This window comes from Roseateles sp. GW821-FHT09H10, assembly GCF_059415865.1.
Map to the genome: position 1 here is coordinate 1 of NZ_JBWKOB010000004.1, position 54741 is coordinate 54741.

Sequence of the window (54741 nt, forward strand, 5' to 3'; positions counted from 1 at the left end):
CACTCCACCGCTAGCTGCCGTTCCCGACAAGCGCTGCGTTGTGATCAGCGAAGCCCACGACTGTAGCACAGGTTTTTCCGTAAGTGGAAGCCCTTGGGGCAAATTCTTTGATGTGCCAGCTGAGAGAACCTGCGGATAACTCCCCGCTTCCCTTGTGCGCCCCTATAAAGAACAGAGGCCTGGATGACACCTCATCCAGGCCTCTCTAGATATAGCGGTAGCGGCGCCCGGAGGCTCAGGCCTCCTCGTGGAAGGCTTCTTCCCGCTTGTTCTTGATGGAGGGCAGCATGACGACAACGATCATCAGCGCAGCGGCAATCAGCAGGCCGGCCGACAGCGGACGAGTCAGGAAGGTGCTCCAGTCGCCGCGGGCCAGCAGCAGCGCGCGGCGCAGGTTCTCTTCCATCATGGGACCAAGGATGAAGCCCAGCAGCAGCGGTGCTGGCTCGCAGCTCAGCTTGTAGAAGACATAGCCCAGCAGCGCGAAGCCTGCGGTCATGTAGACGTCGAAGCTGTTGTTGTTCAGCGAGTAGGTGCCGATGCAGCAGAAGACGACGATGGCCGGGAAGAGGAAGCGGTAGGGCACCGTCAGCAGCTTGATCCAGATGCCGATCAGCGGCAGGTTCAGCACGATGAGCATCAGATTGCCCAGCCACATCGATGCGATCAGGCCCCAGAACAGCTCCGGATTGCTCGTCATGACCTGGGGGCCGGGCTGGATGCCCTTGATGGTCATGGCGCCCACCATCAGTGCCATCACGGCATTCGGCGGGATGCCCAGGGTCAGCATCGGGATGAAGGAGGTCTGCGCGCCTGCGTTGTTGGCACTCTCCGGACCCGCCACGCCCTGGATGGCGCCCTTGCCGAAAGGCACGCGAGGGTTGCGGTTGATCTTCTTTTCCAGCGTGTAGGCCGCGAACGAGGCCAACAGCGCGCCGCCGCCCGGCAGCACGCCGAGCACGGAGCCCAGTGCCGTTCCGCGCAAGACCGAGGGCCAGGCATCCTGGAAGTCTTCCTTGGTCGGCCACAGGCCCTTGACCTCCTTGGTGAAGACCTCCCGGTGCTCTGCCGGCTGCCCCAGGTTGGCGATGATCTCGCCGAAGCCGAACACACCCATGGCAATGACGACGAAGCCGATGCCGTCGGTCAGTTCAGGGATGTCGAAGGAGAAGCGCGCCGTGCCGGTGATGACATCGGTGTTGATCTGGCCGAGCAGCAGGCCCAGCACGATCATCGCGATGGCCTTGATCAGCGAGCCCGATGCCAGCACAACGGCGCCGACCAGGCCCAGGACCATCAGTGAGAAATATTCGGCCGAGCCGAACTTGAAGGCCAGTTCGGTCAGCGGCGGCGCGAAGGCGGCAATGATGATGGTGCCCACGCAGCCGGCGAAGAAGCTGCCCAGGCCGGCAGCGGCGAGTGCAGCACCCGCACGACCGCGACGTGCCATCTGGTAGCCGTCGATGGCGGTCACGACCGAGCTCGACTCGCCCGGCACATTGATCAGGATGGCCGTCGTCGAGCCGCCGTACTGGGCGCCGTAGTAGATGCCGGCCAGCATGATGAGGGCCGGCGTCGCTTCCAGCGTGTAGATGGAGGGCAGCAGCATCGCGATGGTCGCGACCGGGCCGAGGCCGGGAAGCACGCCGATCAGCGTGCCCAGCACCGTACCGAAGAAGGCGTACATCAGGTTCTGCAGCGTCAGCGCCGTCTGGAACCCGAGACCGAGGTTATTTAGCAAGTCCATGTCGTGCGCCCTCAGCCTTGGAAGTAGATGGGCCAGACCGGAATCGTCAGGCTGAGACCCTTGATGAACAGGGCCCAGCTGCCCGCGGTCAAGATGACACTGCTGATCAGCACGTCACGCCAACGGAATTCCTCGCTCGCCGCCGCCGCCATCGCGATGAGCAGCGGCAGGCTGCAGATCATGCCCAGACGCGGCAGCGCGATGCCGAAGAGGCCGACCGCGGCCACGATGATGACCAACGGCCGCCAGGCGATGGAGCCGACGGGGTCGCCCCCTTCCGATTCCAGCGTCAGCGCCTTGAACAGCACGAGCCCGCCGAGCAGGGCCAGCAGGATGCCGAGACCGAAGGGGAAATAGCCGGGACCGGGCCGGGCCGAGGTGCCGAACGAGTATTCGGTTGCCCCCCACGCGAACGCCACGCCCACCACCAGGAACATCAGCCCGGACCAGAAGTCCCGCTGGCTTTTGATCTTCATCGCTTGTCGCCTCCAGCGCGCCGTGGGGCACGCATTTTGTTGACGACGATTCTGGCAGTCGGACCCTGGGGGCCCGACTGTGGATTACACGTAATCGCGCCTCAGCTTTCCCAGGCCGGTGTGCTGCGCAGCACTTCCTCGACGGTAGTCAATCCCTCCGCCACCTTCATGGCACCCGCCAGCCGCAGCGGACGCAGGCCCTCCTGCATGGCCTGGCGACGCAGGGCGGTCAGGTCGGCAATGGCGCCCTTGACCCCTTCGGAAATCGTCAGCAGCTCATACAGGCCCGCGCGACCGCGGAAGCCGGTGTTGCGGCATTCCAGGCAGCCGACAGGCTTGTAGGGCTTCACGCCACCGCCAAGGCGCCAATGGCGCACCAGCTCGTTGAGGCTTTCGCGGGTGACCATGGGATCGGGCTGCTTGCAGTGCGGACACAGCGTGCGCACCAGCCGCTGCGCCAGCACGCCGATGACCGTCGCACTGATCAGATAGCTGGGCACGCCCAGATCCTGCAGCCGCGTGATGGCCGAAACCGAGTCGTTGGTGTGCAGGGTGCTGAAGACCAGATGGCCCGTCAGCGCCGCCTGGATGGCCATCTCGGCCGTCTCCAGGTCGCGGATCTCGCCCACCATGATGATGTCCGGGTCCTGGCGCATCAGCGCGCGCAAGCCCTCGGCAAAGCCGAAGTCCAGCACGTTCTGCACCTGGGTCTGGTTGAAGGCCGGCTCGATCATCTCGATGGGGTCTTCAATGGTCGTGACGTTGACCTCGTCGGTGGCCAGGCGCTTTAGCGTGGAATACAGCGTCGACGTCTTGCCGCTGCCGGTCGGGCCGGTCACGAGGATGATGCCGTGGGGCTGCTTGACCAGGCTTTCCCAGCGGTCCGCATCGTGCTGGCCGAAACCCAGGGAGGACAGATCCTTGACCGCAGTCTCCGGGTCGAAGATGCGCATGACCATCTTCTCGCCGAAGGCTGTCGGCAGCGTCGACAGCCGCATTTCGACCTCGTCGCCGGCCGGGTTGCGTGTCTTGATGCGGCCGTCCAGCGGCCGGCGCTTCTCGACGACGTCCATGCGGCCGAGCAGCTTGATGCGCGAGGTCATCGCGCTCATCACCGTCGGCGGCAACTGGTAGACGGTGTGCAGCACACCGTCGATGCGGAAACGGATGACGCCCATCTCGCGGCGCGGCTCGAGGTGGATGTCGGAGGCGCGCTGGTCGAAGGCGTACTGCCACAGCCAGTCCACCACCTGCACGACGCCCTGGTCATTGGCGTCGAGCTGCTTGTTGCTCTTGCCCAGCTCGACCAGCTGTTCGAAGCTGGCCACCTGGCTCTGCTCGCCGGCCTTGGCCGCGGCACGCACCGAGCGGGCCAGCGTGAAGAACTCCGTCGTGTAGCGCGCGATATCCAGCGGGTTGGCAATGACGAGCTTGATGGGCTTGCGCACATGCGACTCGATCTGCGCCACCCATGCCGTGTCAAAGGGCTCGGAAGTCGCGACCGTCACGTCGTTCAGGCCGAACTGCACCGGCAGGCAGCGCTTGGCCTCCGCATAGCCGATGGACATCACGTCGCCGACGCGGCCGACGTCGACCTTCAGCGGGTCGATGCGCAGATAGGGCAGCTTGGCGCGCACGGCCAGCCATTCCGACAACGCGTCCACATCCAGAGGCTTGCCCGTGCTCAGGCGCACCAGGGCGGCATGGCCCAGGCGCACCAGGGGATGCAGGGCGCTGTCGCCGGCCGCGAAGCGCTGCTCGGTGCGCTGCACCTGGGTCTCGTCGATGAGGCCATCTTCCAGCAGCCAATGCAGCAGCTGGCGCCATTCCAGGCGACCTTCGGTCTTGGCAGGGGGCGCCGCGGGCTTGGACTTGGTCGACATCGAGGGCTCAGCTTCTCAAAGGGCGTTGAGGATGCTCATCGGCAATGGCCGCACCAGCCTAAGCCATTTGCGGGCCGGCAACTTGAAGCGCGATTCGATATTAGCCGCGCGTTGCTCGAGAACTTCACGGTGCGGCACCGGCACGCCACGGGCCGCGACGACGATGGTGTTGCCTTCCTTGGTCGGCGCCAGGCTCCAGACCTGGTCGGAGCCAAAGACGCGCGCGATGCGCAGCGCGCTGCGCGCGAAGCTGGCGCTGCGGCCGAAAAGGTTGACCGTCATCAGGCCACCGTCGGCCAGCACGCCGCGGCAGGCGGCGTAGAAGGCCTCGTCGTCCAGCACGGGCGCCGCGGCGTCGTGGTCATAGAGGTCGACATTCAGCACATCGACGCTCTGCAGATGGGCGTCATCCCTGACCCAGCGCGCCGCGTCGTCGTTGACGACGCTCAGGCGCGCATCGTTGGCCGGCAGCCGGAACCACTGGCGGCAGGCGGCGATGACCTCGGGGTTGATCTCGACGGCCGTGGTCTGCATCTTCAGCTGGCCCTGGCAGAAGCGCGTCAAGGCCGCGGCGCCCAGGCCCAGTTGCACGGCATGGCCTTCGCCCAGCAAGGCCGAGTCGCGCCACAGCATCCATGCGCACATGCGCTGCACATATTCCAACTCGATCTGGTCGGGCTTGCGGATGCGCATGGCCCCCTGCACCCAGATGGAATCCAGATGCAGAAAGCGCACGCCGTCGAACTCGCTCAGCGTCGCCGGCCCCCAGGATTGCGGCTTGGACCTCATTGCCTTGCCACCCAGTCGCTCACGTCCTTCAGCATCGCGTCCAGGCGCCGTCTATCCAGCAGCCGGCCGCGGGTGACGACGGCGTCGATCTGGCGCGTCGCGGCAATGTCTTCCAGCGGGTTGGCCTTCAACACGACGATGTCGGCCGTCTTGCCTTCGGCCAGCGCGCCATAGCGGTCCAGCTTGCCCAGGAAACGCGGACCGGCCACGACGGCCGAGCGCAGCGCCTGGGCCGGCGTGAGGCCCGAGCGCACATAGACGGCCATCTCGTCATGCAGGGCCTGGCCAGGGTAGTCGAAGCTGTTCAGGAAACCGGCATCGGTGCCGGCGACGATCTCGACGCCCGCCTCGGCCAGCAGCGGCAGCAGGCGTGCCGTCTTCTCATAGCTGGCATGGCGGTAGGCGATGGCGTCCGGTCCGTCCAGGGCGGCGCGCTTGACCCGCCATTCATAGGTCTGGCGCAGCTTGGGGCCGATGTACTTCAGATAGTCGTCCTGGGCATGGTCATTCTGGTCCAGATAAGCCGTGATGCGGATGACGGACAGCGTCGGCACGACGGCCGTGCCGCGCGCAGCCAGGCGCTTGAAAGCCGCGCGGGCCGTGGCCTCGTCATAGCTGGCCAGGCTCTGCTCGGCGGCTGAACGCGCCGTGATGGTGCCGGCCACCACCTGGGCCGTCAGCTCCGCCTCACGCGGCGTGGCGGCGCGCAGCAGATAGTTCAGATGCTCCAGCGTGCCCAGGCCGGCCTCGGCCGCCTGGTCCAGCGTGACATGGCCATGCAGATGGGCCGAACTCGGCAGGCCGCGTGCCTTGGCCTGACGCAGCGCGTCCAGGTAGACGTCGGCGCGCATCGTGTTCTCGGTGATCTTGACGAAGTCGGCGCCCTCGCCGCGCAGCTTGTCCAGGGCCTGAGCCACCTCCTCGGGCGTGCCGACCTCCTGGGTGCCCTTCCACAGCGGCTTGTAGCCCTCCAGCTTGGCGCCGGACACGAAGAGCGTCGGGCCGAGCAGCTTTTTCGTGGCGATGTCATTGCGCCACTGCAGCACGGTGTCGCTGAGGTCACCGGCGCAGTCACGCACCGTCGTGATGCCATGGGCCAGGTAGAGGGGCAGCAGCTGGCGGTTCTCCTCGATCAGCGCCTCGCCGCCGCCGAAGTGGACATGGCTGTCCCACAGGCCTGGGATCAGATAGCGGCCCTTGAGGCTCAGCGTGCGGCTGGCCTTGTAGCCGCCCAGCTTCTTCTCGTCGACGACGGCCAGGATGCGCTCGCCGCGCGTGACGACGGCCTGGCCCTTGACCAGCCGGCCGGCAGCCACATCCACGATCGTGGCATCACGCAGGATCAGGTCCGCGGGAACGGGCGCCGCGGTGGCCCAACCCGCCCAGGCCGCCCACGCAGCCATCAACATTCTTTTCATGCGGGCATCCTAGGCCAGATACGGCGCCAGATCGCTGCGCCAGGCCGCGATCTTGTCGGCCAGCCTGAGGCCTGCATGGGCCGGGCTGGTGGACGGCAGGCGCAGCACCGGAATGCCGGGATCGCCCAGGGCCAGCAGCGTCTGCCGGTGCGCCAGCGCGCCGTTGCAGGCGATGGCCCGCAGCTCGGGCAAGCGCGTCACGAGATGGGGCAGATCACTGGGCTCCGCGGCCTCGATGGCCGTGTCCAGACTGCCCTCGCGGCGACAGGCCGCCACCGCGTCCCACAGCGCCACGCGGTGCCGCCGCAGCGCCTCCAGCCGCTGGGCATAGGGCAGCGCCGCCAGGTCCGCATCACCCAGCAGAGCCGCCATGAGGGGCCAAAAGGCATTGCGCGGATGCGCGTAGTACTGGGCCGCCTGCAAGGAGGCCGCACCCGGAAAGCTGCCGAGCACGAGCAGGCGTGCCCGCGCATCGAAGACCGGCGCCAGGCCGATCAGGCGCCGCTCGAACTCGCCGTTCGCAGAATTTGCCTTGAGCGGCCGCGGCTGAGACGATAGGGTTGTCTTCGGAGAAGGCATGGAAGCAAGGAACTGGCGATGACACCAAGGACATCATGGCTGATCTGATTGCGCGCATCGCCGGGCTGTGGCGCTACCCGGTCAAGTCCTGTGCCGGTGAAGCGGTGGACCAGCTGACCCTGGATGCCGACGGCTGGCCCGAAGGCGACAGAGCCTGGGGCATCATCGATGCCGCCGGCGAGCTGACCTGGATGGGCGCCCATCCGCGCCTGGCCCTGGTCAGCGCGCGGTGGCTGGTGGGCGGCCTGGAACTGGAAGCCGAGGGCCGTGTGCAGCGGGTGGCCAGCCAGGGCGGCGGCGCGGTGGAGGTGCGGGCCTGGAACGGCGAGCGCCAGGACTTCGATGCCTTGCAGGCCTGGGACGCCGGCGACGACGCGGCCGCCCTGCTGCGCGCGACGACGGGCGAGCGCCTGCGCCTGGTGCGGCTGAGCCTGGAGGCCCAGCGCCGCCCGGTGCTGAACGCGCTGCACATCGTCGGCGACGGCTCGCTGCGCGCCTGGAGCGAGGCCATGGACCAGCCGCTGCACCGCCCGGCCGAGCGGGCCCGGCCCAATCTGCTGCTCCGCGCCGAGGAGGGCGGCGACGACCTGCCCGCCTTCATCGAGGACATCCTGACCGAGGCCCGCATCGGGGTCCTGACCTTGAGCCGCACCCTGGCCTGCGTGCGCTGCGTCGTGCCGACCGTGGACCCGGCCACCGGCGTGCCCCAGCCACCGGCCCTGGACGCGCTGACCCGGCTCAGCGCCGAACGGGCGCCGGGCGCACCGGTGCAGTTCGGCATCTATGCGCGCGGCAGCGGTGCGGGGGAGTTGCGCGTCGGCGACCGGGTGGAGCTGTCGCTGGACTTCGGCAACGCCTGATCAGCGCAGCCGCGGCAGCGCGGCGCGCGCATTGGCGCTGGTGATGGCCGCCGTCTGCTCCAGCGACCAGCCGCGCACCCCGGCCAGGCTTTCAGCGATGCGCGGCAGTTCGGCCGATTCATTGCGCGCCTGCCCCGGGCTGGCTTCACGCTGCTCGGCCGTCTTGTAGAGCCAGTGCGGCGGGATGTCCGGCGCGTCGGTCTCCATGACGAGGGCCGACGCTGGCACGCTGGCGGCGACGCGGCGGATCTGCAGGGAGCGGTCAAAGGTCAGCGTGCCGCCAAAGCCCAGCTTGAAGCCCAGGTCGATGAAGGCTTGCGCCTGCTGCTCGCTGCCATTGAAGGCGTGGGCGATGCCGCCGTGGGTGAAGCCGATGCGGCGCAAGCCGGCCAGCAGCTTGTCGGCGCTGCGGCGCACATGCAGCAGCACGGGCAGGCCGGCGCGTTTGGCGAGCTTGAGCTGCTCGACGTAGAAATGCTGCTGGACCTCGGGGTCTATGCCGTCGACGAAATAGTCCAGGCCGATCTCGCCAACGGCCACCAGCCGCGGGTCGGCGCGGTGGGTCTCCAGCGCCTCGGCCAGCGTGTCGAGATCAGTGGGCGCCGAACTCATCACGCACAGCGGATGGATGCCCAGGGCATAGGCGAAATCATGCTGGATGGCCAGCATCCGCACCGTGTCGAAGTTGTCCGCGGCGACGGCCGGGATGACGATCTGCCCGACGCCGGCGGCGCGGGCGCGCGCCACCACCGCCTCACGGTCGGCGTCGAACTCGGCCGCGTCGAGATGGCAGTGGGTGTCTATCCACACTGCCGCTCTCCTCAGCGGAACACCACCGTCCGGTTGCCGTTCAGCAGCACGCGGTGCTCGGCATGCCACTGGATGGCCCGGGCCAGCGCCACGCATTCCATGTCGCGGCCGATGCCGACCAGCTGCTCGGGCGGCATGCTGTGGTCGATGCGGGCCACCTCCTGCTCGATGATGGGGCCCTCGTCGAGGTCGCTGGTCACATAGTGGGCCGTCGCGCCAATCAGCTTGACGCCACGCTCATAGGCCTGGTGATAGGGCTTGGCGCCCTTGAAGCTGGGCAGGAAGCTGTGGTGGATGTTGATGGCGCGGCCGCTCAGCTCGCGGCACAGCTCGGGCGACAGGATCTGCATATAGCGAGCCAGCACGACGAGATCGATCTTGTTGTCGCTGACCACCTCGAGGATCTTGGCTTCCTGAGCCGCTTTCTGCGCCTCGGTGCCGCCCAGCAGCGGGAAGTGGTGGAAGGGAATGTTGTGCGAGGCCGCGAGTTGATAGAAGTCGCGATGGTTGGACACGATGGCCGGGATCTCGATCGGCAGATGGCCGGTCTGGACGCGGAACAGCAGGTCGTTCAGGCAGTGGCCGAGCTTGGACACCAGCAGCAGCACGCGGGTCTTGCGGGCCCGGGCCACCAGCTCCCAGTCCATGCCGAACTCGTCGGCCAGCGGCTTGAAGGCGGCCTGCAGCGCGCCTTCCTCGGCCGCCGCCTCGAACTCGATGCGCATGAAGAAGCGCGCATGGTCGGCATCGCCGTGCTGGTGCGAGGTCAGGATGTTGCCGCCCTGCTGCAGCAACACGCCGGTCACGGCGTGCACGATGCCGGCGCGGTCGGGGCAGGAGAGCTTGAGGATGAAGCGCGGATTCATGGCTGGAACTGTCCTGCGACCAGGCGCAGCTGCCGGTCGCAGCGCGCCGCGAGGTCGCGGTCATGGGTGACGAGGATGAAGGCCGTGCCCTGCTCGCGGGCGCGCTCCAGCATCAGCTCGAAGACGGCCGCGGCGGTGTCGCGGTCGAGGTTGCCGGTCGGCTCGTCGGCCAGCACGCAGGCCGGACGGGTGACGAGGGCGCGGGCGATGGCCACGCGCTGGCGTTCGCCGCCCGACAGTTCGGCGGGCCGATGCAGCACGCGGTCCTTCAGGCCCACGCGAGCCAGCATCTCGGCGGCGGTTTGGCGCGCCTCGGCGGGCGTCTGGCGGCGGATGCGCAGCGGCATGGCGACGTTGTCCAGGGCCGAGAACTCAGGCAGCAGGTGATGGAACTGGTAAACGAAGCCCAGCTGCTGGTTGCGCCAGCGGCCGCGCTCGGCCTCGTCCATGGAAGCCAGCGACTTGCCCATCAGCGTGACGGCACCCGAGGTCGGCATGTCGAGTCCGCCCAGCAGATGCAGCAGCGTCGACTTGCCCGAGCCCGAGGCGCCGACGATGGCCAGGGTCTCGCCGCGCGACACATGCAGGTCCACACCCTTGAGCACCGTGACATCGAGCCCGCCTTCGCTGAAGCGGCGCGTCAGGCCCGTGGCCTGAACAATTTGCAGACCGTCCGCTGGGCCGCTCCCGAGGTCGGTCTGGCCCCCCTGGGGGGCGCCTGCTGTACCCAGCGCGCCGGGGCTCACATGACTATTCATAGCGCAGCGCCTCCGCCGGTTGCACGCGGCTGGCGCGCCAGCTGGGGTAGAGGGTGGCGACGAAGGACAAGGCCAGCGAGACCAGGGCGATGGGGACGATGTCGCCGCGCTGCGGGTCGCTGGGCATCTGGCTGATGACGTAGATGCTGCCGGGCAGGAAACTGACATTGAGCAGATGCTCGATGGCCGGCACGATGACGTCGACGTTGAAGGCCACCAGCAGCCCCAGCCCCACGCCCGCCAGCGTGCCGATGACGCCGGACACGGCGCCCTGCACGATGAAGATGCCCATGATGGAGCGCGGGCTGGCACCCAGGGTCCTCAGGATGGCGATGTCGCTCTGCTTGTCGGTCACCGTCATCACCAGCGTGGAGACCAGGTTGAAGGCGGCGACGGCGACGATCAGCGTCAGGATGATGCTCATCAGCCGCTTCTCGATCTGCACGGCGTCGAACCAGTTGGCGTTGGAGCGCGTCCAGTCGCGCACCAGGATCTCCGGACCCATGGTGTTCTTCAGCTCGCCGGCGACGCGGCGGGCTTCGTGGACGTCCTTCAGCTTGAGTTGCACGCCGGTCGGGCCCTCGGTGCGGAAGAGGCGGGCCGCGTCGTCCACATGGATGAGGGCCAGGCCGGCGTCGTATTCATAGTGGCCGGTGCTGAAGGTGCCCACCACATTGAAGCTCTTCAGCCGCGGCAGCACGCCGGCCGGCGTGACCTGGCCGCCGGGGGCGACGATGGTGATCTTGTCACCCTGGCCGACACCGAGCTGGCGGGCCAGTTCGGCGCCCAGCACGATATTCCAGGCACCGGGCTGCAGCTGGGCGAAGACGCCGTCCTTGAGCTGGGCGCCCAGGCCGGTGACCGTGGCCTCCTCGGCCGGCGAGATGCCGCGGATGATGGCGCCGCGCATGTCCTCACCGCGGGCGATCAGGCTCTGGCTGGCGACAAAGGGCGCCGCGCCGATCACCTCGGGGTTCTGCCTGGCCTTCGCCGCCGTGGCCTGCCAGTCCGGCAGGGCCTGGCCGGCGTAGTTCAACAGCTCGACGTGGGCGATGACGTTGAGCATGCGGTCCCTCACCTCGCGCTGGAAGCCGTTCATCACCGACAGCACGATGATGAGGGCGGCCACACCCAGTGCGATGCCCAGGATGGACACGGCGGAGATGAAGCTGATGAAGCGGTTGCGCCGCCCACCATGGCCGGCGCGCGTGTAGCGCCAGCCGACCTGGAGTTCAAACGGCAGGGCCATGGGGCGATGCAAAGGGTGACAGCATGGGGCCGGGATGGTAACTGGGCGCTCCGCGCAGAATCGGGCCCCTGCCCTTGGAAAGTCGCGATGAAGCCCTTGTCCGTCCTGCTGCCGGCATGTCTGCTGACAGCTGCCCTCCTCCCCAGCCCTGCCCTCGCCATGCCCGACCTCGTCATCCTCGTGCGCCATGCCGAAAGAGCCGCAGCGCCCGCCGGCGACCCCGCCCTGACACCCGCCGGCGAGCAGCGCGCCCAGGCCCTGGCCCAGGCACTGGCCGGCCTGCGCGTGAACGCCATCCTGACGACGAAATTCCGCCGCACGCGTGACACCGCCGCGCCGCTCGCCCAGGCGCTGGGCCTGCAGCCCAAGGTCGTGGATGCAGGCGGCGCCGCCCATGTCCAGGCGGTGGTGGACGCGGTGCGCGCCGAGAACGGCGTCGTCCTCGTCGTCGGCCACAGCAACACCATCCCGGCCATCCTCGCCGGCCTGGGCGGCCCGAAGCTGGCCGAGCTCTGCGAGACCAGCTTCCACCACGCTTTCCTGCTTCAGCCCGAGGTGCAGCCGCCGCGCTGGGCCCAGTTCAGCTATGGCGCGCCGAGCGGCGCGCCCGGCGCCAACTGCCTCTAGGCCGGCCTCGCCGCGCCGGCCCCGGCGGCCGGGGTCAGTGCAGCATCTGCTCCACTTCGGCGGCCGGGTCGCCCGTCGCGGCGATCTTGGCGGCCAGCATTTCCAGGTCGAGATGCAGATGCTCGATGAGCTCGGGCACGGCCACCTTCAGCGCATGCACGGGCTCGTCGTGATGCTCGGACGCATCGGCCAGCACCTCGGCCACGTGCAGCACGGCGGCGATCAGCGAGAAGGGGCGGATCTCCAGCGGCGTGTTGGCATCCTTGAAGGCCTCCACCATGGCATGCGGGAAATGCCAGTGCGCGGCGAGGGACGCCGTCACGTCGGCATGGGTGCAGCCGAAGCGGTGCTCCTCCAGCGAGAAGCGGCTGCCGGGCTCGGCGGCATGGGTCTCGACGTCGGCCACCAGATGCGGCTCGTCCATGGCCATCAGCAGCTGGCCGGTGCGCAGCATCAGGCCGGCCAGATAGGCGGTGTCCGTCGTCGTCTCATCGGCGCCCAGCATGCGCGCGAGGATGCGCGAGTAGTTGGCCGTGGCGACGCTGTGGCGCCAGAAGGTCGCACGGTCCAGGCCCTCGATCTTGGGAAAGGCGCCGCTCAGGCAGGCGGCCATGGCGAGGTTGCGCAGCGTCTCCAGGCCCAGGGCGTGGGCGGCGTCGACGACGGTGGAGATCTGGTGGGAGGGGCTGTAATGGGCCGTGTTGGCCAGGCGCAGCACCTTGGCCGTCAGCGTCGAGTCCTTCTCGATGAGGGCGGCGATCTGGCTCAGGCCGACGTTGTCGTCATCGAAGCTCTTCAGCAGCCGCGAGGCCACCTCGGGCATGGTCGGCAGGGCGTTGTGCTTGACGAAGAAACGTTCCGCAGCTGCGCTCATCGGATACCTCCGGGTCGACGTTGACCGGCCCAGTCTAGGCCTAAGGATTCGCCCGCGCCACGCTCTTCACCTCCCCTGAACGATCAGCAATGCACGGAAGTCATTGACATTCGTGAAGCTGGGGCCGGGCACCAGCAGGTCGCCCAGCGGCGCGAAGAAGCTGGCGCTGTCGTGGGCATCCAGCAGGGCCTGCGGGTTGAGCCCCAGCGCGCGGGCGCGGCCCAGGCTGGTGGGCGTCAGCAGGGCGCCGGCATGCGGGCCGACGCCGTCGATGCCGTCGGTGTCGGCGGCCAGCGCGTAGACGCCGGGTTCGCATTGCAGGGCCAGGGCGCAGCCGAGCAGGAATTCGGTGGCGCGGCCACCCTTGCCTGGGGGCCTGGCCGCATCGACGGTCACCGTCGTCTCGCCGCCGGACAGGATGACGCAGGGCTTCGCAAAGGGCTCGCCACGGCGCGCCACCGCGCGCGCCAGGGCCGCATGCAGGCCGCCGACGACGCGGGACTCGCCCTCGATCTCGTCGCTGAGGATGTGGGCCGCGAGGCCCTGCTCTCGCGCGAAGGCGGCGGCCGCCTCCAGGCTCATCTGCGGCGTGGCCAGCAGGGCGAACTCATGGCCGGCCAGGCGCGCGTCGCCGGGCTTGGGCGTCTCGAAGGCGCCCGATTCGAGGCCGGCACGGGCGGCGTCGGGCAGGTGGATGCGGTAACGGCGGCAGATGGCCAGGGCTTCGGCACAGGTCGTGGGGTCGGCGACCGTCGGGCCGGAGGCGATGACCGCCGGGTCATCGCCGGGCACGTCGCTGATGGCCAGGGTCAGCACGCGCGCCGGTGCGCAGGTGGCGGCCAGCCGCCCGCCCTTGATGGCCGACAGATGCTTGCGCACGCAGTTCATCTCGCCGATGGCGGCGCCGCTGTTCAGCAGCGCGCGGTTGATGGCCTGCTTGTCGGCCAGCGTGAGGCCCGGCGCCGGCAGGCTCATCAGGGCCGAGCCGCCGCCCGAGATCAGGCAGATGACGAGATCGTCGGCCGTCAGCCCGCGGGCCAGGGCCAGCATCTGCTCGCTGGCGGCAAGTCCCGCGGCATCCGGCACCGGATGAGCGGCCTCGACCAGCTCGATGCGCCGTGGCCGCCAGCCGCCCGGCACATGGCCATAGCGCGTGATGACCAGGCCCGACATCGGGGCGTCGGCCGGCCAGGCGGCCTCCAGCGCCTGCACCATGGCGCCACCGGCCTTGCCGGCGCCCAGCACCAGGGTGCGGCCTTTGGGCGGCGGGGGGAGATGAGTCGCGAGGACGCGGCCCGGCAAAGCGCGCGCCACGGCGACGTCGTAGAGCTGCTTCAGCAGTGCGCGCGGTTCGAGGTTCATGGCTTCTGTTGGACCCAACGGCCGATCAGCGCACGCTCTTCGTCGGTCATGGCGGTGGCATTGTTCAGCGGCATGGCGCGCTGCACGATGACCTGCTGGTAGATCGCGGCCTTGTGAGCGGTCAGGGTCTCGGCCGAATCCAGGCGCACGCCCTTCTGGGCCACTTCGCCGGTGTGGCACATCGCGCAGCGCTCGGCGACGACGGCCTGCACCTGGGCCAGCGTGACCGGCGCGACGGCGGCCGCCGCTGGCTGGGGCTTGGGCGCCATCCAGGCGATGAGGCCGATCAGCAGGGCCAGGGCCAGCGCCACGGCGCCCCAGCTGTTGACGCCCTTGTGGCGCTTGACGAAGAAGATGCGGATGGCCACGCCGGCGGCCATCAGCACGCTCAGCACGATCCAGTTCTGGGCATGCTGGTAGAGCATGCCGTAATGGTTGCTGAGCATGGCGATCAGCACCGGCAGGCCGAAATAGGTGTTGTGGACGCTGCGCTGCTTGCCGCGCTGGCCATGGACGGGATCGGGCTTCTGGCCCGCGCGCATCTGCGCGATGACCTTCTTCTGGCCCGGGATGATCCAGTGCGCGACATTGGCCGTCATCATGGTCGCCAGCGTGGCGCCGACGATGAGGAAGGCGGCCCGGCCGGCGAACAGCTGGCAGGCCAGCCAGCTCTCGAAGATGACGAAGGCCACGACGACGGCCATCACGCGGCCGTCATGGCCGATCTGGCCGTCGGCGGTCCGGCCCAGCCAGCGGCAAGCGATGTCATAGACCAGCCAGCCGACGGCGAGGAAGCCCAAAGCCGCCGCCACGGCATGCCAGGGCGCCCCCCACTCATGCACCCGCGTGTCGATCAGCATCTGGCTGGGGTTGCAGAGATAGAGCACGATGAACAGCGCTATGCCGCTCATCCAGGTCCAGTAGCTCTCCCAGTAGAACCAGTGCAGATCCTGCGGCAGGTTGGCCGGCGCCACCATGTACTTCTGCGGGTTGTAGAAACCGCCGCCATGCACGGCCCAGAGCTCGCCATCCACGCCCTTGGCCTTGAGCTCGTCGCCGCTCGGCTTGACGAGGTGGTTGTCCAGCCAGACGAAGTAGAAGGAAGCGCCTATCCAGGCGATGACGCTGATGACGTGCAGCCAGCGGATCAGCAGGCTGGCCCAGTCGAGCAGATAGATGTCCATGAGCGGTGGTACTTGCGTGGCCCCACCACGGCGGGTGCTGTGAGGCCTGAGCGTCGCGTCCGCGAGCCCCGTGGAGCTCGACACCGCTGCGACAGGCCGGGAGTGTATGCAGCGGCAACCCGCTTGGCGTGATGTCTTCACGTCGGCGCAACACAGCCGTCGAGCAGCCGTCAGACAGACTTCCCACAATCGGCCCATGTCCCTCCGCTCACTCGGCACCCTCGCTGCGACGCTGGCCCTGATGGCGGCGCCCGCAGCCGGGGCCGATGAACCCACGCTGGTGCGCATCGCCACCAATGTCGAGCGCAGCTATTTCCCGCCCGCCGAGGCCCTGCTGCGCAAGGCCTATGCGGCCATCGGCCTGCAGGTCGAGTTCGTGCCCTGGCCGCTGCCGCGCACCCAGCTGGAGCTGCAGACCGGCCGGGTCGACGCCGTCGCCATGCGCGTGGGCGGCTATTTCGAGCAGACACCCTTCGTGCGCAAGGTGGACGTGCCCCTGCTCAATCTCTTCGTCTATGCCTATGCCCGGCCGCCCTGCCCGGCCACGCTGGCCATCGAAGACCTGGGCAGGCACCGGGTCAGCTACCAGCGCGGCATGGTTGCGGCCGAGAACCTGATTCCCGAAGCCTCGAGGCTGGCCGCCAACACGCCCAGCGACGCCTTCCTCAACCTCAGCACCGGCGCCGCCGACTACGCCCTGACCCTGACCACGCCCTGGATGTCCGAGGTGCCGGTGGACACGCGCCAGGGCACGCTCTGCCGCATCGCGACGCCGCTGGCCCGCTCGGTGCTGTTCCACGGCGTGCACGAGTCCCATGCCGCCTGGGTCGCGCCGCTGGAGCAGGCCCTGCGCGCCATGCGCGAGCGCGGCGAGATCCAGCAGGCCTGGGCCGCCTATGAACGCGAGATCGGCACGCCCAGCAACCGCTTCCAGGCCGAGCCCGGCCGCAGCCTCACGCTGACGCCGGCGGCAACGCCAGCATCTGGGCCAGCACGGCCACCGCGATGACGGCCGGCTGCTTGCCCGCCACGCCGGCCACCCCGATGGGGCAGACGACGCGCGCCAGGTCGTCCTGATCGAAGCCGCGCGCCTGCAGGCGCTGGCGGAAGCTCGCCCATTTGGTGCGGCTGCCGATCATGCCGATGAAGGCCAGGTCGCCGCGCTCGCGCTGGCGCTTGAGGCAGGCGGCAACAATGTCGAAGTCCTCGGCATGGTTGTGGCTCATGACGAGGACGGCCGAGCCGGGCGCCAGGTCGTCCACCGCGTCGGCCGCCGGGTTGCAGACCTCCTGCTGCCAGCCATGCGCTGGGGCCTCGGCCGGGAACTGGCCTTCGCGGCTGTCTATCCAGTGCAGGGTCAGCGGCAGGTCGCGGGCGATGTGGGCGATGGCCAGGCCGACATGCCCGGCACCGAACAGGGCCACGGGCCGCTGCGGCGGGCGGGGCAAGCGGGCAGCCAGGTCTTCACCCGCGGCAACGCGCTCGAAGGCCAGCCAGACCACGCCGCCGCAGCACTGGCCCAGGCTGGGGCCGAGCGGATAGCGCACTTCCGTCTCCAGCTCACCGCCGGCCAGGGCGGTGCGGGCGCGGGCGATGGCGTCGAACTCCAGATGGCCGCCGCCCACGGTCCCAGTGAAGCTGTCGGCCCTCACCGCCATCCAGGCGCCCACCTCGCGCGGCACGCTGCCGGTGGTGCGCGAAACCGTGACCAGGATGAGCTCAGGCACGCTGGACCTTCCTCTTCATGCGCAGGCGCTTGAAGCGCAGGAAGACGCCCAGGCCCAGCGCGGCCAAGGCGCCGCCCAGCAGGAACTTGCCCATGGCGACGGCAAAGGCTGCGCTGCTCCAGACGCCGATGTTGACCAGGCCTTCGACGACCAGCAGAGCGCCTTCACCGAGGTCTTGCCCCCAGCTGGCGCGCGTGGGCTTGATTTCAGCTGCCACGGTAGGTCGAATAGCTCCAGGGTGAGACCAAGAGGGGCACGTGATAGTGGCTGGCCTCGTCGGCGATGCCGAAGTCCAGCGGCACCTCGTCCAGGAAGGCCGGCTCGGGCAGCTTCTCGCCGCGGGCGCGGAAATAGGCCGCCACCTCGAAGACGAGGCGGTAGCGGCCGCCGGTCAGGGTGGCGCCCTCCAGCAAAGGGCCGTCGGCGCGGCCGTCGGCGTTCAGGTGCAGGCTGCGCAGCCATTTGGGGCCCTCCGCATCGAAGCGGTAGAGACGCACGGCCATGCCGGCGGCCGGGCAGCCGTTGGCGGTGTCAAGCACGTGGGTGGTCAGTTTGCCCATGGGAACTCCGAGGCGGATTCAAGGTTGGCTTGAGGCAAAGTGTAGGGATGAGTACGCCCCGCTACCCCCGCGACCTGATCGGCCATGGCGAGAACCCGCCCCACGCGCAGTGGCCGGGGGGCGCCCGCGTGGCGGTGCAGTTCGTGCTGAACTACGAGGAAGGCGGCGAAAACTCGGTGCTGCATGGCGATGCCGGCAGCGAGCAGTTCCTGTCCGAGATGTTCAACCCGGCCAGCTACCCGGCCCGGCACCTGAGCATGGAGGGCATCTACGAATACGGCTCACGCGTCGGCGTCTGGCGGCTGCTGAAGGAGTTCGAGCAGCGCGCCCTGCCGCTGACCGTCTTCGGCGTGGGCATGGCCCTGGAGCGCCACCCGGACGTGACCCAGGCCTTTGTCGAGCTCGACCACGAGATCGCCTCGCACGGCTGGCGCTGGATCCACTACCAGTCGATGGAAGAGGACACCGAGCGCGCCCACATGGCCCAGGCCATGGCCAGCCTGAAGCGCCTGACCCTGGGCCGCGACCCGCACGGCCTGGGCTGGTACACCGGCCGCGACAGCCCCAACACGCGCCGCCTGGTGGCCGACTTCGGCGGCTTCGAGTACGACAGCGACTACTACGGCGACGACCTGCCCTTCTGGCTGCAGGTGCGCAAGACCAATGGCGAACTGGCCCCGCATCTGGTCGTGCCCTACACGCTGGACTGCAACGACATGCGCTTCGCCCTGCCCCAGGGCTTCAGCCACAGCGAGCCCTTCTTCGAATACCTCAAGGACAGCTTCGACGTGCTCTATGCCGAGGGCGCCGACAGCCCGAAGATGATGAGCATCGGCATGCATTGCCGCCTGCTCGGCCGCCCGGGGCGGATGCGCGCACTGCAGAAGTTCCTGGACCATATCGAGGCGCATGACCGCGTCTGGGTCTGCCGGCGCCTGGACATCGCGCGGCACTGGAAGACCGTTCACCCCTTTGATGCCAAGACGGCCTTCGTCTGGGAATGATGACACTCGATCAACTCAACAACGCCAGCGCCGTTGACTTCGTCGCGCTGCTGGACGGCACCTACGAACACTCGCCCTGGATCGCCGAGCGCGCTGCAGCGGCTCGCCCCTTCAAGACGCTGGCCGCACTCAAGGTGGCCCTGGCCCGCGTGGTGCGCGAGGCCGCGGTCGATGAACAGCTCGGCCTGATCCGCGCCCACCCTGAGCTGGCCGGCAAGGCCGCCGTCGCCGGCGAGCTGACGGCCGAATCGACCAACGAGCAGCAGAAGGCCGGGCTGACGGCCTGCACGCCGGAAGAGTTCGCCAGGCTGCAGAAGCTCAACGCCGACTACAACGCGCGCTTCGGCTTTCCCTTCATCCTGGCTGTGCGCGGCCCTCGCGGCACCGGCTTCACGCGCCAGGAAATCATTGCGACCTTCGAGCGCCGCCTGCGTGCACACCCCGATCTGGAGCGCGCCGAATGCCTGCGCCAGATTCACCGCATCGCCGAGATCCGGCTCAATGACAAGTTCGGTGTGAAGCCCGAACTCGGCGAGCAGCTCTGGGACTGGGCCGCGACGCTGGCCGCGCACAGCGACACCGAGGACTTCCTGACCTGCATCTATGCCACGCCCGCCCACACCGCGGTTGCCGGGCAGCTGATGGCCTGGATGCGCGATTGCGGCTTCGACGAGGTCAGCCGCGATGCCGTGGGCAATATCGTCGGCGTCTACAAGGGAACGGGCGACAAGACGCTGCTGACCGGCAGCCATTACGACACCGTGCGCCGCGCCGGCCGCTTCGACGGGCGGCTCGGCATCTTCGTGCCCATGCTGGTGGTGCGCGAGCTGCACGCCCAGGGCAAGCGCCTGCCCTTTGCGCTCGAGGTCGTCGGCTTCTCCGAGGAGGAAGGCCAGCGCTTCCCGGCGGACTTCCTCGGCTCCAGCGCGCTGATCGGCGCCTTCCAACCCACTTGGCTGGATCAGACCGATGCTGCCGGAATCACGCTGCGCGATGCCATGCGGGCCGCCGGCCTTGCCGGCACCATGGAGAGCATCCAGACCGCGACGCGCGATGCCTCGCGCTACCTCGGCTTTGTCGAGGTGCATATCGAACAAGGCCCGGTGCTGGACAGCCTGGACCTGCCGCTGGGCATCGTCACCAGCATCAACGGCAGCCGCCGCTATACCGGCGAGATCATCGGCCTGGCCAGCCATGCCGGCACCACACCCATGGGCCAGCGCCGCGACGCAGCGGCCGGCGTGGCAGAGCTCATCCTGTTCACCGAGCAACGCGCCGCTGCGGTGCCCGACGTTGTCGGCACGATCGGCATGCTGGAGGTGCCCTCCGGCTCCATCAACGTCATCCCCGGCCGCTGCCGCTTCAGCCTGGACCTGCGCGCGACGACCGACGAAGCCCGCGACGCGCTGGACGCCGATGTGCGCGCCAAGCTCGACGAGATCTGCCAGCGCCGCGGCCTCAGCTTCACGCTGCAGCCGACGCTGGCCGCCAACGCCGCGCCCAGCGACGCGACCTGGCAGTCGCGCTGGGAGGCTGCGGTTACCGAGCTGGCCCTGCCCATCCACCGCCTGCCATCGGGCGCCGGCCATGACGCGATGAAGCTGCACGAACTGCTGCCCCAGGCCATGCTCTTCGTGCGCGGTGGCAATGGCGGCATCAGCCACAACCCGTTGGAATCGGTGACGGCGGATGACGCGGAACTGGCGGTGCGGGCTTTCCAATGCCTGGCGCAAGCCCTTGTAGTGGCATGACCCTCGGTCACGGCATGGCGTGCCTGCTTGCAGCGGCGGCGTTGACTGGCTCGGCCATGGCCGACGATGACGGCTACAACGAGGTCACGATCCGGATCTCCGACATGCCGGCCAACCCACCCCGGTTCGACGCCTATGGCGTTGAGGTGTTCACCGGTCCCAGCGCGCCGCCCGACCTGAAAAGCCATCACCTGTCACGCCTGTACCGAACGAGACTGGCCGAGGCCGCCAAGCAACCCGTCAATTTCGCCGGGCACTTCGTGGTGGCAAGCTGGGGCTGCGGCACCAGTTGCTCGACACTGGCGATCATCGACGCCAAGACCGGCAAGGTCTTCCATCCCACCGGATTCACCTCCACGGATGCCACGAACGTGCATCCTGCATTGATCGACGCGTCCTCCAATTGGCCACGCGACGGCGCACTGAAGTTCCGCCAGGACAGCACACTGCTCGTGCTGATCGGCAGCCCGGAAGAGCGAACCCAGGATCGCGGCATCTACTTCTTGCGCTGGCGGCATGATCGCCTCGAGACGATCCGATTTATCAAGCGAGCCTGGTATCCCTGATCCATCGGCTTCAACCTATTGAGCATTCTGATGTCTGACTCCTTGCAACACTGGGTTGCGAATCACTTCGACGACGAAGTCCGCTTCCTCCAAGCCCTCGTCCGCATCCCCACTGACACCCCGCCCGGCAACAACGCGCCGCATGCGGAGCGCACGGCCGAGTTGCTGGCCGGGCTGGGCTTCGAAGTCGAGAAGCATGCTGTCCCAGCCGCCGACGTGCAGGCCGCCGGCATGCAGTCCATCACCAACCTCATCGTGCGCCATCGCTTCTCCGCAGACGGCCCGACGATTGCGCTGAATGCGCATGGCGACGTGGTGCCACCGGGCGAAGGCTGGGCGCATGAGCCCTATGGCGCCGAGATCGTCGACGGCAAGCTCTATGGCCGGGCAGCGGCCGTCAGCAAGAGCGACTTCGCCACCTACACCTTTGCGCTGCTGGCCCTGAAGAACTCGGGACTGCCGCTGAAAGGCGCCGTCGAGCTGCACTTCACCTACGACGAGGAGTTCGGCGGCGAGCTCGGCCCGGGCTGGCTGCTGAAGCAAGGTCTGACGAAACCCGACTACCTGATCGCCGCCGGCTTCAGCTACCAGGTCGTCACGGCCCACAACGGCTGCCTGCAGATGGAAGTCGCCCTGCACGGCCTGGCTTCGCATGCGGCCTACCCGAGCACCGGCATCGACGCGCTGCAGGCCGCCAACAAGCTGCTGACGGCGCTCTACGCCCACAACGACGTGCTGAAGATGCGCCGCTCCGAGGTTGCCGGCATCACCCATCCCTATCTGAACGTCGGCCGCATCGAAGGCGGCAGCAACACCAATGTCGTGCCCGGCAAGGTCGTCATCAAGCTGGACCGCCGCATGATTCCCGAGGAAGACCCGGCCGCGGTGGAAGCCGAGGTGCGGGCGCTGATCGAGAACAGCGTCGCCCAAAGCCCCGGCGTCAAGCTCGACATCAAGCGCCTGCTGCTCGCCAACTCCATGAAGCCCCTGCCCGGCGCGGCGCCGCTGGTCGCAGCACTGCAAAAGCACGGCGAGGCCGTGTTTGGCGAGGCCATCCCGACCTCGGGCACGCCGCTCTACACCGATGTGCGCCTCTACACGGCCCATGGCATCCCGGCCGCCATCTACGGCGCCGGGCCGCGCACGGTCCTGGAGAGCAATGCCAAACGGGCCGACGAGCACCTGGTGCTGGACGACCTCAGGCGCGCGACCCAGGTCGTCGCGCGGGCTCTCGCCGAGCTACTGGCCTAAGGCCAGCTTCACCATCTCGCGCCGCTCGGCCAACTCGGTGGGCGGCCAGGGGCTCCAGTCAGGTCGCTGGGCATAGACCCCGTACAAGGCCTGCAGATTGGCCAGCACCTGCGGGTCGCGCGGCGACAGGGCCAGCGCGGCCAGCAGGCGTTGCGACAGCTGCTCGGCCGCCGCGGCGCTGGGCGCAGCGCCGGCCATCGCCGTCACGGCCGCGAGGTTGGTGCCCGCCGCACTGGCCGGCAGGCGTTGCAAGGCAGACCCGAAAAACTCGGCGGCTTCGGCGTGGCGCCCCTGGCTCCAGGCGACCTGGCCGCGCAACGCGGCGCCAATGCCCCAGGCGCTGGGCGCCAGGTCGGCCGGCACGGCCTTTTCATAACGCGCCAGGCCGGCGTCGACGGCGCGGGCCACCCGCTCGCGCTCGGCCGGCTGCAGCCCGCCCACCTGCAGGCGCAGCCAGCCGGCAATCGCATCGGCAAAGTCCAGTTCGGGCAGCCAGCGCGCCAGCTGCCACTCGGCCACGTCGCCGGCCGGTCGGGCGCGCATCCATCCGGCCGGCAGGCCCTGGCGCATGGGGGCGACACGCATCCAGTCGCCACGCGCTTCGACGATGGCATAAGGGAAGCTCTGGTAGACCGAGCGCCCGATCTCCACGCCGGGCGAGGTCTCGCTGGGTTGCTGGCGCACCTGCAGCGCGGCCCGCGAGGCCGTGTCGATGGCGGCCAGCTCGTCCAGGCGGATGCGCCGCGGCGCGAAGGACAGCGCCTGCGCCGGCAGCGTGGCCGTGAAGCGGGCGCCACCCCAGTCGAGCGTGATGGTCTCGGGCGTGAGGCCCTGGGTGCCCTGGCGCGCGAAGCGCAGATAGGTTTGCAGGAAGAGCTCGCCGTCCTGCTCGAACAGCCGCCCCCAGATGGCCAGCACCGCCTTGCCGCGCTCCAGCTTGCCGGTGGCGGTCCCCATCTGGCTGACGGTGGCGAGCACGCGGTCGACATCGCAGCGCCGGCCGCCATCGGCCACCAGGTCCACGGCGCCGACCGAGCTGTACTTCAGCATCGCCATCAGCAGTTGCAGATGCGCCAGCGAGGAGATCTGCCGGCTGGCCGCCGTGACGCTGGCGCTGCGGGCGTCGTCGGCGCGCCAGGGCAGCACGAGGGCATTGACCGCGGCGCCGCGGAAGACGACGGGGTCGGAACAGGCGCGGATGTCCATGGCGCGGGCCGGCAACGTCAGTGCGGCCAACAGCAAGACAGTGAGAAGGCGCTTCATCACTGGCCTCCCGCGCAGGGTTGGGCCGCGTTCTGCAGCCGCAGCAGCCCGGTCTTGGGATAGGCCGCATCGGCCAGCGCCTCGCGCAGCGTGCGGGCGGCGCTGTCCTGCACGAAGCCGTGCAGCGCCGTCAGCTCGGTCTTGCTGCGGCCGGTGATGGGCCGCTTCAGCATGGCGCCGAGCAGGCTGGCGGCGCGGCACAGGTTGGCATGGGCCGGCTCGTAGGCGCGCTCGCGCAGCAGCTTCAGGCCCAGGGCGCTGGCGATGAAGGCGTCCAGATCCAGCGGCCTGGAGATGAGCTGCACGGCGTCGGCCGTCGGCGCGGCGCCAGCCTCTGGATAGCGCAGGCGCTGAAGGGCCGCCGGCACCGTCTCGCGCTGGTCGGCGGCGAAGCGCAGCGGCACCAGCAGGTAGTTGATCTGCGCGCTCAGCACCGGCGGCGTGCCGTCGCGGTCGACCACGCCCCAGACCTCCAACAGCACGCGCTGGTCATTGAGCTGCTCGACCACCTCGGCGCTGAATTCGCTGCCGTCCAGCGCCGGCGTCCGCTTGGGGCAGGCCCGGAAGGCCACCGGCGTCGCGCCGGGATTGATCCAGCGTTCGTCGCGTTCCTGGTCGAGCTCGAACTGCAGCTTGTTCAGGAAGCGGTCGATGGCCGCGCGGTCCGGCATGGCCGCGCCGCTGGGTTCGCTGAGCAGCACGGTGAAGCGTCCCGGCGCCGGCGCGCAGTTGACGACCGCCGCTTGCGCGCCGGAGGCAAGGCACAACATCAGCAAGAGGGTTCGCCGCATGATCCACTCCAGTTTTCCAACCGCTGCGCGGGCCGAGCGCCGGGCCGCCCCAAGCCGGCCCGTCTGGCGATGTGCTTGCCGGTCGATCCAGCAAGCATCGCCGTCCCCTCGGGGGACCGGCTGGCCTTGCCGGCGTCCAGCAGGGCAAGGGCGGACGAGGGGCTCACCATTCACGTCACTCCAGGTTGGCGATGGCTTCGTCCACCGCCTGCTTGAGCCGCGGATAGGCCTCGGCCGGCGCGGCGATCTCGCCGCCGATGCGCTGGCGAAGTTCATCGGGCCTGCCGGCCACGGCGGCATCGACGAGGTCGCGGTAGCGGCGCAGCTGCGGCAGGGCCTTGCGGCAGCCGTTGTCGCCGATGAGGCTGAGCAGCGTGCGGTGCGCGCCGATGTCGTAATGCTGGTTGCGCTTGAGCAGCAGCGGCGGCAGCACCCGGCACAGCGTCTCGGGCTCGCGCACGGCCATGGCCTCCAGGCCGCGCGTGGCCGCCACCGCATGCAGGTCGGGCCGGCGCAGCTCCATCAGCAGCGCCGGCAGTGCCGGCTCACCGAAGGAGGCCAGCACGACGGCGCCGTTGGTCAGCTTGCCGAGGTCTTCCTCCTCGGTGAGCTTCTGCAGCAGGCCCAGCATCTCCTTGGTGTAGGAGAGGTCGAGCTGGCGCTGCTTGATGGCCAGGTCGACCGAGTCCTTGATCCAGAAGCCCAGCACCAGCAGCACGACGCTGGCCAGCAGCTTGGGCGCCTCGGCCCCCATCCAGCCCAGCAGGCGGGCGGGCCAGGGCTTGGGCGGAGAAGGGGCGGCGGCATCCATGGCGTGCAGTGTGTGCCGCCATGCGGGCCGCGCACAACCTCAATTCAGCTATCGCTTTCCTGGTGTACCGCCTTCACGGCGGCGGCGCACGACCGCGCCGGTCACGCCCAGGGCGGCCAGCCACATGGCCCAGGTCGACGGCTCCGGCACCGGCGCGCCGATGTAGTCCTGCATGATCTGCGACGTCAGCTTCTGGTAGCCGGGCTGGTTCAGGATGTTGAGGTTGACGTTCCAGCCGATGGCATCGAACAGGGCCAGGTCCTGGGCCGTCACGATGCCTTCCTGGCACAGTCCGCCAGTCGGGTCCATGATGCCGATCTGCAGCGTCGACACGGTGCAGCTGACGCCGTCGTGCACGCGCGGCGCCTCTTCCCAGTGCGAGGTCTGGAAGCCATCGCTGCCGGGCGAGAAATCGGAGCGGCCGAACATCTCGGTGGCGCCGCCGTCGATGGAGAAATAGGGATCGCCGCCCCACAGCATGCTGAAGCTGCCGTTCTGGTAGCGGAACATGTCGGTGTTGGAGGGGCGCGAGTTGTTGGTCGAGTTCTGGCCGACCGCGCTGGTGAAGCCCAGGGCATGGCCGATCTCGTGCACGGCCACGCTGACGAAGTCGGACGACACGCCGGTGAAGCCGTTGCGCGTGTCGAAGTCAAAAGGCCGGGCGCTGTTGAAGGTGATGGTGGCGTCGATGGACGACGCGCTGCCGGTATACAGGCCCAGGGCCTTCTGCAGGGCCGTGTTCAGGTTGACGTTGGCGTTGGAGAAGGTCGCCAGATGCGTGGTCGCGATCGCGTCCAGCGGCGTGCTGGCATCGGCGATCAGCGCCGAGCGCCAGGCGGATTGGCTCTTGGAGCTGGAAGCGCTCGAGGCCTGGCCCAGCACCGTGGGCGAGGAAAAGCCCACCGTCGTGAAGCCCACTTGGATGTTCAGCGTCACGTTGTCGGTCAGCACCGACTCCCAGTAGGCCGCCGCGGCGGCAAAGCCGGCATGGGCCTGGGTGCCCTGCTCGACACCGCCGGTGTTGATGAGGTGGATGGTCAGCGCCTGGGCGCTGGGCACGGCCAGCAGGGCCGTGGTGGACACGCAGGCGAGGAACGGGCGCAGCTTCATCGGAATCCTTGTGGAAGGGGGCGTCAGTTACCCAAACTGACATGGCGGTGATGCCGGTTACGACATGCGGGCGGATGCTAGGTCTGCGGTCCGTGGACCGCAATCCACAGCCAGTACCAAGACCACGCGACAGCGCGTCGCCGCGGCAACCCTAGAATGCGCGCCCCATGAACGCCCAGCTTCGCGCCCGCGCACGCCGCCATCTCTGGTGGCTGACGGCCGTGTTCTTGCTGGGTGTGCTGGCGCCGGGCATCAGCGCGGCCCTGGCCCATGCGCGGGGCGACTTCTCGGCCTGGCAGGACATCTGCCGCTCGCCGTCGTCTTCCGCCACGGCCGCCAAGCCCCAGCCCATCGAGGCCGCGCTGGACCTGCTGGCCAAGGGCCACTGCCCGGCCTGCCATCTGGGCGCCGCCGACCTCATCGAGCCACCCATGGCGCCCGCGCCGCTGCTGCGCGATGACCTCGTGCTGGAGGCGCCGGAGCGTTTCTGGACCGCACCGGTCACCGCCCACGCCTGGCGGCCCGCCAGCGCCCGCGCCCCACCCGGGCTGATCTGAGTCCCACGCCCTGCCGCGGCCGTCCTGGCCCCGGCGATTGCCGACGCCCGCGTCGGCGCGACTCCGATCACGTCCTCGATGAACACTCCTGCCCTCACGCGCGCGGCCGCTGCCGTCTGCGCCGCCCTGCTCTCGTTCGCCGCCCAGGCCTGCGATGAATGCGACTGTCACGACGCACCCACACCTCCCGAGCCGCCGCGCAGCAAGCTCGCCCTGGTGCGGGTGCAATCCGCCGCGCCCTCCACCCTGCCCACCAACATCCCGACCACCCGCGAGACCGTCACGCGCGAGGACATCGCCCGCAGCATCAACGCGACCGATTCGGAAGACGCGCTGAAATACCTGCCCAGCCTGAACGTGCGCAAGCGCTATATCGGCGACTACAACCACGCCATCCTGTCCAGCCGCGCCTCGGGCACGGGCAACAGCGCGCGCTCGGCCGTGTATGCCGACGGCATCCTGCTGTCCAACTTCCTCGGCAACGGCGTCGGTGGGCTCTCCTTCCCGCCGCGCTGGGGCCTGGTCACGCCCGAGGAGATCGAGCGGGTCGACGTCATTTACGGCCCCTTCTCGGCCGCCTACCCGGGCAACTCGGTGGGTGCGGTGGTGGACTACCAGACCCGCATGCCGACACGCTTCGAGGCCCATGCCAAGCTGGGCGTCCAGTCGCAGTCGTCCGAGCTCTACGGTCGCAAGGATCGCTTCAATGGCTGGCAGGCCAGCGCCTCGGTGGGCGACCGCGCGGGGGACTGGAGTTGGTGGATCAATCTCAACCGCACCGACAGCCAGGGCCAGCCGCTGACCTTCGCCACGCGCACCGCCAGCAGCGGCATCACGCCGCCCGCCGGCAGCAACGCCCAGCCGGTGACGGGCGCGGTCCTCCAGCTCAACACCACCAACACGCCCTGGTATCTCATCGGCGCCGGCACGCGCTACCGCACCGTGCAGGACCACGCCAAGCTCAAGCTGGCCTACGACATCAGCCCGGTGCTGCGCGCCAGCTACACCCTGGGCCTGTGGCGCAACGAGAGCGCGGGCAACTCCGAGAGCTGGCTGCGCAATGCCGCCGGCCAGCCGGTCTACGCCGGCGCCGTCCTCATCGACGGCAAGCAGTACGCGGCCGTCAGCGGCAGCGATTTCGCGGTCACGCGCGAGCAGCTGCAGCACCTCATGCACGGCCTGTCGGTCAAGAGCCGCAGCGGCGACAAATGGGACTGGGAGGTCGCCGCCAGCCTCTACGACTACGACAGTGACCACAGGCGCCAGAACGCGACTGCCAATTCGCAGCCGGGCGCGCTGACGGGCGGCGCCGGCACGCTGGCCGATGGCAGCGGCACCGGCTGGCACACGCTGGCCGTCAAGGGCATCTGGCGGCCCGCCGGCTCCGCTCACGTCGTCGACCTCGGTCTGCAACAGGACGGCTACAAGCTCGGCTACGTCACGTCCAGCATCACTGGCAACTACCTCGCCGACGGCCCCGGTGCCCTGGCCAGCCGTGTGGGCGGCCGCACGCGGCTGCAGGCCGGCCATGTGCAGGACGCCTGGCTGATCGCCCCCGACTGGAAGGCCGTGCTCGGCCTGCGCGCCGAACGCTGGCAGGCCTTGGACGGCCGCACCGACTTCTCGGCCACGTCGTCCCAGACCCATGCCGCGCGCCGCGAACAGGCCCTGTCGCCCAAGGCGGCGCTGTCCTGGCAGGCCACGCCTGACACGGTGCTGAAGGCCTCGGTCGGCCGCGCGGTGCGCATGCCCACCGTGGCCGAGCTGTACGGCGCGACGTCCACGGCCAACTCCAGGTTCATCAACGACCCCCATCTCAAGCCCGAGAAGTCCTGGACCGGCGAGCTGAGCGCTGAGCAGGCCTGGGGCCAGCTGCAGAGCCGGCTGACGCTGTTCGCGGAGACGACGCGGGACTCGCTGTACTCCCAGACGGTGTTCGACCCGGCCGCCAACACCAACATCAGCCGCGTGCAGAACGTCGACAGGATCGCCACCCGGGGCGTGGAAGCCACGCTGGGCGCGGCCGACTGGGGCCTGCAGGGGCTGGACCTGAACGCCAGCCTCACCTGGACCGACTCCAGGATCAAGGCCAACGCCGGCTTCGTCGGCACGCCTGGAGACACGATCGGCAAATGGCAGCCCAACATCCCGCGCTGGCGCGCCACCGTGTTGGCCGGCTACCGCCTGGACGAGCACTGGAGCGCCAGCCTGGCCATGCGCCACAGCGGCCGTCAGTACCGCACGCTGAACAACAGCGACGTGAACCCCTTCGCCTATTTCGGCGTCAGCAAGTACACGACGGCCGACCTGCGCCTGCTGTGGAAGCTCGACAAGCAGTGGAGCGCCGCCTTCGGCATCGACAACCTGAACAACTGCCAGTACTGGAATTTCCACAACTACCCCCAGCGCAGCTATTCGGCCGAGCTGAAGTTCGATCTATGAAAACCCTCTTCACCACTTCCCTGCTGGCGCTGGCCGGCACCGTCCAGGCCCACATCACGCTGGAGCAGCCCGAGGCCCCGGCCGGCAGCAGCTACCGCGCCGTCCTCAAGGTCGGCCATGGCTGCGACGGCGCGGCGACGAAGGAGATCGTCGTCACCTTGCCCGAGGGGCTGCGCGGTGCCAAGCCCATGCCCAAACCGGGCTGGACGCTGACGACCAGCCGCCGTCCCTTGAAGACGCCCTACGAGAGCCATGGCAAGCCCGTCACCGAGGAACTGGCCGAAGCGCGCTGGACGGCGGACGGCGAGGCCCACCACCTGCCCGACGCCTGGTATGACGAGTTCGTGCTGCGCGCCGCACTGCCGGCCGAGCCGGGCGAGCTGGCCTTTGCGGTGCGCCAGGTCTGCACCCAGGGCGAGTGGAACTGGGCCGAGCTGCCGACGGCCGCCAACCCCAGGCCGCGTGCGCCGGCGGTGCGGCTCAAGGTCGTGCCGGCGCGTGCCCCGGCCCACGCCCACTGAAGCGGAAAAAAGACGGGTCGACCCCGGCTGATCGCGGCATCGTGGGCGGCCGGCAGCGCCGATGATTCAGCCCGTCACCAGTGCACGGCCCCCGGCAACGCTGCGGCCCCTGGCGAGGCGGAACATCGCGAACCGCCCGCGACCATGAAAGCACAAGTTCCCGGCCCGCCCGCGTCACCCCGGTGTCGCTCGTCGACGGCCACCTGCGCTGTGTGAACGCCGCGGCCCTACGCATCCTCGCGGATGTGTCCCGGGCGGCGTGAAGCGCTCTTGCGCCCCGACTGGCTGCGGCCAGCCGGGGCTTTCCTTTTTGCGCCTCGTCAACGCATGGCGACGATGCCGCCCTCGGCCGCCGGCGCGAGCAGGAAGAGGCCGGCCTCGCTGCGCTCGCCGCTCTTCACCTGCACGTCCACCAGGCAGGCCTGGCCCACCTGGGTGACACGGAGCAGGCGCGTTTTGCGCGGCTGGGGCGAGCGGCCCAGCCTGTCGATCAATTCGCGGTAGACCGCCTGGCGGCCGGCATCGCCGGCCGCCAGGCTGCCGTCCAGCGTGAACTGTGATGTCAGGCCCCAGGCGTCGCTGGCATTCCAGCGCGCGTCGAAGTCGTCGAGCCGGCGTTGCAGCGCGGCGCCATCGTCGCAAGAAGATGCGGCGGCATAGGCCTCCAGAGGCAGGGTGAGTGCGCTGGCGGCGACCAGGCCAAGGGCGAGCACCAGGGCCGAGCCCAGGCTCAACGGGGCGGAAGTATCGGAAAAGCGCTTCATGGAAATATCCTGGTATGAGAGGGCGCGACGGCGTTGCTGAAGACCACTCGCGCTGAAAAAGCCGGCCTGGGTGTTGAGGGCCGGGGCGTCGTCAAACCGACCCGGCTGTGTCGCTGGCCGGTCGTCAAGGGCTGTCAGTGCCGGTCCTTCCCACGTCGCCGGCGCAGCACGGCGATGCCGAACAGTCCGCCCGCCATCAAGCCCAGGCTGCTCGGTTCTGGCACGGGCGCCGCCACCGGCGAGAAGTGCCCCGATGCGGAGGTGTAGGTCCAGCCCTGCGGCAGATCCCAGTGGAAGGACATGGTGTGGCTGTAGTCGGCCACGGCGCCACTGTGAGCCGACACCGACAGCTCGCCAAACACGTACAGCGTGATGGGCTGGCCGTTGCGTGCCTGCACGCTGCCGCTCACCTCCATGTTGCCGTTGCCCAGCGTGCGCGTGTTCGGCGCATACCAGCCGTTGGCGGCGGTGCCGATGTAGTACGAGCTCGTGGCCGTGGTGCCGCTGCCGAAGGCCCACGGGCCGCGCTTCCTGAAGCCGTCGATGCTGAACCGGTAGTCCAGCGTCTCGGTGCTGTTCGCCGAAGGGACGATCGTGACGGTGTCCCACACCGACACCGAGGCGCTCGTCTGCCACGAGCAGGTGTAGACGGTGCAATAGATCGGCAGCGTTGGGTTCTCGGACGTCCAGGCCCGAGCATGGACGCTGAACGACTCCGAGCTGCCCCAGGCCTGGGCTTCGGTGTTGCCGCTGGCACTGCCGTGCGAGGCGGACGCGGTGGACTGGTACCAGCCGCCAGCCTTGACGCTAGCGGCCTGGGCCGTCGCGCCGAAGCTGCTGCCCTGCACCACCACCGCGTGGGCGTGCAGGCCGGCCATGGACAGAGACAGGGCCGCGAGGGCCTGGCGAAGAGAGAAGGACATGCGGAACTCCTGAAAGGGATGGGTGGGACGACGATGTGACGGCGACTTCACAGCCAATGGCGCATCAGCACGATGTCGAGGTCGCTGCCGTTGGCCTCGCCGGCCTGCAGCACGCGCACGGTGGGCACGCGCTCGTCCGGCTGCAGTGCGAGGGCGCGTCCGGCGTCGGTCTTGGTGCCGGCGGCCACGGCTGTCGTGCGGATGCCGCCGGGGCCGAAGGCCGTGTCGGGGCTGCCGTCGGCGTTCAGGCGCAGCAGCACCGTGTCGGCGCTGGAGCTGTTGCCGGTGTAGACCCAGCCGCCGAGCAACAGCCGGCCGTCGGCCTGGCGGACGAGGGCCGTGGCCTCATCCCAGTTGCTGGCGCTGACGGCGACGACCGCGCGGCCGCCGGTGCCGAAGCTCGCATCCAGGCCGCCGCTGGGCAGCAGGCGCACGGCGGCGAAGTCGTGATCGCGGTGGCCGGCCAGCACCAACTGGTTGTCGGCCGTGACGACGACGCCGCGCGCCGCGCCGGTGACGCTGCCGAACAGGTTGCGCACGATGCCCCCGGCGCCGAAGCTGGCGTCCAGCGTGCCGTCGGCGCGGTAGCCGGCGGCGATGAAGTCGCCCTCGCCGCCCACCGCGACGAGGCGCGAGACCCCGCCCACGGTCTGCAGGGCCAGGCCGTAGACGGTCTCGCGGGCGCTGCCGCTGCCGATGGTGGTCAGCACCTTGCCGCCGTTGCCGAAGCCGGCGTCCAGGCTGCCGTCGGCGTTGTAGCGGGCCAGTGCGAAGTCACTGCCGCTGGCGCCCTGGTCGCTGTCACCGGCCAGCACGATCTTGCCGTCGGGCTGCAGCAGCAGGGCATAGGCCTTGTCGGCGCCATTGCCGAAGGTGGTGACGACGCGACCACCGTTGCCGAACGTGGCGTCCAGCGTGCCGTCGGCGTTGTAGCGGGCCACGGCGAAGTCGTAGCCGCTGGCGCCCTGGTCGCTGCTGCCGGCAACGAGGATCTTGCCGTCGGGCTGCACGGCCACGGCCTGGGCCTCGTCGCTGCGGCCGCCGTTGTTGAAGGCGGTGGCGATCCTGCCGCCATTGCCGAAGCTGGCATCCAGTCCGCCATCGCGCAGGTGGCGCACCAGCAGGAAGTCGGTACCACTGGCCACCGTGGTGATGCCGAAGCCGGCGACGACGGCCTTGCCGTCGGCCTGCACGGCCACGCCGCGCACATAGTCGTCGGTCAGGCCGCCGGGGGTGACCAGCGTGCCGCCACCGAAGCTGGTGTCAATGTCGCCGGCGGCGCCGCGCACGGTCACTGTCAGCGGCTTGCTGGCGTTGACGGTGCCCGCCACACCCTTGACCGTGACGGCGGTCGGCAGGGAATGCGGGGCGGTGCCGGCGGCCTGCAGCGTCAGCGTGCCGGTGGTGCTGCCCGCGGCCACGTTGAGGGCGGCCGCGGTGGCACCGGCCGGCAGGTTGTCCGCGCTGAACTGGATGGCGTCGGTGAAGCCGGCGTCGCGCTGCACGCTGACGGCCAGCGTGGCCTGCTGGCCCTGCCAGACGATGGCCTTGGAGGTGTCCAGCGTGAAGCTGAAGCCGGCGGCGGGAGCCGGGGCCGGGGCGGGACCGGGGCCCGGCTGGGGCTGCTGCGGCAGCGGGGCCGGGTCGGGCTCGGTGGTGGTACTGCTGCCACCGCCGCCGCAGGCAGTCAGGGCGGCGGTCAGGGTGGCGCTCAGCAGCAGGTGGCGGGCGGACGGACGGGTCGGGGACAGAGCGGGCATGGTGGTTCCTGGTGTGGACGGTGGAGGAAGCCCTGGGTCGGGCAGGGCCGTTCAGGGGGTGACGGCACTGTGCCGAGCGCCCCCGCGCCGGACATCGCCCTGAAGAGCCATGCGGCGGGCCATGGCCTCGCCGCCAGTGCCATGGCCCATCGGAGCGATGTCAGCCGCACCGCCGGCCGGAACACTGCCGGCCATCCGGTTCACCTTCACACCGGCCTCAAGGAGCCCCCATGACCCCCGCCAGCCCGCGCCTGGACCTCTATGCCCACATCCACAAGGCCTTGCGCCTCTTCATGAGCGACACGCTGCAGCAGCTGAGCCGCCTGGACATCGACGACCCCCTGGACCTGGCCGCCAGCCTCGGCCAGCTGGACGCGCTGCTGGACGCCGCCCGGCACCATCTGGAGAAGGAGAACGAGTTCGTCCACCCGGCCATCGAGGCGCGCCGCGCCGGCGCCAGCGCGGCCATCGAGGCCGAGCACGAGGAGCATCTGGACGCCATCACCGGCCTGCGGGCCGAGTCCGCCGCCCTGCGCGCCATGCCGTCGGCGGCTGCGGCTCAGCGCCTGTACCGGCGCTTCGCGGCCTTCGTGGCTCACAACTTCGAGCACATGGGCGTGGAGGAGAGCCGCCACAACCAGGCGCTGTGGGCGGCCTACTCGGACGCCGAGCTGTTCGAGATCCACGGCCGCATCCTGGCCAGCATTGGCCCTCGCGAGATGAGCGAGACGCTGCGCTGGATGATCCCGGCGCTGACGCCGGCCGAGCGCGCCCTGGTCATCGGCGGCCTGCCGCCCCAGGTGCGGGCCCCCGTGCTGGCCTCGGCGCGCGCTCTGCTGAACGACGCCGCCTGGGCCAAGCTGTGCCAGGCCGTCGGTCAGCCCAGCGTGCCGGGCCTCGTCGAGGCCTGACGGTCACGCCACCAGGCCGCGGCCTCGCCGCGCGAGTTCAGGCCCAGCTTGTCGAGGATGTTGGCCACATGCCGCTTGACGGTGTGGGGGCTCAAGTCCAGCGCGCGGGCGATGTGCTTGTTGCTGGCGCCGGCGGCGATCTGGGCGATGACCTCGGCCTCGCGCTGGGACAGGCGTTCGTCCAGCGGTGCCGCCGCCACCTCGGCGACGACCAGCGTGGCCGGCCGCACCGCATCGGCCCAGCCGCGCAGGCGGGCGATGTCGGCCGCATCCAGCAGGCCGCTCCAGTCCTCGGCGGCCAGTTGAAGCAGCCTGGGCACGGCCCACATCAGGCCCCCCGGCTCACGCCTGGCCAGTGCCGGCGCCAGGGCCTGGGCAGCGCCAGCGCGGTCACCCGCTTCCAGCAAGGCCGCGGCCAGACGGGCGCGCGCCTCGGCCAACTGGCCCAGCAGGTCGCCGCTCTCGCCGTCGGCCAGGAAGCTGCGCCAGGCCGTGATGGCCTCGCCGCGCCGGCCCTGCAGCGCTGCCAGCTGGGCCTGCAGCCCAAGCAGCGGACGCGGTCGGTGCGGCATGACCAAGTCGGGCAGGTCGGCGCCGATGCGCAGCAGGCGCTCCAGGCCGTCTTCCAGGGCCTCGCGGTTGCCGGTGGCCGCCGCCATGCGCGACATGAAGAAGCTCGCATGCCAGCCGCCCCAGGCGCCATAGCCCGGCACATGCTCGGCCAGGCGCAGCTTCATCAGTGCCAGGGCCTCGTCATGGCGGCCGGCGATCAGGTCGAACATGGCGTGCAGGGCCTGGCCATGGTTGCGCGCGATGACGAGGCGGCCGAACCAGGCCGCGTCGGCCTCGGCGCGCGCCAGCAGCTGCTGGGACTCGGCCAGCCGGCCCTGCCAGAACATGTTCCAGGCCTGGGCCATGTGGGAGTTCACGCCAAAAGGCAGCGGCCGATCGCCCAGCACCTGCAGGGCACCGCGATACCAGCGGTCCACGACGGGCGCCATGCCGGTGCAGCTGATCTGGCGCGGCGGCGGCGAGCCGGCGTACCAGGCCTCCAGCGAGGCGCTCTGCTCCAGCTCGGCGACGAGGGCGTCGAACAGCGGCGCCACCGCATCGAAGTGACAGCTCTCCAGTGCATGCCAGGCGCGGCCCAGCAGCGTCATGCGGCGCAGTTCGCCGCTCAACGCGAAGGGGTCGATGTCGCGCAGCAGGGCCTCGGCCTCGCTGAGGCGGCCCTGGGCAATCAGCAGGATGCTGCGGTGGGCGCGCGACTCGCGCAGCCCGGTCTCGTCGCCGCGCGCCTGGTACAGCGCCTCGGCGCGGCCCTGATGCCATTCGGCCTGCTGGGCCTCCCACAGCACCCACAAGGCCAGGGCCTTGACGCGGTGCAGTTCGGGGCTGGACTCGGCGAAGGCGGCATCGAAACGCCGGGTCAGGTCCAACAGCCCCTGGGCACCGAGGTTGTTCATCAACAGCGCGCCATCGCCCAGCAGCAGCTCGGCTGCACGCTCGGGGCGGCCGGCCGCCAGCAGCAGGCCCTGGCGGCGCAGGGCATCCGTCTCCAGCACGGCGGCGCGCTCGAGCTGCTGGCGATGGATCTCGGGCTGCTCCTGGCGCAGGCGCTGCTGCAGCATGTCACGAAAGAGCTGGTGCAGCCTCAGCGTGTGCGGCGCCAGGTCGACGACGGTGACGAACAGGGCCAGGCGCTCCATCTCCGCCAGCCAGCCGGCGGCGTGGGCGCCCTCGCCCAGGGCCTGGCAACGGGCGGCGTCCAGCTCGTGCAGCACGCTGGTGCGCAGCAGGAAGCCGCGCAGGCCCGGCTCCAGGCGGTCCAGCACCTCGGCGGCGAGGTAGTCGAAGGTGGCGCGGTCGATGGCGGCGGGCAGGCGCTGGCCGCCGCTGAGTGCCAGGCGCAGGCCGGCCGCCCAGCCCTGGCAGCGCTCGTACAGGCCCGCCGCGGCCGCCTCGTCCAGGCCGGCGGCCTGGGCCAGTTGCTCCACCTCACCACGCGCGAGGGCCAGCTCGGCGGGGCCGAGGTCGGCCAGCTCGCCGGCGGCGCGCAACCGCGCCAGGCGCAGGGCCGGCTCGTGGCGGGCCGACAGCACCAGGCGCCAGCGCTCGCCCATGCGGGCCAGCCAGCGGTCCAGGAACTGCAGCGAGGCCGGGTCGACGAGGTGATGGGCGTCGTCCAGCACGATGAGGCCGCGCTCGACCTCGCAGGCCTCCAGCGCATTCAGCATGGCATCGGCCGCCGCGACGATCTCGGGGCCGCCGCGCAGGGCGGTATCGCGCAGGCCCTCGGGCGCCGTGCGCCAGGGCGGGTCATAGGGCTCGAAGGCGGCGAACAGGCAGTCCAGCAGGCGGCCGAGGTCGTCGCCCTCGTCCAGGGCCACCCAGGCGACGGCGGTGGTGGCGCCGGCGTCGGCCAGGGCCTGGGTCAGCAGCGCCGTCTTGCCATAGCCGGCGGGCGCGCAGATCAGCAGCACGCGCTGGGCGTCGAGGGCGCGCTGCACGCGCGCGAGCAGGGCCGGGCGCGGCAGCAGCAGGCCGGCGCGCGGACGCGGCGCACGGGTCTTGGTGTGGGCGAGTGCCATGGGCGCGGATGCTAGTTCAAGGACCCCGGGCTTGAGGGGGTCTCACGGCCTCCTGGGCTAACGATTGCCTAACGGTGGCTGCCAACACTGGCATCCAACCTTGATCGGAGACCCCGCCATGACGTTCGCCCGACTGTTGACCGCCCTGACCTTCGCCGCCAGCCTCGGCGCCCAAGCCCAGCAGGGCGTGAGCCTGGCCACGGGCTTCACCGACTTCACGACCTGGTCGCTGCACGGCAATGCCATTGCCCAGAACGACACGCCGGGCAACGGCTTCACCTACAGCAACCTCATCCTGACCGCGCCGGGCGTAGGCGGCCAGGGCGGCGCCGGCTTTGCGCCGACGGCGCTGACAATGGATTTCAACCAGGCCTTCGCCTTCGACTTCCATTTCTTCATCCCGGTCAGCCAGGGCCTGCGCGGCGACGGCTTCACCTTCACGCTGACCGACGCGACCGGCATCGGCGGCGCCGGCTCGGGCCTGGGCTATGACGGCCTGAGTTCGGCCAGCGTGGCCTTCGCCATCGACACCTTCCATTTCGACGGCGAGCCGGTGTCGCCCAGCCTGCAGATCCTGTCCGGCGGCTCGGTGACGCCGCTGGCCGTCACCGAGACCGGCCTGGGCGACGCCATCCGCGACCCCAACTACCAGTGGTATGCCTCGCTGCAGTACACGCCCTCGGGCCTGGGCGACAACGCCGGCCTGCTGACGGGCACCATCGACCATCTCAACCTGGGCAGCTTCAGCGTCAGTGCCCAGGTCAGCTTCGCCGACCTCGGCCTCGTCGGCCTGCCGGTCTTCTACGGCTTCACGGGCGCCAACGGCCTGGCCAACGACGCCCACTTCATCACCTCCGCGATGCCGGTGCCCGAGCCGGGCAGCTGGGCCATGATCCTGGCCGGCCTGGCCTGCTTCGGCCTGATCGCGCAGCGCCGCCGCGCGCGCTGAGTCCGGGCCCGAACTCAGTCCTTCCTCTCCACCAGACGGCGGCCAGCATCGGTGTAGGCGGCGTGCAGGGGCTCGATCGCCTCGCGCAGCCTGAGCAGGGCATCCGGCGCCAGATGCTGGCCATGGTGGTTCAGCGTGGCGCGGGCCAGGTTGATGATGCGCGCATTGAGGCTGCTGCGCGCCAGCTCGGCCAAGGCCTCCAGCGTGCGCTGATGCTGCTTGCCGACCAGGTGGGACATCGCCTCGTTGGCCTGCGCATTGATGTCCTGGGCGGTGTCGCGCACCAGGCTCTCGATGGCCGGCATGGCCGAGGCGGCCAGCTCCAGCAGGCGCGTCCGCGGGCGCGATACGCAATAGCGCCGCGCCAGCCGGCCCGCCCAGGCCGTCGCTTCCGGAATCGGCTGCTGGCCGGCGCAGCGCACCAGCAGCAGGATCAGGTTGCTGGCCATCTCGAAAGTGAAGTCAGGGCTGTCGATCTGCGCAGCCAGCTCGCGCAGGCCCGCCAGCGCCGGCGCCGCACGCCGCAGCGCCAGCTGCAGCGCGACGTCGATGGTCAGCTTGAGCATGCGCACGCGGTAGCTGTCGGGATGCCGGGCCAGCGCCCCCTCCAGGCATTTGTGGGCCTTCTCGCAGCCCTCGACATGGGCCAGGTCCAGGCTGGCGATGGCCAGTGCGACGACGCCCTGGTAGTCCAGCGTGCGTGACTGCGCACCGATGGCCAGCGCCGCCCCGAGATGCTTGGCGGCCTCGCCGCTGTAGCCGAGATAGAGCTGCAGGGAGCCCAGCTTCTGCAGGCGCGAGACATTGCCGGGCGTGATCTGCACCGCCTTGGCGAACACCTCGACGGCCGCCTCGACCTTCATCTCCTCCAGCAGCGCGTGGCCGTAGACGTCGTAGGCATCGGCATAGGCGGGGTTCTCGGCGAGCAGGGTCTCCAGGGCGCGACAGGCCTTGTCGGGATCGGCACCGCCGAGATCGATCTTTGCCAGGCCCAGCCGGGCCCATGGCACGGCCTTGTAGGCCAGCACGGCCTCAAGCATGCGACGCGCCGCGTCGAGCTGGCCCAGGCGCAGGTAAAGCTCGGAGCCGATGCGCGCGGCATAGACCTTGTAGGTGGGGCTGTCGCGGAACATCGCCTCGCACAGCGCGGCCGCCTTCGCATAGTCGCCGGCCTCGATGGCCTGGAATGCCGGCTTGAAGGCCTGCTTGCGCTCCAGCACCACCTGCAGCCTCTCTTCGAACTGGCGGGCGGCGATCGGCTTGAGCAGATAGTCGTCGAGGGCGCCCTCCACGGCATCGGCCACCTGCTGGTAGCGGGCCTCGCCGGTCACCATGATGAAGGCGGTCTGCATGGGCAGGCCCTTGGACTGGCGCAATTCGTCCAGCAGGTCCTGGCCCGTCATGTCGTTCGGCCCCTGCTGGCGGAAGCTCATGTCGCTGACGATCAGGTCATAGGGCTGGGGCGCGTTCTTGATCAGCCGCCGCGCTTCCTCGGGGCGGCGCGCCGCCTGCAGATGCCGGACCCCCAGCTCGCGCAGGATGCGGCTCAACACCGAACGCGACAGCTCGCCCTCGTCAATGATCAGGACCTGCAGCTGATCGACCGGTATCCCGCCGCCCGAAGACAGCCAGTTCGGTTGGTTGGCCAAAGACATTGCTTTCAAATCGCCTCAGGGGCGGTCACGAGGGGCAAGTCACGTGCCGCACCAGAGTCATGATGATGCGTCGCGGCAGTCTGACAGCGAACCCTTGCCGCGCATGAATATTTGCATGTTCACCCAAAGCTGGACTGATACGGGCGGAGGGCCTGGTGCCGGGATGCAAACTGCTCACTTCCCAGCACGCCTTGGATCACCATGGAGCCACGCCCCTTCTTCCTGCGTATCTATCCCGGGCATCCGCCCGGGGAGGCGGAAAACCAACGCCTGCCTCCACACAGATCGGTGCTTGAACCGCTCATCAGCAAAGCCGCTGAAGTCGTGGTGCATCAGAAGGCGGCCTACGAGTTCGAAATCCCACTCCCACCGCACACCGTCCGCCGCACGGCGCTTGTCTTGGAGCCGTCCGTGGGCTTGGTTGCAGACTGGCCCGCTTTCTGGAATGCCGGCCAGTGGAAACGGGGGGCCATTTCAATCAAGATTCTTGCCGATCAAGTCGACTGGGATGTGCTGTTCGCTGTGTCGGAGTACGGCGGCATCTGGTCCTCACGGCACCAAATCCTCAAAGGATCGCCATCGGGCGCCATCAGTTACGCGGAAAAGAATGCCAATGATGGCTTCGCCGTGCTCTCCCTCACCGCGTCAAATGGCATCCAGTGGCTCAACGTATGGCTGCCTGCCTCACTGTGCGTTGGTGTCGACAAGCAGGCCCAGGCAGAGTGCGGCCACTTTGTCCGCGCCATCGAGCAAGGCAAGTTTTCCCGCGAGATCGTTTATGACCGTCCGCCTTACACCGAGGCGGTCTGACGCTCCACCAGCAGCTGCTCCAGCCGCTGCTCCTTCAAGCCGTAGAAGCGCTTGATCTCGGCGATCTGCGCCAGCAGCTCGGGCCGGCGCGCGGCCAGCGCCTCGGCGGCGGGCCCTTGCGCCTTCACGGCCAGGATCATCTTGTTCTTGCTGGTGTGCTCCAGCGCGATGAACTCGAACACCTGGGTGCGGTAGCCCTGGCTCTCCAGCAGCAGGGCGCGCAGGGAGTCGGTCACCATCTCGGCCTCCTGGCCGAGGTGGATGCCGTGCTGCAGCATGGGACGCAGAACCGCCGGCAGCGTCATCTGCGGGCGCAGCTCCTTGTGGCAGCAGGGCGAGCTCATGATGACCTTGGCGCCGGACTGCAGGCCGACATGCAGGGCATGGTCGGTGGCGATGTCGCAGGCATGCAGGGCGATCATCACGTCCAGCGGCTGGACGGCCTGGGTGCGCACATCGCCCTCGTCAAACTGCAGGCCGGCCAGGCCTTCGCCCTCGACGATGGCGCTGCACAGCTTGACCATGTCGTTGCGCAGCTCGATGCCCTTGACCCGGGGCTGCAAGCCGTGGGACTGCAGCCAGTCGTGCACGGCAAAGGTCAGATAGCCCTTGCCGGAGCCGAAGTCGGCCACGCGCACCGGGCCTTGCAGCGAGGCTTCCTCGACGGCGGACGACAGGATCTCGACGAAGCGGTTGATCTGCTTCCATTTGCGCGCCATGGCCGGGACCAGGGCCGGCTCGCCCTTGACGAGATGGGTCAGGCCCAGGGCCGACCAGACCGGGTGGGCCATGTCCAGGGGGCGCTGCTTGGCCTTGTCATGCGCGGCCGGCGCGGCGGCTTCGGCGCCATCGACACGGGTCACCCGCAGCGTCTCGCGGCCCTTGCGGCTGACGGCGAACTGCACCTCTTCGCTCGCCGTGTGCAGGTGGGCATTGCGAAAGCGCGCGCCCAGCAGCGTCGCAATCTCGGCCAGCGCCGCCTCGGGCGCGTGATTCTTGGTGACGTCCTTGGTGCGGTGCCGCCAAAGGAAGCTCAGGGCCGGCTCGCCGCGCAATTCGACAAGGCGCACCGTCAAGCGCTCGACATCTTCGTCATCACCGACCGGGCCGGACAGCAGCAGCTTGCCGAACTGCCCGCCGGCCAGGGCCAGGCGGACGAGGTGCAGAAAGCGTTCGTGAGCCGGCGCACTGGCGGCCGGCGGGGGGGTGATGAGGGACGTGAACAACGGCGCGGCCATGGCTGCCATTGTCGGTGAGGTCACTGCGGCCGTCGGCGCCGGCTCCACAGGCCGATGAAGCCCATGCCTGCCAGCAGCAGCGCGATGCTGTGCGGCTCCGGCACGGCGGCCGTGACCTGCAGCGGCTCCCAGCTCATGGACACCAGGCCCAGGCGCTCGTCGGTGACGACGCCGGGGATCATGTAGGTCGGCCAGCCCTTGCTGTCGAAGCTGAAGAAGCGCGTGCCCTCGTCGTTCTGGCTGAAGGCGGCCATATGCCAGAGCGTGGCGCTACCCAGTTCGTACTCCAGGCCGGCGCGCTCGTCTAATCCCAGGCTGAAGGACTGCACCGCGCGGTTGCCGGACCAGTGGAGCTCGAACTCGGTCAGCTCATAGGCATAGATCCAGCCGTCGCCGTCCAGGTCGCTGCCGGCGAAGTGGCCGCTCAGCGTGGCACCGTCGGCGTAGCCGGTCTGGTTGAAGTTGTAGGTCTGGGCGTGGGCCGGCGCAGCCAGGGTGGCGGCCAGGCTCAGCGCGGCGAGGGCAAAGAGGCGGGGGGATGACATGACGGAACTCCATCGGGGTTGAGGAGTTGTCATGCTGCCGATCGGGTAGCGCGGCCGCTTCGCCCAGGAGAGCCATGCCCCGTGTCATCGGTGATGGCCCGTTGGGGCCAGGCCCGCTCAGACGTCCGGCGGCGGCAGGTATCGCTCCTTGAGCACCAGCCTGGCCATGCGATGCGGCACATGCCGGATATACGGCCGGCCCTCGCTGTTGGAGATGAAGTGGAAGTATTCGCCGCTGTCGTTCATGCAATAGCGCTCGAGGACGATGTCCACCGTGTGGCCTTCGACGGTCCGCCGGCGCTCCAGCTCGGTCACGACGCGCACCGACTGCCCAGAGAAGGCATAGCGCGCATCAGCGGAATCCACGCGGGAATTCTTGAACTGCGCATGGGCGCGCGACCGGAACCCGGCACGGGCCTGGCGTTCCGACTTCTGCATCGCGAACCAGCTCCAGACCACGCCCGCGCTCACGAAGAAGATCGCCAGTCCGATCTCGACAGGGGAAATCTTCATCGCCACTCCACCGCGGCATTGTCGCGGCGGTCCGCGGTGCCTCAGGCGTGCGTGATGTGCGCCCGCGTCTCGGCCGTGTCCAGATGCGGCAGGGTGTTGAAGCTGACGAGGTGATGGCGCTTGGGATTGAAGGCGAACTCGGTGACGGCCGAGTTCCGGATGCGCAGATTGAGCTCGACAAAGGTCTCGGGCGGACAGGCCAGCACCTGGGCCACGGCGGTGGCGATGGGGCCGCCGCTGGACACGATGAGAACCTGCTTGCCGACGCCGCCGGCCAGCACGCGCGCCAGCGCATCGGCCACGCCGGCCGCGAAGTCCGCGTGCGTGGGCATGCCCTCGGGCTGGGTCTCGCCCTGCATCCAGGCCAGCAGGCCAGTGCGCAGCAGGCGGAAATGCTGCTTGACCATCTCCGGGTCGGTCGGCTTGCCCAGGGGCCCGGGATGGATGGCGCGCACGACGGCCTCGCTGTCGTACTCGTTGAGCCCCGGCAGCGCGACGGCGGGCAGGTCCTCGCCATAACCCTCGACGATGCCGGCCAGGGATTGGGCGTGACGCTTCAAGGTGCCGGTGAAGACGGCGTCGAAGCGCTGGCCGCGTTCGCGCCAGTAAGCGCCGAGATGGCGGCATTGCTCATGGCCCTTGGGGCTGAGCTGGTCGTAGTCGGCCGCGCCGAAGCTGGCCTGGCCGTGGCGGACGAGGTAGAGGCTTCCCATGGCCAGCATCATGGCCCGCGTCGACAGCGCCGGCTGTCGCGACAATGACGCCATGTCACACCTTCGACAAGCCACCCGCGACGACACCGCCGAACTCTGGCGCGTGCGCTATGCCGTCACCGAGAACACCCTGACCCCAGGCCGCATCTCGGACGCCGAACTGCATGCCTATATCGAGGACTACGGCCGCGGCTGGGTCATCGAGCTGGCGCCCGGCCGCATTGCCGGCTTCGCCATCGGCGACAACCGCGACGGCCACATCTGGGCCATGTTCGTCGACCCGCCGCTGCACGGCCAGGGCCATGGCCGCGTGCTGCACGACGTCATGGTGAACTGGCTGTTCGAGCAAGGCCACCGGCGCCTGGACCTCGGCACCATGCCCGACTCCCGCGCCGAGGCCTTCTACCGCCGCGCCGGCTGGACGCCGACCGGCGAGGGCCTGGACGCCTGGGGCGACAAACGGTTCGAGTTGCGCATCGAGGATTGGAAACCCCATGCTTGAAACCCATGTCATCGAGACCGGCCCCAACCCCGCCACGACCATCATCGTGCTGCACGGCCTGGGCGACAGCGGCTTCGGCTTCGTGCCCATCTGCGGCGAGCTGGACCTGAAGTCCCTGGGCGCGGTGCGCTTCGTGCTCCCGCATGCGCCCGAGCGGCCGGTCACCATCAATGGCGGCTATGTGATGCGCGCCTGGTACGACATCCTCGTGACCGACCTGGTCAGGCGTGAGGACGAGGCCGGCCTGCGTGAGTCGCAGCGCCAGATTGCCGAACTCATAGACGCCGAGCGCCAGCGCGGCGTGGCAGCGGAGCGCATCGTGCTCGTCGGCTTCTCCCAGGGCTGCGCGATGGCGCTGATGACGGCGCTGCGCTATCCCGAGCGCCTGGGCGGCGTGGCGGGGCTGTCGGGCTATGTGCCGCTGGCTGCGACGACGGCCGCCGAGCGTTCAAGCGCCAACGCCGACCTGCCCGTCTTCATGGCCCACGGCACCCAGGACCCGGTCGTCGCTCCCGTGCGCGGCACGGCCAGCCGCGATGCGCTGCAGGCACTGGGATACACAGTGGAATGGCATGACTACCCCATGCCGCACTCGGTCTGCATGGAGGAGATCGAGGATCTGAACGCCTGGCTGCTGAAGCATCTGAGCTGATTTCGCAGCCCTGTTCGCGGCGCTGGAGGCCGCGCCCCTGGGCGATGATCCATCAGTCATGGAGCGCCTGGCCGAACAGATCGTTGACTGGCACAACCGCCACCCGCTCGCGCGGCGCATCGCCGTGGGCGATGTGCACACCGTGGGCGTGGTGGCCCTGCCTTTTGTGCGCGCCTCGGCCCAGGCCGAAGGCGTGGTCGAGCCCGTCCTGACCGATGTCGTCAGCGCCTTTGACGAATTGCACGGCTCGCCGCCGCTGTCGCGTTGGGCGGCAGCGCTGCAGCGCCTGAAGGAGTTGCCGCGCCGCCTGGCCCGGCGCCCGCGCACGCAGTGGCGCGCCTTCAGCGAGAAATTCCTGCCCGGCCTGAGCCCGGCCCAGGTCGAGCGCTTCGCGCTGGCCCATGGCTTCGCCGAGCCGCCGGCCACGCCGGAGTCCAAGCCCTGGCGGGTCATCGTCATCGACGAGAGCCTGGCCAGCAGCCATGGGGGCTGGCCCTTCGAGCTCTATCTGATGACGGCCGGCGTCGATGTCGGCAGCGCCCGCACCCGCGTGCTGGCGGGCCGCGGCATCCCGTCGGAAATCATCGGCCGCCGCCTGTGGGATCCCATCCGGCTGGGCGCTGCAGCCGCTCTGCTGGCCGTGCTTGTCGGCGTGGGCGCCTGGATGCTCTGGCCCCAGCGTGCCGCCGAGCCGCTCCCCGTGCCGCCCGCCGCCCCGGCATCGGCTGCATCGGCGGCCGTGCTGCCGGCGCCTGCATCGGCCGCCTCGATGCCCGCCTCCGCGCCCGAATCGGCCGTGGCTGCGGCCTCGGCCGCCGAGGCATCTGCCAGTGAGCCCGCCGGCGATGCGCCGCCGCCCGACATCCGCCCCCGCCTCGTCGAGCGCACGGACGGCATCAAGCGCCCGCCCATCCTGCGCTCCGAGAAGCCGGCCGAAAAGCCGGGCGACGAGCCCGCCGCCCAGCCCGCATCCGCCGCCAGCAAACCCGAGCCCGTCGACCCGCGGCTGAGCAAGCTGGCGCAGTCGCCTGACAAGACCATCGTCGCCCTGGTCGGCCCACCGGGCAGCAAGGCCGAGGCCGAGGCCGTGCTGGCCAAGATGAAGGCCGGCCTCGTCGGCGTGCACAGCGACCCCAATGCGCTGCAGGCCGACGTCATCCAGACGCCAGAGGGTTGGCGCGCCACGGTCTGGCACTTCCCGAGCCGCGAGCAGGCTCAGCTCATCAACGCGACGCTGGTAGCGCGCGGGCTCAAGACCAAGGCCGTGAACTTCTAGCGTCGGATGACGAAGGCGCGCTTGTCGCCGCTGTCGAAACCGCAGCGCTCGTAGAACGCCCAAACGGCCGGGTCCTTGCGGCTGGTGGTCAGCACGACCTTGTAGGCGCCCATGGCCCAGGCCTGTTCTATGGCGTGGCGGATCACGGTCTGGCCATGCCCGCGGTTGCGGCGGTCCTCGCGCGTGACGACATCCTCGATGACGCCGTAACTGCGGCCGCCCCGCGTCAGGTTGGGAATGACGGCGAGATTGCAGGTGGCCACCAGCGTGTCACCGTCGAACAAGCCGAAATGACGCAAACCGGGATGCTTGAACGCGCCGCGCACCGCCTCGGGCGGTGGCGGCTCGTCGCCGACGTTCAGCTGCTGATAGAGGGCCAGCAGGGCGTCGGCATCGCCAACGCCCAGGTCGCGGATCGCGACCGCCGCCGTCACTTCACTTCCAGCTTCATCGTGTTGGCAATGAAGGCCAGGATGTCGCTGCGCTCCTCGATGATCTTGGACGTCGGCTTGCCGGCGCCATGGCCGGCATTGGTCTCGATGCGGATCAGCTTGGGCGCCGGGCCGGTGTTGGCAGCCTGCAGCGTGGCGGCGTACTTGAAGCTGTGGGCCGGCACGACGCGGTCGTCGTGGTCGCCGGTCGTGATCAGCACGGCCGGGTATTTGGCGCCGCCGCTCTTGATGGTGTGCACCGGCGAGTAGGCGTACAGCGCGTCGAACATCTCCTTGCTGTCGGCGCTGGTGCCGTAGTCGGTGGCCCAGGCCCAGCCGATGGTGAAGTTCTGGTAGCGCAGCATGTCCATCACGCCGACCTGGGGCACGGCCGCGGCGAACAGATCGGGACGCTGGTTGGTGACAGCGCCGACGAGCAGGCCGCCGTTGCTGCCGCCGTTGATGGCCAGCGTCGCCGGGCTGGCGACCTTGTTCTTGACCAGCCATTCGCCGGCGGCGATGAAGTCGTCGAACACGTTCTGCTTCTTCAGCTTGGTGCCGGCCTCATGCCAGGCCGAGCCGTACTCGCCGCCGCCACGGATGGAGGCGATGACGTAGACGCCGCCCATCTTCATCCAGCTCGCCGCCGTCACGCCGTAGCCCGGCGTGATGGAGATGTCGAAACCGCCGTAGCCGTAGAGCAGGGTCGGGTTGCTGCCGTCCAGCTTGATGCCCTTCCTGGCGGCGATGAAGATGGGGAAGCGCGTGCCGTCCTTGCTGGTGACGAACTCGCGGCGGGTCTCGAACTCATCCGGGTTGAAGGCCGTCTTGGGCTTCTTGAAGAGGTTGACCTTGCCGCTCTTGACGTCGTAGCGGTGGATCTCGGCCGGGTTGGTCAGGCTGGTGTAGCTGAAGAAGGTTTCCTTGTCGCTCCAGCGGCCGCCGAAGCCGCTGGCGGTGCCGATGCCGGGCAGCTTGACCTCGCCGGCCGGCTTGCCGTCGGCGCCATGCACGCGCACCAGCGTCGCGGCGTCATGCAGATAGCTGAGCAGGAAGCGGCCGCCGACGGCGGAGGCGCCGGTCATCGCATCCGGGCCTTCGGCCACCAGGGTCTTCCAGCCGGCGGGCGCGGGGCTCTTCAGATCGATGGCGACGAGCTTGCCGCGCGGCGCGCCCTTGTCGGTCTTGACGATGATCTTGCCGTTGATGGCGGCCACGGGGGTGTACTGGGCGTCGAAGTCCAGCGTGATGGGCTGGGGCTTGCCGCCGGCGAAAGCACCCTTGGGCAGGGGCAGGACCATCAGGCCGTTCTTGCTGCCGGCGCTCTTCCAGACGCTGATCAGGAGCAGCTGGCCGTCGTCCGACACCTCGGTGCCGAAGCCCCATTCCTTGTCCTCGCGGTTCTCGGCGACGAGGACGTCCTCGCTCTGGGGCGTGCCCAGGCGGTGGTAGTAGAGCTTCTGGAAGTAGTTGGCGCCCTTGAGCTTCTCGCCTTCCTTGGGGGCGTCGTAGCGGGCGTAGAAGAAGCCCTTGCCGTCGGCCGTCCAGGAGGCGCCGCTGAACTTGACCCATTCGATGGTGTCGGGCAGGTCCTGGCCCGTGGCGAGGTCGCGCACCTTCCAGGTCTGCCAGTCGGAGCCGGCGCCGGCGATGCCGTAGGCCAGCAGCTTGCCGTCACGCGAGGGGGCCAGGCCGCTGAGGGCCACGGTGCCGTCCTTGCTCATCGCGTTCGGGTCCAGCGCCACGGCGGGCGTGTCGGTCAACGACTTGGCCGTGTAGATGACGTTCTGCTGCTGCAGGCCGTCGTTGCGGGTCCAGAAATAGCGGCCGCCTTCGCTGAAAGGGATGCCGAAGCGCTCGAAGTTGTAGAGCTCGGTGTAGATGCGGCGCGCCGGCATGCGCTGCGGCATGGCCTCAAGGAACTTGTCGGTGACCTGGTTCTGCTGGATGACCCAGGCCTTGGTGTCGGCGCTGTTGTCGTCCTCCAGCCAGCGGTAGGGGTCGGCGACGGCGGTGTCGTGATAGGCGTCGACCTGGTCGACCTTGCGCGTATTGGGGTAGCTGAGACCCTGAGCCTGGGCGCTGGTGGCGAGGACGGCTGCGAGGGTGATGGCAGACAAGGTGAGCTTCATCGAGCGGTATCCATGATTCTTGGAGCCGCGGATTGTCGATGCCATCGGCGATCCACGCCGATGGTCATGCAATGAAACCCCTGACAGCAATTACCCGAAGTTAGCTTCTGTAGTCGGCGTTGATGGTCACGTAGTCGTGGCTGAGATCGCAGGTCCAGACCGTCGCGGCCGCCTTGCCGCGGTTCAGATTCACGCGCACCGTGATCTCGGCCTGCTTCATGACGCGCTGGCCGTCTTCCTCGCGGTAGGTCGCGAGGCGCCCGCCCTGGCGCACGACAGCAACGTCGTCCAGGTCCAGGTCGATCAGCCCCTGGTCCAGATCGCCAATGCCGGCATAGCCGACCGCGGCCAGGATGCGGCCCAGGTTGGGGTCGCTGGCGAAGAAGGCCGTCTTGACCAGCGGCGAGTGGGCGATGGCATAGGCGGCCAGCTTGCACTCGGCCTCGTCGCGGCCGCCCTCGATGGTGATGGCGATGAACTTGGTGGCGCCTTCGCCGTCGCGCACGATGGCCTGGGCCAGCTCCTGGGCCAGGGCGATCAGGGCCTCGCGCAGCGTCTTCGCATCGGCGCTGTCCAGCGACGTGATCTCGGCATGCTGGGCCTGGCGGCTGGCGATCAGCATGAAGCAGTCGTTGGTCGACGTGTCGCCGTCGATGGTGATGCGGTTGAAGGAGGCGTCGGCGGCCTCCTTCACGAGGGGCTGCAGCAGGGCCGGGGCGATGTTGGCGTCGGTGGCGACGAAGCCCAGCATGGTCGCCATGTTGGGCCGGATCATGCCGGCGCCCTTGGAGATGCCGCTCAGCGTGACGGGCACGCCGCCGATCTGGATGCGGCGCGACGCGGCCTTGGGCAGGGTGTCCGTCGTCATGATGCCGGCGGCGGCTTCGGCCCAGTTGTCGGCCTTCAGCGCGGCCAGGGCGGCGGGCAGGCCGGCGGTGATGCGGTCGACCGGCAGGGTCTCCATGATGACGCCGGTCGAGAAGGGCAGGATCTGCTCGGGCGCGCAGCCGATCAGGCCGGCCAGAGCCTGGCAGGTCTGGCGGGCGCGGGCCAGGCCGTCGGCGCCGGTGCCGGCATTGGCATTGCCGGTGTTGATCAGCAGGGCCCGGATGGCGGCACCGCCGGCCAGGTGCACGCGGCAGAGCTGCACCGGGGCGGCACAGAAGCGGTTGGTCGTGAAGACGCCGGCCACGGCCGCGCCCTCGTCCAGCGCGATGACGCTGAGGTCGCGCCGGTTGGCCTTGCGCACGCCGGCCATGGTCACGCCGAGGCGCACGCCCGGCACGGGCAACAGGGAGGCGGGATCGGGGGCGGTGAGATTGACGGGCATGGCGCGCTCGGTTGGTCAGGGAAAGCGCGCAGATTCTAAGAAGTGAAAAAGGCTCCCGAAGGAGCCTTTGCAAGGAGCTGAAAGGGAATCAGCGCGGCAGGCGGCGGCGGGCGATCATGCCGATGGCGCCCAGACCGGCCAGCAGCAGTGCGTAGGACTCGGGTTCCGGCACGGGGGCGGTCGGCGTGGCCACGACCAGATCCTGGTAGGTGGCATGGCTGAGCTTGGCCAGGCTGTACAGCGAGGCGCCGTTGTAGTTCTGGGCGGCGGCCAGGTAGCTGCTGGCGAAGCTCTGCGCGTCGGTGGCGGCGGTGAGCTGGGCACCCGACAGGCCGGCAGTCTTCAGGAAGAAATTGCCGTTGTTCTGGGCGACGCTCAGGGTGCCGCTGGCCTCGCGCATGATTTCCCAGAGGGCGAGCTGGAAGCCGGCCTGCTGGGCGCCGCTGTGCACGGAGCCGAAGCTGCTGGAGTACAGGCCCTGCAGCAGCGTGGCCTGCGTGCCGGTGAAGCTGCCGACCGTGTAGGTCTTGAAGCCCTTGCTGGTGATCGCGAAAGGCTGCTCGGGCTCGATGCAATAGGCCAGGAAGCTGCCGGTGGCGGCGTCGGTGTAGTTCAGGCCGCCGGTGACGTAGTTGGTCGTCATCGAGGTGCTCAGCGACGGATCGCCGGCATCACGGCTCAGGAACTTGATGCTGACGTCGGCAAAGGCCGGGGCGCTGGACAGCAGGGCTGCGGCAAGGGCGAGGGGCTTGAACATGGGGGGACTGCTCTCGAGGTTCGGTGGGAGGGCTCAGCCGATGCTGCGGCGGCGCGACAGACTCAGGCCGGCCAGGGCGACAGCCACCAGGGCCAGTGCGGTCGGCTCGGGCAGCTCGACGCTGCGGCCGTTCAGGTTGGCTTCGTAGCTCTCGGGCGACTTGACGCCGTAGCCTTCGCCGACGACATGCAGTTCCCAGTTGCCGGCGGCCAGCCACAGGGGGCTCAGGCCCCAGGTTTCCGTGCCGGTCTCGTCGTTGTCCCAGTTCACGCCCAGGGTTTCGGTCAGGGCGACGGTGGTGTTGCCCTGCTGCAGGAAGGCCGACGTGATGTTCACGTTGGCGCTCGGCTCGGGCGAGAAGGTGCTGATCGCAACGCCCAGCAGGGTCTGGCCGTTCAGCGTGAAGCTGAAGACGTTGTTGAAGAAGTCAGCGTCCTGGCCGTTGGACATGATGTTGTCGTTGCTGAAGCTGAACGACACCGGCGCAGCAGCGGCGGTACCGGCGGCGAAGGCCAGGCTCAGGGCGGCAAGGGCTGTAGACAACGATTTCATGACGGGCTTTCAGGTTCTCTATTCGGGTCTACCCGGTGTTTTGCCGGGGTATGGGCTGCACTCTAGGGGGGTGATCGCCCCAGGAGCACCCCCCATGCCGGTGGCGCAGGGGCTTTGATGTGCTCAAACGCACGGTTTTCCCCCCACATGGGTGGGGCGACAGGCCGCTGCAAACCAATGCAAACGGGCCGGCAGAGCCGGCCCGTGAGGGACTTCACACCCGGGTGCCCGGGTGCCCAAGCGGCCCGATCAGGCCAGCTTGCCGTGGCAGAGCTTGAACTTCTTGCCGCTGCCGCAGGGGCAGGGATCGTTGCGGCCGATGTGGCCGTACTCGGCCAGCAGCGTGGCAGGGTCGACGTCCTGGCTGATGGAGCCGTCCTCGTTGGGGTGCTGGTAGGTCACGTTGGACACCGCCTCGGCCCGGCGCTCGATGGCCTCGGCGGCACGATCGGCCTCTTCCTGGCTCTGGATGCGCACGTTCATCAGCGTGCGGGTGACTTCCATCTTCACCAGGTCGAGCAGCTGCGAGAACAGTTCGAAGGCCTCGCGCTTGTATTCCTGCTTGGGGTTCTTCTGGGCGTAGCCGCGCAGATGGATGCCCTGGCGCAGATAGTCCAGCGCCGCCAGGTGCTCGCGCCAGCGCTGGTCGATGCTCTGCAGCAGCACCATGCGCATGAAGGGGTTGAACTGCTCGATGCCGACGCGCTCGAGCTTGTCGTCGAACAGCGCGTTGCCAGCCTTGACGACGGCCTCGAGCAGGTCCTCGTCGGTGATGGAGTCGCTCTTCTTGACGAGATCGGCCAGCGACAGGCCGACCTGCCACTCGGCCTGCAGCACCTGTTCCAGGCCCGGCAGGTCCCACTGCTCCTCGACGCTCTCGGCCGGCACATAGGTGCGCACGACGTCGGTCAGCGTGGATTCGCGCAGCGAGGCGATCTGGGCCACGAGGCTCTGGGCCTCGAGGATGTCGTTGCGCTGCTGGTAGATGACCTTGCGCTGGTCGTTCGACACGTCGTCGTACTCGAGCAGCTGCTTGCGGATGTCGAAGTTGCGGGCCTCGACCTTGCGCTGGGCGCCCTCGATGCTGCGCGTGACGATGCCGGCCTCGATGGCCTCGCCCTCGGGCATCTTGAGCCGGTCCATGATGGCGCGCACGCGCTCGCCGGCGAAGATGCGCATCAGCTGGTCATCCAGCGACAGGTAGAAGCGCGAGGAGCCCGGGTCGCCCTGGCGGCCGGCACGGCCGCGCAGCTGGTTGTCGATGCGGCGGCTCTCGTGGCGCTCGGTCGCGATGATGCGCAGGCCGCCCTCGGCGCGCACCTTGTCGTGCAGGCCCTGCCACTCGTCCTTGAGCTGCTGGATGCGGCGCGCCTTCTCGTCGGCAGGGATGGCCTCGTCGGCCTCGATGAACTGGATCTGCTTCTCGACATTGCCGCCCAGCACGATGTCGGTGCCGCGGCCGGCCATGTTGGTGGCGATGGTGATGACGCCCGGGCGGCCGGCCTGGGCGACGATCTGCGCTTCCTTCTCGTGCTGCTTGGCGTTCAGCACGTTGTGCGGCAGCTTGGCCTGGTTGAGCAGGTTGGAGATCAGCTCCGAGTTCTCGATGGACGTCGTGCCCACCAGCACCGGCTGGCCGCGCGTGTGGCAGCTGCGGATGTCCTCGATGACGGCCGCGTACTTTTCCTTGTCGGTCTTGTAGACCAGGTCCAGCTCGTCCTTGCGGATGGTCGGGCGGTTCGGCGGGATGACGACGGTCTCGAGGCCGTAGATCTCCTGGAACTCGTAGGCCTCGGTGTCGGCCGTGCCCGTCATGCCGGACAGCTTGCCGTACATGCGGAAGTAGTTCTGGAAGGTGATGGAGGCCAGGGTCTGGTTCTCGGCCTGGATCTGCACGCCTTCCTTGGCCTCGACGGCCTGGTGCAGGCCATCGCTCCAGCGGCGGCCCGACATCAGGCGGCCGGTGAACTCGTCGACGATGATGACCTCGCCGTTCTGCACGACGTAGCTCTGGTCCTTGTGATAGACGTGATGGGCCCGCAGCGCTGCATTGAGGTGATGCATCAGCGTGATGTTGGCCGCGTCGTAGAGGCTGGCGCCCTCGGCGATCAGCCCGGCCTCGGTCAGCAGGGCCTCGGCGACCTCGTGGCCGTCTTCGGTCAGGTGGATCTGGTGCGACTTCTCGTCGACCGTGAAGTCGCCCGGCTCGATGACGCCCTCGCCCGTGCGCGGGTCGAGCTCGCCGATCTGCTTCTTGAGCTTGGGCACGACGGCGTTGATGCGCAGATAGACGTCGGTGTGGTCGTCGGCCTGGCCCGAGATGATCAGCGGCGTGCGCGCCTCGTCGATCAGGATGGAGTCCACCTCGTCGACGATGGCGTAGGACGTGCCGCGCTGCACGCGGTCGGCCGTCTCGTAGACCATGTTGTCGCGCAGGTAGTCGAAGCCGTACTCGTTGTTGGTGCCGTAGGTGACGTCGGCGGCGTAGGCCGCCTGCTTCTCCTCGCGCGGCATCTGCGGCAGGTTGATGCCGACCGACAGGCCCAGGAAGGTGTAGAGCTTGCCCATCCACTCGGCGTCGCGGCGAGCGAGGTAGTCGTTCACCGTCACGACGTGGACGCCCTTGCCCGTCAGCGCATTCAGGTAGACCGGCAGCGTGGCCATCAGCGTCTTGCCTTCGCCGGTGCGCATTTCGGCGATCTTGCCGTCGTTGAGCACCATGCCGCCGATCAGCTGCACGTCGAAGTGGCGCATCTTCAGCGCGCGCTTGCTGCCTTCGCGGCAGACGGCAAAGGCCTCGGGCAGGATGTCGTGGACCGTCGCGCCGCCAGCGATGCGCTGCTTGAACTCGGCCGTCTGCGCGCGCAGTTCGTCGTCGCTCAGGGCCTCGTACTTCGGCTCGAGCGCGTTGATCTTCGCCACGGTACGGCGGTAGTCTTTCAGCAGACGCTCGTTGCGGCTACCGAAAATCGAGGTGAGAAGCTTGGGCAACATGCTGCGATGGATGAGGAGCTGCGCGGCACCGGAAGGGCTGGCCGACCGGTGAAAGGCGCGAATCTGGGGGCACGGCGAGGCATTGCAAGACGGACTTGCCCGGCCGCGCAAAACGGCGCAGTTTAGCAGCGGGCTTTCGCCAGCCCGCCGCCTCACTACACTGCGCCCATGGCCACCCCGCCCCGATACCTCGCGCCCAAGGGCGTGCGCGCCAGCATCCCGTCGCCGACACCGGTGGCCGATGCGATGCGCGCCCATGAGGGCCTGAACCAGCTCAGCGCCAGGCTGGAGGCCTCGCGCCGGCGCCTGCGCATCATTGCGCCCGCCCTGCCCGGCACCTTGCTGGCCAGCCTGCAGCCGGGTCCGCTGGACGAGGACGGCTGGAGCCTGCTGGCCGCCAACGCGGCCGTTGCCGCCAAGTTGCGCCATCTGCTGCCGCGCCTGGAAGCCCTGCTGGCCCAGGCCGGCTTGCCCGGCCATATCCGCGTCAAGCTGATCCAGAAGTAAGAAAACCCACCGTCGTGAGACCGTGGGTTTCTGTTTGGTGCCGGCTATCGGATTCGAACTGATGACCTACCGCTTACAAGGCGGTTGCTCTACCAACTGAGCTAAGCCGGCGAAAGACAAAGATTCTAAGCCGTCACTTGACGCGCTTCAGCGAAGGCCGCGGGCCGCCGCTGGGTGCATCGGGCGGCGGTGGCGTGTCGTCGCCCTCGTCGTCGCTGGATTCGCTGGCCAGGCGCAGGCCGCTGCGGCGCGGCTCTGCCGCAGGCACGGCCGGCACGGGCGCGCCTTCGGCCAGCGGCTCGGGCGCCGGGAAGGCCATGCCCTGGCCGTTCTCGCGGGCGTAAATGGCCACGACATGGTCCACCGGCACGATGATCTCGCGCGCGACGCCGCCGAAGCG

At 69.2% G+C, this 54741-nt stretch carries 53 protein-coding genes and 1 tRNA gene (1 of these 54 only partly in view); 17 read left to right on the forward strand and 37 right to left on the reverse strand.

The window, feature by feature from the left end:
• Positions 1-235: 235 nt before the first annotated feature.
• The 6 genes from AC07OY_RS18445 to AC07OY_RS18470 form a co-directional block, all read right to left on the reverse strand.
• The gene (locus AC07OY_RS18445) at positions 236-1747 is read right to left on the reverse strand and encodes a tripartite tricarboxylate transporter permease (protein WP_495044072.1); all 1512 of its coding nucleotides are present in this window, start codon (positions 1745-1747) and stop codon (positions 236-238) included.
• Positions 1748-1758: 11 nt separating this feature from the next.
• Entirely contained in the window at positions 1759-2223 is a 465-nt protein-coding gene (locus AC07OY_RS18450) for a tripartite tricarboxylate transporter TctB family protein (protein ID WP_495044073.1), read from the reverse strand.
• 101 nt (positions 2224-2324) lie between these two features.
• A complete protein-coding gene (gene tfpB / locus AC07OY_RS18455; RefSeq protein ID WP_495044074.1) occupies positions 2325-4106 on the reverse strand; it encodes a type IV pilus assembly ATPase TfpB in 1782 nt (593 codons plus the stop codon).
• A 15-nt stretch (positions 4107-4121) separates the two neighbouring features.
• Positions 4122-4895 carry a spermine/spermidine synthase domain-containing protein gene (locus AC07OY_RS18460; RefSeq protein WP_495044075.1) on the reverse strand — a complete coding sequence of 258 codons (774 nt, stop codon included), beginning with the start codon at positions 4893-4895 and terminating at the stop codon, positions 4122-4124.
• Positions 4892-6313: an amidohydrolase family protein gene (locus tag AC07OY_RS18465; protein ID WP_495044076.1), complete on the reverse strand. Its 1422-nt coding sequence runs from the start codon at positions 6311-6313 to the stop codon at positions 4892-4894. Before AC07OY_RS18465 ends, AC07OY_RS18460 begins: the two co-directional genes overlap by 4 nt.
• A 9-nt stretch (positions 6314-6322) precedes the next feature.
• Entirely contained in the window at positions 6323-6892 is a 570-nt protein-coding gene (locus tag AC07OY_RS18470; RefSeq protein ID WP_495044077.1) for a DNA-deoxyinosine glycosylase, read from the reverse strand.
• Positions 6893-6927: 35 nt separating this feature from the next.
• On the opposite strand from AC07OY_RS18470, the gene AC07OY_RS18475 reads away from it, so the two are divergent.
• Positions 6928-7752 (forward strand): MOSC domain-containing protein, encoded by an 825-nt coding sequence (locus tag AC07OY_RS18475; RefSeq protein WP_495044078.1) that lies wholly within the window; start codon positions 6928-6930, stop codon positions 7750-7752.
• Here AC07OY_RS18475 and AC07OY_RS18480 read toward each other — a convergent pair whose 3' ends face one another.
• The 4 genes from AC07OY_RS18480 to AC07OY_RS18495 are packed head-to-tail and all read right to left on the reverse strand — an operon-like array spanning position 7753 to position 11435.
• Entirely contained in the window at positions 7753-8562 is an 810-nt protein-coding gene (locus AC07OY_RS18480) for a TatD family hydrolase (RefSeq protein WP_495044079.1), read from the reverse strand.
• Positions 8563-8573: 11 nt separating this feature from the next.
• Positions 8574-9428, reverse strand: coding sequence for a formyltetrahydrofolate deformylase (gene purU, locus AC07OY_RS18485; RefSeq protein WP_495044081.1), 855 nt, complete (start codon positions 9426-9428; stop codon positions 8574-8576).
• Complete coding sequence (gene lolD, locus AC07OY_RS18490) at positions 9425-10186, reverse strand: lipoprotein-releasing ABC transporter ATP-binding protein LolD (protein WP_495044082.1); 762 nt, start codon at positions 10184-10186, stop codon at positions 9425-9427. Before lolD ends, purU begins: the two co-directional genes overlap by 4 nt.
• Positions 10179-11435 (reverse strand): lipoprotein-releasing ABC transporter permease subunit, encoded by a 1257-nt coding sequence (locus tag AC07OY_RS18495; protein WP_495044083.1) that lies wholly within the window; start codon positions 11433-11435, stop codon positions 10179-10181. The genes lolD and AC07OY_RS18495 overlap by 8 nt, the downstream gene beginning before the upstream one ends.
• A gap of 159 nt (positions 11436-11594) precedes the next feature.
• Between AC07OY_RS18495 and AC07OY_RS18500 the strand changes: the two genes are divergently transcribed.
• On the forward strand, positions 11595-12062 hold the full coding sequence (locus tag AC07OY_RS18500) for a histidine phosphatase family protein (RefSeq protein ID WP_495044084.1): 468 nt from the start codon (positions 11595-11597) through the stop codon (positions 12060-12062).
• Between the two features lie 34 nt (positions 12063-12096).
• On the opposite strand, the gene AC07OY_RS18505 is transcribed toward AC07OY_RS18500, so the two are convergent.
• The 3 genes from AC07OY_RS18505 to AC07OY_RS18515 form a co-directional block, all read right to left on the reverse strand.
• Complete coding sequence (locus AC07OY_RS18505; protein ID WP_495044085.1) at positions 12097-12936, reverse strand: HDOD domain-containing protein; 840 nt, start codon at positions 12934-12936, stop codon at positions 12097-12099.
• A gap of 66 nt (positions 12937-13002) precedes the next feature.
• On the reverse strand, positions 13003-14298 hold the full coding sequence (locus tag AC07OY_RS18510; RefSeq protein ID WP_495044086.1) for a glycerate kinase type-2 family protein: 1296 nt from the start codon (positions 14296-14298) through the stop codon (positions 13003-13005).
• Positions 14295-15482: a urate hydroxylase PuuD gene (locus AC07OY_RS18515; protein ID WP_495044087.1), complete on the reverse strand. Its 1188-nt coding sequence runs from the start codon at positions 15480-15482 to the stop codon at positions 14295-14297. Before AC07OY_RS18515 ends, AC07OY_RS18510 begins: the two co-directional genes overlap by 4 nt.
• A 196-nt stretch (positions 15483-15678) precedes the next feature.
• Between AC07OY_RS18515 and AC07OY_RS18520 the strand changes: the two genes are divergently transcribed.
• On the forward strand, positions 15679-16491 hold the full coding sequence (locus tag AC07OY_RS18520; RefSeq protein ID WP_495044088.1) for a substrate-binding periplasmic protein: 813 nt from the start codon (positions 15679-15681) through the stop codon (positions 16489-16491).
• Here AC07OY_RS18520 and xdhC read toward each other — a convergent pair.
• From xdhC to uraH, 3 genes are read right to left on the reverse strand one after another with little or no spacing between them, the layout of a single operon-like run.
• The gene (gene xdhC / locus AC07OY_RS18525) at positions 16436-17209 is read right to left on the reverse strand and encodes a xanthine dehydrogenase accessory protein XdhC (RefSeq protein ID WP_495044089.1); all 774 of its coding nucleotides are present in this window, start codon (positions 17207-17209) and stop codon (positions 16436-16438) included. The two genes, AC07OY_RS18520 and xdhC, sit on opposite strands and share 56 nt — an antisense overlap.
• Positions 17202-17426, reverse strand: coding sequence for a hypothetical protein (locus tag AC07OY_RS18530; protein ID WP_495044090.1), 225 nt, complete (start codon positions 17424-17426; stop codon positions 17202-17204). Before AC07OY_RS18530 ends, xdhC begins: the two co-directional genes overlap by 8 nt.
• On the reverse strand, positions 17416-17769 hold the full coding sequence (gene uraH, locus AC07OY_RS18535; protein ID WP_495044091.1) for a hydroxyisourate hydrolase: 354 nt from the start codon (positions 17767-17769) through the stop codon (positions 17416-17418). The genes AC07OY_RS18530 and uraH overlap by 11 nt, the downstream gene beginning before the upstream one ends.
• Positions 17770-17816: 47 nt before the next feature.
• Between uraH and puuE the strand changes: the two genes are divergently transcribed.
• From puuE to AC07OY_RS18555, 4 genes are read left to right on the forward strand one after another with little or no spacing between them, the layout of a single operon-like run.
• The gene (gene puuE / locus AC07OY_RS18540; RefSeq protein ID WP_495044092.1) at positions 17817-18773 is read left to right on the forward strand and encodes an allantoinase PuuE; all 957 of its coding nucleotides are present in this window, start codon (positions 17817-17819) and stop codon (positions 18771-18773) included.
• Entirely contained in the window at positions 18770-20524 is a 1755-nt protein-coding gene (gene uraD / locus AC07OY_RS18545) for a 2-oxo-4-hydroxy-4-carboxy-5-ureidoimidazoline decarboxylase (protein WP_495044093.1), read from the forward strand. The genes puuE and uraD overlap by 4 nt, the downstream gene beginning before the upstream one ends.
• Complete coding sequence (locus tag AC07OY_RS18550; protein WP_495044094.1) at positions 20521-21090, forward strand: hypothetical protein; 570 nt, start codon at positions 20521-20523, stop codon at positions 21088-21090. The genes uraD and AC07OY_RS18550 overlap by 4 nt, the downstream gene beginning before the upstream one ends.
• A 30-nt stretch (positions 21091-21120) precedes the next feature.
• Positions 21121-22341, forward strand: a complete 1221-nt coding sequence (locus tag AC07OY_RS18555) for an ArgE/DapE family deacylase (protein WP_495044095.1) — start codon at positions 21121-21123, stop codon at positions 22339-22341.
• Here AC07OY_RS18555 and AC07OY_RS18560 read toward each other — a convergent pair.
• From AC07OY_RS18560 to AC07OY_RS18575, 4 genes are all read right to left on the reverse strand, one after another.
• Positions 22330-23604 carry a hypothetical protein gene (locus AC07OY_RS18560; RefSeq protein ID WP_495044096.1) on the reverse strand — a complete coding sequence of 425 codons (1275 nt, stop codon included), beginning with the start codon at positions 23602-23604 and terminating at the stop codon, positions 22330-22332. The genes AC07OY_RS18555 and AC07OY_RS18560 overlap by 12 nt on opposite strands.
• Positions 23604-24395 carry a hypothetical protein gene (locus AC07OY_RS18565; RefSeq protein WP_495044097.1) on the reverse strand — a complete coding sequence of 264 codons (792 nt, stop codon included), beginning with the start codon at positions 24393-24395 and terminating at the stop codon, positions 23604-23606. Before AC07OY_RS18565 ends, AC07OY_RS18560 begins: the two co-directional genes overlap by 1 nt.
• Positions 24396-24570: 175 nt before the next feature.
• The gene (locus tag AC07OY_RS18570) at positions 24571-25206 is read right to left on the reverse strand and encodes a hypothetical protein (RefSeq protein WP_495044098.1); all 636 of its coding nucleotides are present in this window, start codon (positions 25204-25206) and stop codon (positions 24571-24573) included.
• A 48-nt stretch (positions 25207-25254) separates the two neighbouring features.
• Entirely contained in the window at positions 25255-26316 is a 1062-nt protein-coding gene (locus tag AC07OY_RS18575) for an NF038122 family metalloprotease (RefSeq protein ID WP_495044099.1), read from the reverse strand.
• 167 nt (positions 26317-26483) lie between these two features.
• Between AC07OY_RS18575 and AC07OY_RS18580 the strand changes: the two genes are divergently transcribed.
• The 3 genes from AC07OY_RS18580 (at position 26484) to AC07OY_RS18590 (ending at position 29836) form a co-directional block, all read left to right on the forward strand.
• Positions 26484-26873: a DUF2946 family protein gene (locus AC07OY_RS18580; protein WP_495044100.1), complete on the forward strand. Its 390-nt coding sequence runs from the start codon at positions 26484-26486 to the stop codon at positions 26871-26873.
• A 78-nt stretch (positions 26874-26951) separates the two neighbouring features.
• Complete coding sequence (locus tag AC07OY_RS18585) at positions 26952-29315, forward strand: TonB-dependent receptor (protein ID WP_495044101.1); 2364 nt, start codon at positions 26952-26954, stop codon at positions 29313-29315.
• Entirely contained in the window at positions 29312-29836 is a 525-nt protein-coding gene (locus AC07OY_RS18590; protein WP_495044102.1) for a YcnI family copper-binding membrane protein, read from the forward strand. Before AC07OY_RS18585 ends, AC07OY_RS18590 begins: the two co-directional genes overlap by 4 nt.
• A 320-nt stretch (positions 29837-30156) precedes the next feature.
• Here AC07OY_RS18590 and AC07OY_RS18595 read toward each other — a convergent pair whose 3' ends face one another.
• The 3 genes from AC07OY_RS18595 to AC07OY_RS18605 form a co-directional block, all read right to left on the reverse strand.
• Positions 30157-30600, reverse strand: a complete 444-nt coding sequence (locus AC07OY_RS18595; RefSeq protein WP_495044103.1) for a hypothetical protein — start codon at positions 30598-30600, stop codon at positions 30157-30159.
• 134 nt (positions 30601-30734) lie between these two features.
• The gene (locus AC07OY_RS18600; protein WP_495044104.1) at positions 30735-31523 is read right to left on the reverse strand and encodes a PEP-CTERM sorting domain-containing protein; all 789 of its coding nucleotides are present in this window, start codon (positions 31521-31523) and stop codon (positions 30735-30737) included.
• Positions 31524-31570: 47 nt separating this feature from the next.
• Positions 31571-33283: a hypothetical protein gene (locus AC07OY_RS18605; RefSeq protein ID WP_495044105.1), complete on the reverse strand. Its 1713-nt coding sequence runs from the start codon at positions 33281-33283 to the stop codon at positions 31571-31573.
• 230 nt (positions 33284-33513) lie between these two features.
• On the opposite strand from AC07OY_RS18605, the gene AC07OY_RS18610 reads away from it, so the two are divergent.
• A complete protein-coding gene (locus AC07OY_RS18610; RefSeq protein ID WP_495044106.1) occupies positions 33514-34194 on the forward strand; it encodes a hemerythrin domain-containing protein in 681 nt (226 codons plus the stop codon).
• Here the strand turns inward: AC07OY_RS18610 and AC07OY_RS18615 are convergent.
• Positions 34161-36785 (reverse strand): winged helix-turn-helix domain-containing protein, encoded by a 2625-nt coding sequence (locus AC07OY_RS18615; protein WP_495044107.1) that lies wholly within the window; start codon positions 36783-36785, stop codon positions 34161-34163. The two genes, AC07OY_RS18610 and AC07OY_RS18615, sit on opposite strands and share 34 nt — an antisense overlap.
• Before the next feature lie 118 nt (positions 36786-36903).
• On the opposite strand from AC07OY_RS18615, the gene AC07OY_RS18620 reads away from it, so the two are divergent.
• Positions 36904-37734 (forward strand): PEP-CTERM sorting domain-containing protein, encoded by an 831-nt coding sequence (locus tag AC07OY_RS18620; RefSeq protein ID WP_495044108.1) that lies wholly within the window; start codon positions 36904-36906, stop codon positions 37732-37734.
• A gap of 14 nt (positions 37735-37748) precedes the next feature.
• Here AC07OY_RS18620 and AC07OY_RS18625 read toward each other — a convergent pair whose 3' ends face one another.
• Positions 37749-39389 carry a response regulator gene (locus AC07OY_RS18625; RefSeq protein ID WP_495044109.1) on the reverse strand — a complete coding sequence of 547 codons (1641 nt, stop codon included), beginning with the start codon at positions 39387-39389 and terminating at the stop codon, positions 37749-37751.
• A 201-nt stretch (positions 39390-39590) separates the two neighbouring features.
• Between AC07OY_RS18625 and AC07OY_RS18630 the strand changes: the two genes are divergently transcribed.
• The gene (locus AC07OY_RS18630) at positions 39591-40199 is read left to right on the forward strand and encodes a hypothetical protein (RefSeq protein WP_495044110.1); all 609 of its coding nucleotides are present in this window, start codon (positions 39591-39593) and stop codon (positions 40197-40199) included.
• Here the strand turns inward: AC07OY_RS18630 and AC07OY_RS18635 are convergent.
• From AC07OY_RS18635 to AC07OY_RS18650, 4 genes are all read right to left on the reverse strand, one after another.
• The gene (locus AC07OY_RS18635) at positions 40181-41437 is read right to left on the reverse strand and encodes a class I SAM-dependent methyltransferase (RefSeq protein WP_495044111.1); all 1257 of its coding nucleotides are present in this window, start codon (positions 41435-41437) and stop codon (positions 40181-40183) included. The genes AC07OY_RS18630 and AC07OY_RS18635 overlap by 19 nt on opposite strands.
• Before the next feature lie 20 nt (positions 41438-41457).
• Entirely contained in the window at positions 41458-41982 is a 525-nt protein-coding gene (locus AC07OY_RS18640) for a PEP-CTERM sorting domain-containing protein (RefSeq protein ID WP_495044112.1), read from the reverse strand.
• A gap of 117 nt (positions 41983-42099) precedes the next feature.
• Positions 42100-42495: a hypothetical protein gene (locus AC07OY_RS18645; protein ID WP_495044113.1), complete on the reverse strand. Its 396-nt coding sequence runs from the start codon at positions 42493-42495 to the stop codon at positions 42100-42102.
• Positions 42496-42536: 41 nt separating this feature from the next.
• A complete protein-coding gene (locus AC07OY_RS18650) occupies positions 42537-43208 on the reverse strand; it encodes a histidine phosphatase family protein (RefSeq protein WP_495044565.1) in 672 nt (223 codons plus the stop codon).
• 52 nt (positions 43209-43260) lie between these two features.
• Here AC07OY_RS18650 and AC07OY_RS18655 point away from each other — a divergent pair, with 52 nt between their 5' ends.
• The 3 genes from AC07OY_RS18655 to AC07OY_RS18665 are packed head-to-tail and all read left to right on the forward strand — an operon-like array spanning position 43261 to position 45638.
• Positions 43261-43710: a GNAT family N-acetyltransferase gene (locus AC07OY_RS18655; protein WP_495044114.1), complete on the forward strand. Its 450-nt coding sequence runs from the start codon at positions 43261-43263 to the stop codon at positions 43708-43710.
• Complete coding sequence (locus tag AC07OY_RS18660) at positions 43703-44362, forward strand: alpha/beta hydrolase (protein WP_495044115.1); 660 nt, start codon at positions 43703-43705, stop codon at positions 44360-44362. The genes AC07OY_RS18655 and AC07OY_RS18660 overlap by 8 nt, the downstream gene beginning before the upstream one ends.
• A gap of 58 nt (positions 44363-44420) precedes the next feature.
• Entirely contained in the window at positions 44421-45638 is a 1218-nt protein-coding gene (locus AC07OY_RS18665) for a hypothetical protein (protein WP_495044116.1), read from the forward strand.
• Here the strand turns inward: AC07OY_RS18665 and AC07OY_RS18670 are convergent.
• From AC07OY_RS18670 to secA, 6 genes are all read right to left on the reverse strand, one after another.
• On the reverse strand, positions 45635-46072 hold the full coding sequence (locus tag AC07OY_RS18670; protein ID WP_495044117.1) for a GNAT family N-acetyltransferase: 438 nt from the start codon (positions 46070-46072) through the stop codon (positions 45635-45637). The two genes, AC07OY_RS18665 and AC07OY_RS18670, sit on opposite strands and share 4 nt — an antisense overlap.
• Positions 46069-48201 carry a prolyl oligopeptidase family serine peptidase gene (locus AC07OY_RS18675; RefSeq protein ID WP_495044118.1) on the reverse strand — a complete coding sequence of 711 codons (2133 nt, stop codon included), beginning with the start codon at positions 48199-48201 and terminating at the stop codon, positions 46069-46071. Before AC07OY_RS18675 ends, AC07OY_RS18670 begins: the two co-directional genes overlap by 4 nt.
• Positions 48202-48301: 100 nt before the next feature.
• Positions 48302-49531 (reverse strand): bifunctional glutamate N-acetyltransferase/amino-acid acetyltransferase ArgJ, encoded by a 1230-nt coding sequence (gene argJ / locus AC07OY_RS18680; RefSeq protein WP_495044119.1) that lies wholly within the window; start codon positions 49529-49531, stop codon positions 48302-48304.
• Between the two features lie 88 nt (positions 49532-49619).
• Positions 49620-50288, reverse strand: coding sequence for a PEP-CTERM sorting domain-containing protein (locus tag AC07OY_RS18685; RefSeq protein ID WP_495044120.1), 669 nt, complete (start codon positions 50286-50288; stop codon positions 49620-49622).
• A 33-nt stretch (positions 50289-50321) separates the two neighbouring features.
• Positions 50322-50840 carry an FxDxF family PEP-CTERM protein gene (locus AC07OY_RS18690; protein WP_495044121.1) on the reverse strand — a complete coding sequence of 173 codons (519 nt, stop codon included), beginning with the start codon at positions 50838-50840 and terminating at the stop codon, positions 50322-50324.
• 249 nt (positions 50841-51089) lie between these two features.
• Positions 51090-53834, reverse strand: coding sequence for a preprotein translocase subunit SecA (secA, locus tag AC07OY_RS18695; protein ID WP_495044122.1), 2745 nt, complete (start codon positions 53832-53834; stop codon positions 51090-51092).
• Positions 53835-54002: 168 nt separating this feature from the next.
• Between secA and AC07OY_RS18700 the strand changes: the two genes are divergently transcribed.
• On the forward strand, positions 54003-54341 hold the full coding sequence (locus AC07OY_RS18700) for a hypothetical protein (RefSeq protein ID WP_495044123.1): 339 nt from the start codon (positions 54003-54005) through the stop codon (positions 54339-54341).
• Positions 54342-54376: 35 nt separating this feature from the next.
• Here the strand turns inward: AC07OY_RS18700 and AC07OY_RS18705 are convergent.
• Both AC07OY_RS18705 and AC07OY_RS18710 read right to left on the reverse strand, forming a co-directional pair.
• Positions 54377-54452: transfer RNA gene (locus AC07OY_RS18705), tRNA-Thr, on the reverse strand.
• A 22-nt stretch (positions 54453-54474) separates the two neighbouring features.
• Positions 54475-54741, reverse strand: partial view of a ClpXP protease specificity-enhancing factor gene (locus tag AC07OY_RS18710; RefSeq protein WP_495044124.1) — the 3' portion only. It continues 240 nt past the right edge of the window; only the last 267 of its 507 coding nucleotides appear in the window; the start codon falls outside the window, past its right edge; the stop codon is at positions 54475-54477.

Coding starts and splice junctions, on each gene's coding strand:
- AC07OY_RS18495 (WP_495044083.1), bottom strand. CDS start 11,435: ATGGCCCTGCCGTTTGAACTCCAGGTCGGCTGGCGCTACACGCGCGCC.
- argJ (WP_495044119.1), bottom strand. CDS start 49,531: ATGCCCGTCAATCTCACCGCCCCCGATCCCGCCTCCCTGTTGCCCGTG.
- AC07OY_RS18690 (WP_495044121.1), bottom strand. CDS start 50,840: ATGAAATCGTTGTCTACAGCCCTTGCCGCCCTGAGCCTGGCCTTCGCC.
- uraD (WP_495044093.1), top strand. CDS start 18,770: ATGATGACACTCGATCAACTCAACAACGCCAGCGCCGTTGACTTCGTC.
- AC07OY_RS18685 (WP_495044120.1), bottom strand. CDS start 50,288: ATGTTCAAGCCCCTCGCCCTTGCCGCAGCCCTGCTGTCCAGCGCCCCG.
- AC07OY_RS18465 (WP_495044076.1), bottom strand. CDS start 6,313: ATGAAAAGAATGTTGATGGCTGCGTGGGCGGCCTGGGCGGGTTGGGCC.
- AC07OY_RS18590 (WP_495044102.1), top strand. CDS start 29,312: ATGAAAACCCTCTTCACCACTTCCCTGCTGGCGCTGGCCGGCACCGTC.
- AC07OY_RS18655 (WP_495044114.1), top strand. CDS start 43,261: ATGTCACACCTTCGACAAGCCACCCGCGACGACACCGCCGAACTCTGG.
- AC07OY_RS18635 (WP_495044111.1), bottom strand. CDS start 41,437: ATGGCCGCGCCGTTGTTCACGTCCCTCATCACCCCCCCGCCGGCCGCC.
- AC07OY_RS18510 (WP_495044086.1), bottom strand. CDS start 14,298: ATGAACCTCGAACCGCGCGCACTGCTGAAGCAGCTCTACGACGTCGCC.
- AC07OY_RS18470 (WP_495044077.1), bottom strand. CDS start 6,892: ATGCCTTCTCCGAAGACAACCCTATCGTCTCAGCCGCGGCCGCTCAAG.
- AC07OY_RS18475 (WP_495044078.1), top strand. CDS start 6,928: ATGGCTGATCTGATTGCGCGCATCGCCGGGCTGTGGCGCTACCCGGTC.
- AC07OY_RS18665 (WP_495044116.1), top strand. CDS start 44,421: ATGGAGCGCCTGGCCGAACAGATCGTTGACTGGCACAACCGCCACCCG.
- AC07OY_RS18505 (WP_495044085.1), bottom strand. CDS start 12,936: ATGAGCGCAGCTGCGGAACGTTTCTTCGTCAAGCACAACGCCCTGCCG.
- AC07OY_RS18615 (WP_495044107.1), bottom strand. CDS start 36,785: ATGGCACTCGCCCACACCAAGACCCGTGCGCCGCGTCCGCGCGCCGGC.
- AC07OY_RS18570 (WP_495044098.1), bottom strand. CDS start 25,206: ATGGATGCCGCCGCCCCTTCTCCGCCCAAGCCCTGGCCCGCCCGCCTG.
- purU (WP_495044081.1), bottom strand. CDS start 9,428: ATGAATCCGCGCTTCATCCTCAAGCTCTCCTGCCCCGACCGCGCCGGC.
- uraH (WP_495044091.1), bottom strand. CDS start 17,769: ATGGGCAAACTGACCACCCACGTGCTTGACACCGCCAACGGCTGCCCG.
- AC07OY_RS18620 (WP_495044108.1), top strand. CDS start 36,904: ATGACGTTCGCCCGACTGTTGACCGCCCTGACCTTCGCCGCCAGCCTC.
- AC07OY_RS18450 (WP_495044073.1), bottom strand. CDS start 2,223: ATGAAGATCAAAAGCCAGCGGGACTTCTGGTCCGGGCTGATGTTCCTG.
- AC07OY_RS18640 (WP_495044112.1), bottom strand. CDS start 41,982: ATGTCATCCCCCCGCCTCTTTGCCCTCGCCGCGCTGAGCCTGGCCGCC.
- AC07OY_RS18560 (WP_495044096.1), bottom strand. CDS start 23,604: ATGAAGCGCCTTCTCACTGTCTTGCTGTTGGCCGCACTGACGTTGCCG.
- AC07OY_RS18555 (WP_495044095.1), top strand. CDS start 21,121: ATGTCTGACTCCTTGCAACACTGGGTTGCGAATCACTTCGACGACGAA.
- AC07OY_RS18515 (WP_495044087.1), bottom strand. CDS start 15,482: ATGGACATCTATCTGCTCGACTGGGCCAGCCTGCTGATCCGCTGGCTG.
- AC07OY_RS18500 (WP_495044084.1), top strand. CDS start 11,595: ATGCCCGACCTCGTCATCCTCGTGCGCCATGCCGAAAGAGCCGCAGCG.
- AC07OY_RS18565 (WP_495044097.1), bottom strand. CDS start 24,395: ATGCGGCGAACCCTCTTGCTGATGTTGTGCCTTGCCTCCGGCGCGCAA.
- lolD (WP_495044082.1), bottom strand. CDS start 10,186: ATGAATAGTCATGTGAGCCCCGGCGCGCTGGGTACAGCAGGCGCCCCC.
- AC07OY_RS18600 (WP_495044104.1), bottom strand. CDS start 31,523: ATGTCCTTCTCTCTTCGCCAGGCCCTCGCGGCCCTGTCTCTGTCCATG.
- AC07OY_RS18605 (WP_495044105.1), bottom strand. CDS start 33,283: ATGCCCGCTCTGTCCCCGACCCGTCCGTCCGCCCGCCACCTGCTGCTG.
- AC07OY_RS18580 (WP_495044100.1), top strand. CDS start 26,484: ATGAACGCCCAGCTTCGCGCCCGCGCACGCCGCCATCTCTGGTGGCTG.
- AC07OY_RS18660 (WP_495044115.1), top strand. CDS start 43,703: ATGCTTGAAACCCATGTCATCGAGACCGGCCCCAACCCCGCCACGACC.
- AC07OY_RS18460 (WP_495044075.1), bottom strand. CDS start 4,895: ATGAGGTCCAAGCCGCAATCCTGGGGGCCGGCGACGCTGAGCGAGTTC.
- AC07OY_RS18610 (WP_495044106.1), top strand. CDS start 33,514: ATGACCCCCGCCAGCCCGCGCCTGGACCTCTATGCCCACATCCACAAG.
- AC07OY_RS18550 (WP_495044094.1), top strand. CDS start 20,521: ATGACCCTCGGTCACGGCATGGCGTGCCTGCTTGCAGCGGCGGCGTTG.
- secA (WP_495044122.1), bottom strand. CDS start 53,834: ATGTTGCCCAAGCTTCTCACCTCGATTTTCGGTAGCCGCAACGAGCGT.
- AC07OY_RS18700 (WP_495044123.1), top strand. CDS start 54,003: ATGGCCACCCCGCCCCGATACCTCGCGCCCAAGGGCGTGCGCGCCAGC.
- AC07OY_RS18625 (WP_495044109.1), bottom strand. CDS start 39,389: ATGTCTTTGGCCAACCAACCGAACTGGCTGTCTTCGGGCGGCGGGATA.
- tfpB (WP_495044074.1), bottom strand. CDS start 4,106: ATGTCGACCAAGTCCAAGCCCGCGGCGCCCCCTGCCAAGACCGAAGGT.
- puuE (WP_495044092.1), top strand. CDS start 17,817: ATGAGTACGCCCCGCTACCCCCGCGACCTGATCGGCCATGGCGAGAAC.
- AC07OY_RS18585 (WP_495044101.1), top strand. CDS start 26,952: ATGAACACTCCTGCCCTCACGCGCGCGGCCGCTGCCGTCTGCGCCGCC.
- AC07OY_RS18595 (WP_495044103.1), bottom strand. CDS start 30,600: ATGAAGCGCTTTTCCGATACTTCCGCCCCGTTGAGCCTGGGCTCGGCC.
- AC07OY_RS18630 (WP_495044110.1), top strand. CDS start 39,591: ATGGAGCCACGCCCCTTCTTCCTGCGTATCTATCCCGGGCATCCGCCC.
- AC07OY_RS18520 (WP_495044088.1), top strand. CDS start 15,679: ATGTCCCTCCGCTCACTCGGCACCCTCGCTGCGACGCTGGCCCTGATG.
- AC07OY_RS18650 (WP_495044565.1), bottom strand. CDS start 43,208: ATGGGAAGCCTCTACCTCGTCCGCCACGGCCAGGCCAGCTTCGGCGCG.
- AC07OY_RS18575 (WP_495044099.1), bottom strand. CDS start 26,316: ATGAAGCTGCGCCCGTTCCTCGCCTGCGTGTCCACCACGGCCCTGCTG.
- AC07OY_RS18645 (WP_495044113.1), bottom strand. CDS start 42,495: ATGAAGATTTCCCCTGTCGAGATCGGACTGGCGATCTTCTTCGTGAGC.
- AC07OY_RS18445 (WP_495044072.1), bottom strand. CDS start 1,747: ATGGACTTGCTAAATAACCTCGGTCTCGGGTTCCAGACGGCGCTGACG.
- AC07OY_RS18675 (WP_495044118.1), bottom strand. CDS start 48,201: ATGAAGCTCACCTTGTCTGCCATCACCCTCGCAGCCGTCCTCGCCACC.